The sequence below is a fragment of the Kitasatospora sp. NPDC048545 genome (assembly GCF_040651155.1).
GTDB lineage: Bacteria > Actinomycetota > Actinomycetes > Streptomycetales > Streptomycetaceae > Kitasatospora.
The window spans coordinates 1-57,671 of record NZ_JBEZIQ010000036.1; the positions used below are offsets into that span (position 1 = coordinate 1).

The 57,671-nt window shown below is 70.3% G+C and carries 45 protein-coding genes and 4 pseudogenes (1 of these 49 running past the window's edge); 36 read left to right on the forward strand and 13 right to left on the reverse strand.

All coding sequences use genetic code 11. The annotated features are described in order from the left end of the window. Nucleotides 1-223: 223 nt before the first annotated feature. From AB0D10_RS29165 to AB0D10_RS29190, 6 genes are all read right to left on the reverse strand, one after another. Nucleotides 224-865 (reverse strand): hypothetical protein, encoded by a 642-nt coding sequence (locus AB0D10_RS29165; protein ID WP_360261933.1) that lies wholly within the window; start codon nt 863-865, stop codon nt 224-226. Continuing rightward, a complete protein-coding gene (locus AB0D10_RS29170; RefSeq protein WP_360261934.1) occupies nt 862-1,533 on the reverse strand; it encodes a hypothetical protein in 672 nt (223 codons plus the stop codon). The genes AB0D10_RS29165 and AB0D10_RS29170 overlap by 4 nt, the downstream gene beginning before the upstream one ends. Next, a complete protein-coding gene (locus AB0D10_RS29175) occupies nt 1,523-2,848 on the reverse strand; it encodes a putative T7SS-secreted protein (RefSeq protein ID WP_360261935.1) in 1,326 nt (441 codons plus the stop codon). Before AB0D10_RS29175 ends, AB0D10_RS29170 begins: the two co-directional genes overlap by 11 nt. Beyond that, nucleotides 2,848-3,141, reverse strand: coding sequence for a hypothetical protein (locus AB0D10_RS29180; RefSeq protein ID WP_360261936.1), 294 nt, complete (start codon nt 3,139-3,141; stop codon nt 2,848-2,850). The genes AB0D10_RS29175 and AB0D10_RS29180 overlap by 1 nt, the downstream gene beginning before the upstream one ends. Before the next feature lie 144 nt (nt 3,142-3,285). After that, nucleotides 3,286-3,489, reverse strand: a complete 204-nt coding sequence (locus AB0D10_RS29185) for a hypothetical protein (protein ID WP_360261937.1) — start codon at nt 3,487-3,489, stop codon at nt 3,286-3,288. Nucleotides 3,490-3,563: 74 nt separating this feature from the next. Continuing rightward, the gene (locus tag AB0D10_RS29190) at nt 3,564-4,313 is read right to left on the reverse strand and encodes an NAD(P)/FAD-dependent oxidoreductase (RefSeq protein ID WP_360261938.1); all 750 of its coding nucleotides are present in this window, start codon (nt 4,311-4,313) and stop codon (nt 3,564-3,566) included. A 74-nt stretch (nt 4,314-4,387) separates the two neighbouring features. Here AB0D10_RS29190 and AB0D10_RS29195 point away from each other — a divergent pair, with 74 nt between their 5' ends. The 24 genes and pseudogenes from AB0D10_RS29195 to AB0D10_RS29310 all read left to right on the forward strand — a co-directional run bounded on the left by AB0D10_RS29195 (nt 4,388) and on the right by AB0D10_RS29310 (nt 27,348). After that, complete coding sequence (locus AB0D10_RS29195; protein ID WP_360262017.1) at nt 4,388-4,666, forward strand: alpha amylase C-terminal domain-containing protein; 279 nt, start codon at nt 4,388-4,390, stop codon at nt 4,664-4,666. Beyond that, complete coding sequence (locus tag AB0D10_RS29200) at nt 4,659-6,419, forward strand: sodium:proton antiporter (protein WP_360261939.1); 1,761 nt, start codon at nt 4,659-4,661, stop codon at nt 6,417-6,419. Before AB0D10_RS29195 ends, AB0D10_RS29200 begins: the two co-directional genes overlap by 8 nt. An 83-nt stretch (nt 6,420-6,502) precedes the next feature. Continuing rightward, the gene (locus AB0D10_RS29205; protein WP_360261940.1) at nt 6,503-8,671 is read left to right on the forward strand and encodes a transposase; all 2,169 of its coding nucleotides are present in this window, start codon (nt 6,503-6,505) and stop codon (nt 8,669-8,671) included. An 85-nt stretch (nt 8,672-8,756) separates the two neighbouring features. Beyond that, nucleotides 8,757-9,086, forward strand: a pseudogene (locus AB0D10_RS29210) (ATP-binding protein); the annotation flags it as partial. Continuing rightward, nucleotides 9,083-9,859 (forward strand): nuclear transport factor 2 family protein, encoded by a 777-nt coding sequence (locus AB0D10_RS29215; RefSeq protein ID WP_360261941.1) that lies wholly within the window; start codon nt 9,083-9,085, stop codon nt 9,857-9,859. The pseudogene AB0D10_RS29210 and the gene AB0D10_RS29215, both read left to right, overlap by 4 nt. 66 nt (nt 9,860-9,925) lie before the next feature. Next, a complete protein-coding gene (locus tag AB0D10_RS29220) occupies nt 9,926-10,510 on the forward strand; it encodes a hypothetical protein (RefSeq protein ID WP_360261942.1) in 585 nt (194 codons plus the stop codon). A 34-nt stretch (nt 10,511-10,544) separates the two neighbouring features. Then, entirely contained in the window at nt 10,545-11,123 is a 579-nt protein-coding gene (locus AB0D10_RS29225; protein WP_360261943.1) for a hypothetical protein, read from the forward strand. A gap of 513 nt (nt 11,124-11,636) precedes the next feature. After that, nucleotides 11,637-11,915: a hypothetical protein gene (locus tag AB0D10_RS29230; RefSeq protein WP_360261944.1), complete on the forward strand. Its 279-nt coding sequence runs from the start codon at nt 11,637-11,639 to the stop codon at nt 11,913-11,915. 240 nt (nt 11,916-12,155) lie between these two features. After that, nucleotides 12,156-13,580, forward strand: coding sequence for an RICIN domain-containing protein (locus AB0D10_RS29235; RefSeq protein ID WP_360261945.1), 1,425 nt, complete (start codon nt 12,156-12,158; stop codon nt 13,578-13,580). Between the two features lie 1,111 nt (nt 13,581-14,691). After that, nucleotides 14,692-16,053: a YcaO-like family protein gene (locus tag AB0D10_RS29240; protein WP_360261946.1), complete on the forward strand. Its 1,362-nt coding sequence runs from the start codon at nt 14,692-14,694 to the stop codon at nt 16,051-16,053. A 35-nt stretch (nt 16,054-16,088) separates the two neighbouring features. Then, entirely contained in the window at nt 16,089-16,757 is a 669-nt protein-coding gene (locus AB0D10_RS29245) for a TOMM precursor leader peptide-binding protein (protein ID WP_360261947.1), read from the forward strand. A 4-nt stretch (nt 16,758-16,761) separates the two neighbouring features. Continuing rightward, nucleotides 16,762-18,405, forward strand: a complete 1,644-nt coding sequence (locus tag AB0D10_RS29250; RefSeq protein WP_360261948.1) for a nitroreductase family protein — start codon at nt 16,762-16,764, stop codon at nt 18,403-18,405. Then, the gene (locus AB0D10_RS29255) at nt 18,402-19,118 is read left to right on the forward strand and encodes a nitroreductase family protein (RefSeq protein WP_360261949.1); all 717 of its coding nucleotides are present in this window, start codon (nt 18,402-18,404) and stop codon (nt 19,116-19,118) included. The genes AB0D10_RS29250 and AB0D10_RS29255 overlap by 4 nt, the downstream gene beginning before the upstream one ends. A 42-nt stretch (nt 19,119-19,160) precedes the next feature. Continuing rightward, a complete protein-coding gene (locus AB0D10_RS29260) occupies nt 19,161-19,334 on the forward strand; it encodes a thiocillin family RiPP (RefSeq protein ID WP_360261950.1) in 174 nt (57 codons plus the stop codon). 48 nt (nt 19,335-19,382) lie between these two features. Continuing rightward, nucleotides 19,383-19,553: a thiocillin family RiPP gene (locus tag AB0D10_RS29265; protein ID WP_360261951.1), complete on the forward strand. Its 171-nt coding sequence runs from the start codon at nt 19,383-19,385 to the stop codon at nt 19,551-19,553. A gap of 47 nt (nt 19,554-19,600) precedes the next feature. Next, entirely contained in the window at nt 19,601-19,771 is a 171-nt protein-coding gene (locus AB0D10_RS29270; protein WP_360261952.1) for a thiocillin family RiPP, read from the forward strand. Between the two features lie 55 nt (nt 19,772-19,826). Further along, a complete protein-coding gene (locus AB0D10_RS29275; protein ID WP_360261953.1) occupies nt 19,827-19,994 on the forward strand; it encodes a thiocillin family RiPP in 168 nt (55 codons plus the stop codon). A gap of 76 nt (nt 19,995-20,070) precedes the next feature. Further along, nucleotides 20,071-20,241: a hypothetical protein gene (locus AB0D10_RS29280; protein WP_360261954.1), complete on the forward strand. Its 171-nt coding sequence runs from the start codon at nt 20,071-20,073 to the stop codon at nt 20,239-20,241. A 170-nt stretch (nt 20,242-20,411) separates the two neighbouring features. Further along, nucleotides 20,412-21,536 carry a PqqD family peptide modification chaperone gene (locus AB0D10_RS29285; protein WP_360261955.1) on the forward strand — a complete coding sequence of 375 codons (1,125 nt, stop codon included), beginning with the start codon at nt 20,412-20,414 and terminating at the stop codon, nt 21,534-21,536. Then, on the forward strand, nt 21,533-23,974 hold the full coding sequence (locus AB0D10_RS29290) for a lantibiotic dehydratase (protein ID WP_360261956.1): 2,442 nt from the start codon (nt 21,533-21,535) through the stop codon (nt 23,972-23,974). The genes AB0D10_RS29285 and AB0D10_RS29290 overlap by 4 nt, the downstream gene beginning before the upstream one ends. After that, nucleotides 23,971-24,903, forward strand: coding sequence for a thiopeptide-type bacteriocin biosynthesis protein (locus AB0D10_RS29295; protein ID WP_360261957.1), 933 nt, complete (start codon nt 23,971-23,973; stop codon nt 24,901-24,903). Before AB0D10_RS29290 ends, AB0D10_RS29295 begins: the two co-directional genes overlap by 4 nt. Then, the gene (locus AB0D10_RS29300) at nt 24,904-25,785 is read left to right on the forward strand and encodes an ATP-binding cassette domain-containing protein (protein WP_360261958.1); all 882 of its coding nucleotides are present in this window, start codon (nt 24,904-24,906) and stop codon (nt 25,783-25,785) included. Next, nucleotides 25,782-27,008 (forward strand): ABC transporter permease, encoded by a 1,227-nt coding sequence (locus tag AB0D10_RS29305; RefSeq protein WP_360261959.1) that lies wholly within the window; start codon nt 25,782-25,784, stop codon nt 27,006-27,008. The genes AB0D10_RS29300 and AB0D10_RS29305 overlap by 4 nt, the downstream gene beginning before the upstream one ends. A 70-nt stretch (nt 27,009-27,078) precedes the next feature. Beyond that, complete coding sequence (locus AB0D10_RS29310; RefSeq protein ID WP_360261960.1) at nt 27,079-27,348, forward strand: hypothetical protein; 270 nt, start codon at nt 27,079-27,081, stop codon at nt 27,346-27,348. A 79-nt stretch (nt 27,349-27,427) separates the two neighbouring features. On the opposite strand, the gene AB0D10_RS29315 is transcribed toward AB0D10_RS29310, so the two are convergent. Both AB0D10_RS29315 and AB0D10_RS29320 read right to left on the reverse strand, forming a co-directional pair. After that, the gene (locus AB0D10_RS29315) at nt 27,428-28,408 is read right to left on the reverse strand and encodes a helix-turn-helix transcriptional regulator (RefSeq protein ID WP_360261961.1); all 981 of its coding nucleotides are present in this window, start codon (nt 28,406-28,408) and stop codon (nt 27,428-27,430) included. Between the two features lie 369 nt (nt 28,409-28,777). Then, nucleotides 28,778-29,296, reverse strand: a complete 519-nt coding sequence (locus AB0D10_RS29320) for a KUP/HAK/KT family potassium transporter (protein ID WP_360262018.1) — start codon at nt 29,294-29,296, stop codon at nt 28,778-28,780. A gap of 326 nt (nt 29,297-29,622) precedes the next feature. Here AB0D10_RS29320 and AB0D10_RS29325 point away from each other — a divergent pair. The 5 genes and pseudogenes from AB0D10_RS29325 to AB0D10_RS29345 all read left to right on the forward strand — a co-directional run. Then, nucleotides 29,623-30,021: pseudogene (locus tag AB0D10_RS29325) on the forward strand (replication initiator); the annotation flags it as partial. Nucleotides 30,022-30,106: 85 nt separating this feature from the next. Beyond that, nucleotides 30,107-30,430: a replication initiator gene (locus tag AB0D10_RS29330; RefSeq protein WP_360261962.1), complete on the forward strand. Its 324-nt coding sequence runs from the start codon at nt 30,107-30,109 to the stop codon at nt 30,428-30,430. Further along, nucleotides 30,423-30,602, forward strand: coding sequence for a helix-turn-helix domain-containing protein (locus tag AB0D10_RS29335; RefSeq protein WP_360261963.1), 180 nt, complete (start codon nt 30,423-30,425; stop codon nt 30,600-30,602). Before AB0D10_RS29330 ends, AB0D10_RS29335 begins: the two co-directional genes overlap by 8 nt. Further along, nucleotides 30,602-31,913, forward strand: a pseudogene (locus AB0D10_RS29340) (tyrosine-type recombinase/integrase). Before AB0D10_RS29335 ends, AB0D10_RS29340 begins: the two are co-directional and overlap by 1 nt. 102 nt (nt 31,914-32,015) lie before the next feature. Continuing rightward, nucleotides 32,016-32,575, forward strand: a pseudogene (locus tag AB0D10_RS29345) (winged helix-turn-helix domain-containing protein). Nucleotides 32,576-32,590: 15 nt separating this feature from the next. Here AB0D10_RS29345 and AB0D10_RS29350 read toward each other — a convergent pair. After that, nucleotides 32,591-34,177 (reverse strand): ISL3 family transposase, encoded by a 1,587-nt coding sequence (locus AB0D10_RS29350; protein WP_360261964.1) that lies wholly within the window; start codon nt 34,175-34,177, stop codon nt 32,591-32,593. Between the two features lie 112 nt (nt 34,178-34,289). On the opposite strand from AB0D10_RS29350, the gene AB0D10_RS29355 reads away from it, so the two are divergent. After that, a complete protein-coding gene (locus AB0D10_RS29355; RefSeq protein WP_360261965.1) occupies nt 34,290-34,817 on the forward strand; it encodes a transposase in 528 nt (175 codons plus the stop codon). A 334-nt stretch (nt 34,818-35,151) separates the two neighbouring features. Here the strand turns inward: AB0D10_RS29355 and AB0D10_RS29360 are convergent, their stop codons facing one another. Beyond that, nucleotides 35,152-35,466: a hypothetical protein gene (locus AB0D10_RS29360; RefSeq protein ID WP_360261966.1), complete on the reverse strand. Its 315-nt coding sequence runs from the start codon at nt 35,464-35,466 to the stop codon at nt 35,152-35,154. Between the two features lie 91 nt (nt 35,467-35,557). Then, nucleotides 35,558-42,730 (reverse strand): polymorphic toxin-type HINT domain-containing protein, encoded by a 7,173-nt coding sequence (locus tag AB0D10_RS29365; RefSeq protein WP_360261967.1) that lies wholly within the window; start codon nt 42,728-42,730, stop codon nt 35,558-35,560. Between the two features lie 422 nt (nt 42,731-43,152). On the opposite strand from AB0D10_RS29365, the gene AB0D10_RS29370 reads away from it, so the two are divergent. Continuing rightward, nucleotides 43,153-46,797 (forward strand): ricin-type beta-trefoil lectin domain protein, encoded by a 3,645-nt coding sequence (locus AB0D10_RS29370; RefSeq protein WP_360261968.1) that lies wholly within the window; start codon nt 43,153-43,155, stop codon nt 46,795-46,797. Nucleotides 46,798-47,001: 204 nt separating this feature from the next. Here the strand turns inward: AB0D10_RS29370 and AB0D10_RS29375 are convergent, their stop codons facing one another. Beyond that, nucleotides 47,002-47,208: a hypothetical protein gene (locus tag AB0D10_RS29375; RefSeq protein ID WP_360261969.1), complete on the reverse strand. Its 207-nt coding sequence runs from the start codon at nt 47,206-47,208 to the stop codon at nt 47,002-47,004. 446 nt (nt 47,209-47,654) lie between these two features. Between AB0D10_RS29375 and AB0D10_RS29380 the strand changes: the two genes are divergently transcribed. The 3 genes from AB0D10_RS29380 (at nt 47,655) to AB0D10_RS29390 (ending at nt 53,607) form a co-directional block, all read left to right on the forward strand. After that, entirely contained in the window at nt 47,655-50,291 is a 2,637-nt protein-coding gene (locus AB0D10_RS29380) for a hypothetical protein (protein ID WP_360261970.1), read from the forward strand. A gap of 51 nt (nt 50,292-50,342) precedes the next feature. Further along, nucleotides 50,343-51,326, forward strand: a complete 984-nt coding sequence (locus tag AB0D10_RS29385; protein WP_360261971.1) for a Gfo/Idh/MocA family oxidoreductase — start codon at nt 50,343-50,345, stop codon at nt 51,324-51,326. A 226-nt stretch (nt 51,327-51,552) separates the two neighbouring features. Beyond that, nucleotides 51,553-53,607: a transglycosylase domain-containing protein gene (locus tag AB0D10_RS29390; protein ID WP_360261972.1), complete on the forward strand. Its 2,055-nt coding sequence runs from the start codon at nt 51,553-51,555 to the stop codon at nt 53,605-53,607. Nucleotides 53,608-53,821: 214 nt separating this feature from the next. Here AB0D10_RS29390 and AB0D10_RS29395 read toward each other — a convergent pair whose 3' ends face one another. Next, a complete protein-coding gene (locus AB0D10_RS29395; RefSeq protein WP_360261973.1) occupies nt 53,822-54,208 on the reverse strand; it encodes a RidA family protein in 387 nt (128 codons plus the stop codon). A 439-nt stretch (nt 54,209-54,647) separates the two neighbouring features. On the opposite strand from AB0D10_RS29395, the gene AB0D10_RS29400 reads away from it, so the two are divergent. Together AB0D10_RS29400 and AB0D10_RS29405 are read left to right on the forward strand one after the other, a co-directional pair. Continuing rightward, nucleotides 54,648-55,604 (forward strand): helix-turn-helix transcriptional regulator, encoded by a 957-nt coding sequence (locus AB0D10_RS29400; RefSeq protein WP_360261974.1) that lies wholly within the window; start codon nt 54,648-54,650, stop codon nt 55,602-55,604. A gap of 190 nt (nt 55,605-55,794) precedes the next feature. Then, nucleotides 55,795-57,671, forward strand: partial view of an AAA family ATPase gene (locus tag AB0D10_RS29405; protein ID WP_360261975.1) — the 5' portion only. 1,258 nt of this gene lie beyond the right edge of the window; only the first 1,877 of its 3,135 coding nucleotides appear in the window; it begins with the start codon at nt 55,795-55,797; the stop codon falls past the right edge of the window.

Below are 57,671 nucleotides of genomic sequence, written 5' to 3' on the forward strand. Positions count from 1 at the left end.
AACTGCACCGCCTCTACGACGAGCACCGCATCAGCGACACCACCCGCCGCCGCCTCCAGCACGACCTCGACCGGGAGGAAGCCGCCCTCGGCACACCCTGATGGCCGGCCCGGCCACTCGATGAGGTGTGCGGTGATCCCGCCGACGCGGGCGGCGACCTGTCGCCGCTGGGAGCGGAGGCCAGTGAGGAGGCGGAAAAGCCATCTCGCGCCGAGCCGGAAGCTCAGCGGCCGGGGCGGGCACGGGGGCGAGGTGCGCGAGCGCACCAGAGCACGAGGAGGTCGATCACCACATTGCAGCCGACGAAGGTCATCAGCCCTGCAGGGGAGTCGGCCTCACCGGGGAGCTTGGGGGCGACCCGCCCGGACGGGTCCACCCGGACGGTGATCACGTCGTTGAGTGCGAACCGGTGGGAGTCCGGCTCGAAGGCTCCGCCGGGAAGGGGAGCGCCGGTCTCCGCCGAGAGGACGGTGTACGTCCAGGTCGTGGAACCGTGGCTCGACCGTTCGACCTTCACGTCGACCACCTTGGCGGTCACGTTCCGGCCCGAACTCAGCACCAGGTTGTTCCAGGCGTCGACCCCCGCCAGGTAGGCGACGAGCGCGACGACGGCCACCAGAAGCCCCCAGCCGCCCAGTTCCTTCTCGAACCTGGGATTGCTGTCGGCATCGTGGAGCCGCACGAGCCCGCCGATCACCAGCACGGGATACAGGATCCCCAGGCAGACCGCGAGGACCGTGCTGACGTACACGTCCACGGCGATCACGCCGACGATCACGCCGGTCGAGACGGCGATGAGGGCGAGCGTGCGACGGAGTCGGTGATGGCCGTCGCGCGTGCCCGTGTCGGGCTGGGCGGTCGTCAACCGAACGCCTTCCGGATGTTGTCCCACTGCTCGGGCGGCAGGTCGTCCAGGGCCTCGTCACGGGGAGGGTAGAAGGAGATCCCGCTGACTGCGGCGGCGACCGCCGGCAGCCATTCCTCCCAGTACTCGACTTGCTCGGTGGTGAAGACGGCCGCGACCACGTGGGGGCTCCACGGGTGCGGGATCAGGAACTCCGTCTGCCGCACGGTGGTGACGATCGACTCCGGTACCCCGTAGACCGTCCCCGGCACCGGGACCGGCAGGTCGCGGACGGCCACCGCCGTGCGCCCGACGGGCAGTTCGAGCACGCCCACGTCGGCCTCCGGCCAGGCGTCGCCCAGTTCCTCGGCGACCCGCCGCGGGTAGCTGCCCGGGGCACCGAGCTCCTCCGGCCGGACGAAGAGGGCGAACATGCCCAGGACGGGTGCGCCGTCCGACGCCCGGGCCAGACAGACGGAGAGGTGGACGGCGCCCTCGCGCAACTGGGCCTGGAGGGCGGTCTCGGCGGCGACGACGAGGCTGAGCTTCTGTTCGGGGCCGGCGTCGGAGAAGGCGGCGTCCAGGCCGATCGCCATGCGCTCCATCCGGTCGCCGGGCTCGGCGGCCAGGTCTATGCCGGTGAAGCCGACGGGCAGCGAGACCCAGAGCGGTGGTGCCTCAGCGGCCATGGCCCGCCCCCCATGCGTAGACCCCGAAGGCGTTCCCGATGGCCAGGACCCCGCCGACGACCTTGGCGGGCCTGCTGCCGCCCCACGCCACGCCGGCCCCGCCCACGACGTTGGCGGCGCCGGTGGTGTTGTTCACCGCGCTGGTGAGGCCGTCGCCGGGGCTGTCCTCGGTGAGCGAGTAGGCCGTCGGTGCGGTCAGGGCGAGGGTGCTGCCGGCCTGGGCCGCGTCGGAGAGGTTCTCGGCGGAAGTCTTGGAGGCCCCCAGCCATTTGGCGGGCTTCTCGACCGCGCCCCGGAACACCGGGTTCGACGGATCGAGGTACTTGACCCCGCGGACTCCGGTTCCCACCTCGGTGGCTCCCGCCCTGACGCCTGCGGCGGCACTCGTCTTCCAGCCGACCTTCAGAGCGGTGATCCCACCCTTGCCCGCTGCTCCCAGCAGGGGGAAGGCGCCGATGACATCCCCGGACAGGGTGAGGTAGTTGCCGAGTTTATCCCAGGAGGGCGGCCACAGCCCCTTCTTGCCGTACTGCTTCGCGTGCGCGCCCGCTGCGGCGAGGCTGAGCGCGACGGCAGCCAGGGCGAGGGCCGGGAAGAAGATCGCTGCGACGCCACAGACGCTCGCGGCCACGGTGAGCAGGTCGGCGCCGTGGTTCTTGAACCAGTTGCCGACCTTCTCCAGCCAGCCGGGCTCCGGTGGGGCCTTGCTGTCGGCGGCCTTGCGGATGGCGTCCGCCGTCTTCCTGGCGTCGTCGGTGTGGGTGGTGTGCAGGGTGGCGCCCTGGCTCTGCAGGTGTGCCAGTTCGTCGGTGGCGCTGCGGACGGTGGCGGCCGCCTGGTCGAGATGGTTCTTGGCCGTGTCGTAGTGTGCCGTGGCGGCGGCGAGGGACGCGTCGTCGGGGAAGGACTGCCCGGCGAGCTTGAGGTCCGGGTTGGCGGCCGCGACAGTGTGTGCCTGCTCGGCCTCCGCCTTGTGCTGCCGGGCGGCGACGGCCGCGCGCTCCAACTCGGCGGCCTTGGGCTGGTGTTCCGTGAGAGCCCGGTACCAGGTGTCGAGTGCGCCGTACGCGGTGGTGATCGAGTCGGAGGCGTCCCGGAGGTAGTCGGGGAGCTTGCCGAAGTTCTTGGCGAAGTTGTCGGCGGCCGGGCCGGTCCACTGGCCTTCGTGGTCGGAGATCTGCGACAGCGTGGTGTGGACACCCGACAGGTGCTGTGCGACGCGGCGCAGGGTGGTGCTCAGGTTCGCGACGGCGGTCGGGTCGCCCGGCGTCGGGTTGAAGCCGAGGCCGTTCCAGGCCGGGTTCTGGTCGGGCATCAGTGGCTCTCCGGACTGAAACCCTTGGCGATGCCCTGCTCGGTGCCGCCGTAATTCTGTTGAGTCTGGTCCAGCGCCGCCTGGAGGCTCTTCACACACTCGCGGACCTTGTCGAGCCCGTACTCCCACGTGTCCTGGAAGTGTTTGCCGGCACCCTCCAGGAAGTCGTAGCCGAGCCCGTTGCGGCTCGCCCCCTTCAATGCCTGCAATCCATGGTCGAGTTCGTCGCCGCAGCCCTTGAGGTCCTTGGAGAGCTTGGCGAGGAACTCAGGGCTGACCGTGAAGTCGGCCATGTGCATCCCCCGTGCGCTGATCGCTGATCACTGTGCCGGAGGAGAGGCTAACCGGAGGTTCGTGCGCGGTCCGCCGCCCTTGACGGAAGCCGTATGGTGCTCATACGGGTTCCATGCATGAGTTCCTTCGGCCGCGCTGGAGGCTCAGCGATGACGTCGTGCCGGGAACAACGCGGTGAGCGCCGCGCACACGGTGGACCCGAACAGCATGCCGACCCACGGCACCCCGGAGCCGGGGCTATGCGCGACCAGCGTGCAGACGAGGTAGCCGAGCGCGCCGCCGGCGAAGAAGAGGACGAAGGCGCGAAGCGCGGAGCGCCACCTGCGGCGGGCTGTTCCTGAGGTCACGGTAGGGATTATCCACACGAGTCGGCGGGTGCCGACGGCGGTGCCCGATTCGCCGTCCCGGCGACTGCAGGGTGTCAACCACCCACTCGGTAACGGTGGATGATGGCGACGGCCATGGCGCCTTCGCCGACGCCCGACGCGACGCGCTTGATCGAGCCGGCGCGCACGTCTCCGGCCGCGAACACGCCTGGGACGCTGGTCTCCAGCAGGTGGGGGTCGCGTTCCAGGGGCCAGGAGGTCGGCCGTTCGTCGGGGCTCATGAGATCGGGCCCGGTCAGGACGAAGCCGTGGTCGTCGCGGTCCACGACGTAGTGCAGCCAGTCGGTGCGGGGCCGCCCCCCGATGAAGGTGAAGACGAAGTTCGCCGGTTCCACGGTCCTGCGGCCGGTGGCGTCGTCCTGGAGCGAGATGTGCTCCAGCCGTTCCGATCCGTCCAGGGCGAGGACCCGGGTGCCGAGGCGCACCTCGATGTTCGGGGTCCGGTGGATCTCCTCGACGAGGTACCTCGACATCCCGGCCTCCAACGAGTCGCCCCGCACCAGCACGGTGACCCTCGCCGCGTACCGGGCGAAGTGGATCGCGGCCTGTCCGGCCGAGTTGGCGCCGCCGATGATGTGGACGTGGTGTGAGAGGCAGGAACTGCTCTCGGTGGTCGCGGCCCAGTAGTACAGGCCCGCGCCCTCGAACCGCTCCGCGCCCGACACCTCCAGGCGGTTGTACGAGATGCCGGTGGCCACCAGCACGGTCTCGGCGCTGATCTCCGAGCCGTCGGCCAACGTCAGGATCCGGGCGGGGTCGGCCCGGCGCAGCCCGACGACGCCCACCGGGTGGAGCAGTTCCGCACCGCGGCTTCCGCTGGATCGACGCCGACAACGCGGACGAGAACGTCCTTTCCTTCATCCGCTACGACGCCGACGGGGAGCCCCTGGTGTGCGTGTACAACTTCTCGCCGGTGGTGCGCGACCCGTTCCGCCTGGCCTTCCCTCGGGTCGGAGTCTGGAACGAGGTGCTCAACACCGACGCCGGCTGCTACGGCGGCAGCGGCGTCGGCAACCTCGGCGCCGTCACGGCCGAGGCGCGGCACCGGCAGGGACTGCCGGCCGGCGCCGACGTCGTGCTGCCGCCGCTCGGCTCGCTCTGGCTGCGCCCGCAGGACGGCGGGGCCGGTCGTGGCTGAGATCCTGCTCCTGGTCGTCGGCGCGACCCTGGTCTCCGCCGCCGCCCACCGCACCGGCGTCTCCCCGCCGATCGCGGCGGTCGTCGCCGGACTGCTGGTCTCCTTCGTCCCGGGCGTCCCCGACTACCACCTCGACCCGGACCTCGCGCTGGTCGTCTTCGTGCCCCCGCTGGTGTACTCCGACGCGGTGGAGAGCTCCTACCTGAACCTGCGGGCCAACGCCCGCCCGATCGGCCTGCTCTCCGTCGGGCTCGTCCTGTTCACCACCTCGGTCGTCGGCCTCGCGGCGCACGCGGTCGTCTCCGGGATGCCGTGGGCGGACGCCTTCGTCCTGGGCGCGATCCTCGCCCCCACCGACGCGGTCGCCGCGGTCTCGATCGCCCGGCGGCTCGGGCTGCCGCGCCGCATCGTCACCATCCTGGTGGCGGAAAGCATCGTCAACGACGCCACCGGCATGACCGTCTTCCGGCTCACCCTGGCGGTGGCCCTGGGCGGCGCCACCACTTTCCTGGACGGTGTGGCCGAGTTCGCCTACACCTCGCTGGCAGGCGTAGCGGTCGGGCTGGCCCTGGCGCTGCCGGTCCGCCGGCTGCGCGGCTGGCTGGCCGACGCCGTCACGGAGAACGCCGTGATGCTGCTCGTACCCTTCGGTGCCTACGCGGCCGCCGAGTCCTTCCACGCCTCCGGAGTGCTCGCCGTGCTCGCCGCCGGGCTGTACCTCGGGCACCACTTCGCCGGGGCCTCGCACGAGGCCAGGCTGCAGGAGAAGGCCACCTGGCGGCTGGCCACCTGCGTACTGGAGGCGGTGTCCTTCGCGCTGATCGGCCTCCAACTGCGCCCGGTGCTCCAGGCCCTGCACACCACGGACGCGGCGGCGCTGGGCCGTTACGCGGCGGTGGTGTTCGCGGCCATGCTGCTGGCCAGGGCCGTCTGGATCTTCCCGGCCACCTATCTGCCCCGCCGGCCGTCGGCTCGGTTGCGCGGACGCGACCCGGCGCCCCCGTGGCAGCACCCCGCCGCGATCTGCTGGGCCGGCACCCGCGGCGTGGTCTCGCTGGCCGCGGCCTTCGCCGTACCGCCCGACCTGCCGGACCGGGACCTGGTGCTCTTCCTCACCTTCTCCGCGGTGCTCGGCACCCTGTTGGTCCAGGGCGTCGGGTTCCCCGCGGTGGCCCGCCGGCTGCGCCTGCGGGACGAGGGGCAGGCACGCGAGGACGGCCTCGCCGAGGCCATGGCAGGAGGTGGCGGTCCGGGCGGCCTGGGCCCGGGTGGAGGAGAGGGTCGCCAACGGCCAAGAGGACGTACCCGGCCACGTCCTCGACCGCTTGCGGGACCTGGCCGAGCACCGCTGCTCCACAGCCTGGGAGCGGATCCGGGCGGACGGCGCCCGGGCGCCGTCCGAGCCGCCGACCGCCGCGTACCGGCGGCTGCGGCGGGAGATGCTCGCCACCGAGCGCAGCGTCTTCGTCCGGCTCTGCCGGGAGGGCCGGATCCACGACGAGGTGCTGCGGCGGGTGATGCACGAGCTCGACCTGGAGGAGGCGGCACTCTCGCGCACCTGACCGGAAAAGGTCCGTACGCTGTGCCAGCAATTTCCCGCAGTACCGGCCTTCCCGGGTGCACCCGATCACGCTGCATATGGAACTCGCTAAACCGCTGCCGTCCGGTTCTGCCGGAGTCGGTTCTCTGCTCTGATGGGCGGTCGAGCTCAGCAGTGCAGATGGCCTTTCGGGAAATCAGTCCGGTCCGATGATTTTCCCCGCTCTGCCATGCCCGGAATGGCGAACAATTCCGCCGGGCCGTGGTATTCGCGCATTGCTTCGAGGAGGGATGGGTGTGGACGCCGGATTCGATGGATTCGATCCGCAGGACCTTTCTCAGGATCGGGTGGACCGGCTGTGCGGGCAGTTGCTCGCCTCGGTTTCGCGCAGTGACCAGCGGCGGTGGGGCGAGCTGTACGTCCGGGGGCTGCTGTCCGCGAAGGGGCGCAAGACCATGAAGGGCATCGCCGAGGCTGCCGACAGCAGCGCCATGCAGAGCCTCCAGCAGTTCATCACCACCTCCCCGTGGGAGTGGAAACCGGTGCGCCAGTCGCTGGCCGGCCTGGTCGACCGGGAACTCCAGCCGGTCGCCTGGATCGTCGAACCGCTCGCGGTGCCCAAAGCGGGCCGCCACTCCGTCGGCGTCTCGCGCCAGTTCGTCCCCGGACTCGGCCGGATGGCCAACTGCCAGCAGAGCACCGGTGTCTGGCTGGCCTCCGAGGAGGCCAGCTGCCCGGTGGACTGGCAGCTCGCACTGCCGGCGTCCTGGGTTGCGGGCGACGAAGCGCGGAGAAGAGCCGCCGTCCCCGACCACGTGAGATCCCAGACCCCGGTGCAGTGCGCCGTCGGTTCGGTCGTCTTCATGGCCGAGGACTGGCGACTGACGCCGCGCCCGGTGGTGATGACCGCCGCCGGCGGCGACCTTGCCGAGGTGCTCGGGGCCTTCGCGCCGCGCCGGATCCCCTTCGTCCCGGGCGTCGACGCCTGCCTGCGGGTGGCCCCCGCGGACCCGAGGCTGCCCGTCGGTGACGGACGGCAGCTGCCGGCGGAGCAACTCGTGGCGTCCGTACGGGAGCTGGGTGCGGCGGTGGAGTGGCGCGACAGCTGGTACGCCCGGCGCAGGGTGGCCAAGGTGGTCGGTGTGCGGGTCGCGCTGCAGACCGCCCTCGACCGTTCCACGGGCATGCCGCCGCTCTTCCTCATCGGCGCCTGGACCGACCCGCACCAGGCGCGGCCCACCGAGCTCTTTCTCTCCAACATCGGCCACCTCTCCTCGTCGGCGCTCTTCCGGATCGCCAAGTTGAACCGGCGCGTCTCCCGCGACCTGAAGGACGTCTGCGGCGAGGTGGGCATCCGTGACTTCGCCGGGCGCTCCTTCCGGGGGTGGCACCACCACGCCACGCTCGTCTCGATCGCGCACGCGATCTCCGTCCTGGCCCGGCTGCCGAGGCAGTCGGGTCGGCTGCTGCCGCAGCGGCGGTTGCCGCTGATTCGGATCGCGGTGACCGTGTCGGCCCCGGTCCGTGGCGAGCGGCTGCGGGGCATCGAGCTCTTCACCGACCTGACCGATGACCAGCTGGATTGGCTCACCGAGGTGTCCGAGGAACGGGTGCTCGCCGACGGCGACACCCTCTTCCACGACGGGGACGAGGCCACCCACTTCTACGTGCTGCTCGACGGCGAGCTCCTGGTCACCAAGAGCGTGGACGGCCGGGAGGAACTGCTCACCCGGCACCGGGCCCGTGCCGACGCCGGCGGGGAGCACGAGGCCAAGCCCCCGGCCGCCCACCGGTTCACCGGGGAGCTCGCGTTGCTGACCGACGGCGTGTACGTGGCCACCGCCGTCGCGGCGGGCCGCACGACCGTCGCCGCCTACCCCAAGCAGGTCTTCCTGGACATGCTGGTGCGCTGCCCCGGCGTCGCCCGGGTGCTGCTGCCCGTCCTGGCCTGGCGGATCGCCTCCTCGGAAGCCCAGGCCCGGGGCAGGGCCACGGTGGAGGGCTCGGCCCGGCCACCGACCGGCTCGCCGCCACGGCACGGCGCTGGGGTGCCGCGGCCGTCACCCGGGAGACCGAGGCGCTCGACCGGCTCGCGGTGGAGATCGGGCGGACGCCGCTCACCGCCGAGACCGACCCCGTGGCGTCGGCGGACCTGGAGGACGAGGTGTTCGCCTGGGCCGAACGGCGGGGCGCCGCACAGCCGGTGGGCCTCGCCTGCGCGATGGCCGAACGAGGCCTCGGCACAGGCTGGTTGTCCGGGCGGCTGTGCGGGCTGTGCCTCGGGGTGCTTCCGGTGGCCCTGGAACACCTGTCCGCCCTGCTGGAGGTCCGGGCGCTCACGGGGGAGCTGCGGACGGCCGGCCCGCGCATCTCCGCGCTGGTGGCCGCTGCCCGGGACTACGCGAACCTCGGCCGGGCTCCGCAGGGCCGGTTCTCCGTGGTCGACGGCATCGAGGCCACCCTGACGATGCTGCGGCCGAAGCTCGCCGGGGTGCGGATCGTGCGCGAGTACACGCCGGACTCCCGGAGGCGTCCGGTCACCCGACCGAGCTCAACCAGGTGTGGACCAACCTGATCGACAACGCCGTCGACGCCATGGCCGGCGCCGGGACGCTCACCGTACGGACCGGCCGCCAGGGCACCTGCCTCACCGTCGAGATCGGGGACACCGGCTGCGGCATCCCGGCCGACGCGCTCACCAGGATCTTCGAGCCCTTCTACACCACCAAGGACGTCGGCAAGGGCACGGGCCTCGGCTTGCACCTCTCCTACCGCATCGTCACCCAGCGGCACCGCGGCTCGCTCACCGCCCGCTCGGTACCCGGCGACACCTGGTTCACCGTGCGAATTCCCACACCGACCCGAAAGGACCTCGAATGACGGAAATCACGGCAACGGACGTGCGAGCGGTTTTCGAGAAGCAGCTCGCGGCGGTGACCGCCGGCGATCTCGAATCGATCGTCGCGCATTACACCGCGGACGCCGTTCTCGTCCGGGCCGACCGGAGTTTCGTCGGCGCGGACGGAATTCGCGAAGCGTTCTCCGGGTACCTCGCCCTCCGGCCGAGTCTGGTGGAAACGGTGGAGTACGCCGAACACGGGGACACGATCTGTTACCGGGCGGTCATGGAGGTCGCCGGTGAACGGAGGGAGACGGTCGGCACCATGGTCATGAAGGACGGCGGGATCTGGCGGCAGACGGCCTCGTTCCGCCCGGAACCGACCGTCAGCATGACACCGCTGGAGGTCTACCGGGCTTGGAACGACTGCCTGCTGGCGGGCGACATCGCGGGGGCCACCCGTCTGATCGACGCCGACCGGTGGACCGAGAAGTGCCTCGGCCTGACCGGCTGGCTCACCGACTTCCAGGTCGCGCTCACGCACTACGCGCGGAACATGGTCGAGCCGTGGGAAGACCTGGAGATGGCCGAGGAGGAGGTGGTCGAGGGGCGGAACGCCGTCACCATCCGCTTCCGCGTCGAGGCCACCCACATCGGGGAGTTCATGGGCGTTCCCGCTACCGGCCGGCGGGTCTCCTTCGACGCCATCCGTATCGTCCACGTCAGGGACGGCAAGGTCACGGGACAATGGGCGCAGCTCGACCTCTGGGGCTTGCACCGGCAGTTGACGGACGGCCGGCCGACCGCACTCTGAGACGAGTTCGTCAGAGTACCGTCAAAGGAACATTCCGGGCCGTGCGGGGCTGGTTCGATCACGGGCATGGACTTCACTTGGTTGGCCGGCCGGCTCGACGGCAGGCCGAGGGTGGTCGTGTCGACGACCAGCACCGGCATCGGGCTCCGACGTGAACTGTGGGTCGCATACCTGTACGGATACCGGCCGGTGGAACACCGGGTGGTGGCGGGGGCCGGGTCCTGGACCGTGCTGGTCCTGGACCCGGACCCGGCCTCCCGGCACCGGGCCGCATGGATGCGCCACCCCGACCTGCGGCCGGAGGCCCCCGCCCCGGTCGACTGGACGGACGACCGGAGCGCGCACTGCTGGACGCCGCCGGGTTGGCCCCCGGAGGCTGGCCCGGTCCCGCCGGCCGATGACCTGCTTCCCCTGCTCCCACCCGTCGGCCGAGGGACCAGGCGCCGCATCCTCTGGCTCACGTGCGGTGTCGTCGCCGCCTGGGCGACCAACGTCGTGAGGTGGGCCTGGTCCGGCAGCCCTGGGGTGGCCGGGCTGGTGCTGTCGGGGTTCCTGGGCGTCCTGGCGCTGTTGGGCTGCGCAGTCGCGGCCCGGCGCGTCCGCTGCCGGCCGTGGAAGGCGGAGGCGGACACGTGGCGACCGGGAACGTGACGGAGCGCTCAGGCGAGGGGCGGGAATCGTGTACATGAGCGATCCGAGGTCCAGGGCCGGGCGGTGGTGCGCCACGCCGGTCCTGGTGTTCGCGAGCCTCGCCGTGATGCTGGCTGGTGCAGCCCTGACCGCCGTCTGCGTGCTCACCATCGCGTACCCGCTTCGACTCGCCGGTCAGCCGGGCCTGTTGACCGTCACAGGCTGCCTCGCCGAGGGCGCCGGCAAAGGAGCGCACACCACTTGCTACGGCCGGTTCACCTCCGACTCGGGCACCATCGTGGCGCGCCCGGTCCCCTATGCCGGCAGTCTCCGGGTCGGCGCCCGGTTGCCCGTGCAGTACGTCGAGTCCGCGGACGACTGTTACCGGGTCGGCGCCGCCTACACCGGTGTCCGGGTGCTCGGCGTCTCGGTCGGGCTGTTCGCCGTGGTCGCCGGTCCCGTCGGCATCGCGCAGGCCGTCGCGCTGGTCGCACCCCGCTGGGCTGCGCGCCTACGTGAGGGCCGTCCTTGTCGAACGCTCTGGCGGGTGACCGTCGGCCTGTTCAAGGGCCTTGCCCTGCTCGCGGTGGTCTCCGGTTCGGTGAGCGTGGTGGTGCATCTGATGGCTGATTGACCACCGACCACTGGTGGCAGGCCGGCGTCGTCCGGGCGAATTGTCCGCTTTGATGCTGCTTCAGGCAGCAGATGAGACTGTGAAGTTCGCTGATCGGGTCGGAACGGAGGCAGGCACGGCCTCCGGGTGGTCATGAGCTGCCGAATCCCTGATCGTCACGACGGAAGACCGTGCCTGCCCGATCATCGTCGCCCATTCCTGCTGGCCTGGGCCGGCTCGCCGCTGCCCGGCCTGCCGAGTCCGCGGAACACCCACAGCTGCTGGACCGCCTCGCGACGGTGCCCGATCCGCCGCCGGACCAAGGGCCGCCGCCACCCCTTCACCTTCGTCCTCGCCCTCTGGCGGCAACGCCCTCGACGCGGCGATAGGCGCCTGGCTCGCCACCGGCGACCCCACCGCCCGCCGCCAGACCACGAGCTGGGCAAACGGGCCCGCCGCTCGCCGGCCGTAGACGGCAAGACCGTTCGCGGCGCCCGCCGCGCCGACGGTACCCAGGTCCGCCTGCTCGCCGCGATGACCCGGACCGGCCTGGTCACCGCCCAGCGCGAAGTCGGCTTCAAGACCAACGAAATCAACGTCTTCCGGCCGATACTCGCCGGGCTCGACTTGGCCGAGACCGTGGTCACCTTCGACGCCCTGCACTCCCAGACCGGCCACGCCCGCTGCCTGGTGGAGGAACAGAAGGCCCACTACGTCGCCGTGACCAAGGGGAATCAGCCGCTGCGGCACCAGCACCTGAAGCAGCTGCCCTGGCGGGACGTTCCGCTGCCGGGCACGACCCGCGCCGACTGATTGTGGTCAGCCCGGGGCGAGGGAAGCCTCCGGAGGGGGCTCCCAGTCTCCGTCACCGGGTTCCGCATCAAGATCGAGCCGGTGGGCGTATGGGGTTCGTCAAGGCGATCCGGTCGGCGGAGAAGTGGATCTAGCATCCGAATCTCGCACATTCCAGTGAGGAATCCGGTGTTCACTATTAGCGCTTTCTCGCGTCTGAAACAAACCCTGCACCGACGCGCCACCGCGGCGGTTCTGCTGATGGCCCTCGCGATCGCAGGCGTAGGCGGCCTGTCCGCACCGCAACGGGCCGCTGCGGCCGGCGCCAACAATTGTGCGGGGCAGGACACCCCAGGGGGCGGCAACTGCATCAGCGCCCTGATCAATTCCATCTTCGGCGAGATCAACGTCTTCGTCTCGGCGGCCCGGGGGGCCAAGAGCGACAACGCGAAGTTCACCCAGGACGCCGTCACCCAGTTCCAGGCCACGGCGCCCGGTTACAACATCCTGGTGTTCAAGTACGACGGCACCGACGCCTACGACACCAAATGGTTCACCAACCCCTACACGGCGAACATGCACGGCGTGCTGCTCGACACGACCTTCAAACTGCAGCACCACGACTCGGAGGGCGGCCCGTTCGGCTACGACGACTTCCGGCTCTGGGTCTTCAAGGGCGAGTCGACGTTCACCAACAAAGGGGACGGTGGCTACTCGAACTGGGCTTTCGTGGGGAGCGACAGCGAGACGGACTCGGTCCGTCACCCTCCGTGCGGGAAGATCGCCTGCAGCCACACCGACCGCACCCTCCATTTTCCCGCCCGGTCCACCCCGCAGCAGACCAGCAGCCTGAGCCCGGACGCCAGTCCCGGTCACCATGCATGTCTGGACGTCGACCAGAACGGCACCGCCAACGGCACCCCGATCCAGCTGTGGGACTGCCACGGCGGCGGCAACCAGTCCTGGACGTACAACGGCTTCCAGCTCCGCGCCAACGGCAAGTGCCTCGACCTGCCCGGTGACAACACGACGCAGGGGACCAAGCTCCAGCTCTGGGACTGCGTGGAGGTCGCCAGTCAGCGCTGGTACCTGACGCCGGACGGCACCTTCCGGCACATGGAGGACCCCACCGACCGCAGCAAGGATGTCTGCATCGACGTCCCCAACGGCGTGGTCGCCAACGGCACCCGGCTCCAGGTCTGGGGCTGCGGATCGGCGGCCAACGGCAGCCTCGCACACCAGAGCTGGCACTGGGGCGGCGTGATCGCGGGCGGCGGCGGGGGAACGGGTGACGGCGGCAAGGTCATCGACGGCACGCCGTACCTGCGCCTGTCGGATGGTCTGGGGGCCGTCGTCACCGGCTCCAACGTCGGAGCGCCGGTCGTCGCCGGGATACGGGGCGGCAGCGACTCGAAGTGGCAGTTCACCTCCCTGGGCGGCGGCCGCTACAAGATCACCAACGTCTCCTCCGGCCTGGCTCTCACCGAGAACACCGACAGCTATCTCGCCGAGACCCAGCCCTGGAGCGGTGCCGACGAGCAGAAGTGGGAGCTCGCCAGCGCGGGGAACGGCAACTACCAGCTCCGGATCAGCTCCGACGACTGCCTGACCTACGACGAGGACTTCAAGACCCTGGGCGTATGGACCTGCAAGACCGGCTGGACCCAGCAGTGGGCACTCAGCTGACGACCCGGTGACACGAACGGGCCCACGGCCGCGGCGCAGCGGTCGGGTTTGCGGGGCGGGTGGGATGCCCACGTCGTAGCGGTTGAAGAGGTCCGCGAAGAAGCCCTGCAGGAGCGGGCGTGGCCGGTGTCCAGCTGGCCGGCCACGATCCGATCCAGGATCTCCAGGACAGCGGGTACTTCGATGGAGGTGCCCCAGCCTGGCAGATGGTGACGCTCGGGTGGCCACCCCCATGACCACCGACCGGGGCCGTCCGACCGGGCCGCCCGCGAAGGCCTGCGCTATCTGCTCCTCTGCCGCCCAGCGCCAGGGCAGCCGCAGGCTCGGCGACGCGCCCCGTCCCCTTGGCCTGACGCCCGCTCCGGCTGAGTTCTCGATGTCCTGGTGAGTCGGGCAGGCACGGTCTTCCGTCGTGGTGATCAGGGATTCGACACCTCGTGATCACTCGGAGGCCGTGCCTGCCTCCGTTCCAACCCGATCGGCGAACTTCACAGCCACATCCGCTGCCTGAACCGGCATCAAAACGGATACTTCGCCTGAATTACGCGGCCCTGCCACCGGTGCACTCGGCAAGCTTCGATGGGCTGCATCTTCGTGCACCGGGCAGCTGCAACATGCTGCATCCCCACCCGCCTCCCGGGGCCCGTCGGAGGTGGCATATTTCAAGCCGTTGAGCAACACCGCAGTAACTCGGGGGAAATGATGAACAGCGCGGTTCTCTGCGCGCGGCGCCGCAGGAGGAATCCTGCTCGGACGACCGGGGCCATGCTCCTCGGCACTGTCGCCGCCATGACGATTCTGGCCACCGGCGGTGCCGGTGCCACCCAGGCCGGAGCCGGTACGAGTGCCCTTTCGGCCGGTCGCGCGACCGCTCTGCGGCAGGGAGCTCCGGCTGCCGCCGACGTGCTCCGGTCGCACGGATCGCGTCCCAGGACGCACGCCTGGGACTGACGGACGACGTCGCGCGGAAGCGCTTTTCCCGTCCGGTTGACAACGACATTCGTGGGAATTCGGTTGCCGTGTGCCGGAATTGGTTTCCGTGCCGTGCCGAAAAGGTGTGTCCGGGTGTCCGGACACGTGAATTCCAGACTTCTTCCGAAGGGTTCACTCCATGGTGAACGTGAGCCGCACGGAGCGGTTCGACGGGGGCGACGCGGCCCCCGAGCCCCTGCCCGAAGGGCTTCGCCGGCTCGACGCCCTGGTGTCGCACGGCGGCGGGCTGGTCGGGCGGGTCGCCCGGATCTCGCAGGAGTCCTCGGGTCTGAGCGTCTACAACTCCACGATGGGGGAGCTGGAGCACGTCCAGCCCAACATCCGCTCGACCAGCAGCCGCGCCTCGGGCGTCGAGCTCGGAGGCGGGGGAGGCGGCACCGATCCGCACCTGGCACGCGCCATCTCCATCGCCGAAGCCCTCGAACGCTACTCCAGCTGCGTCCTGCCGAAGGACCTGGTGTGGGCCACCGCCGACGACCTCGGCGACCGGGCCGCCGACCTCGGTACGTTCCCTCAGGCGAGCGAGGCCGAACTGGCGCACCCCGCCTGCCCGGTGACCGCACCGGAGCGGGACGAACCGATCCGCTGGACGACGGCCTGGTCGCTGACCGAGGGTCGGCCGGTGATGGTGCCTGCCGTGGCCGTGTGGCTGCACGTCCCGGCCCTCACGCCGACCGAGCGCTTCATCCTGCCCATCTCCACGGGCTGCGCCACGCACACGGACCTGGACCGCGCGCTGCTCAACGGCATCTGCGAGGTCATCGAACGCGACGCGATCGCGCTCACCTGGCTGCAGAAGCTGCCCCTGCCCCGGATCGAGTTCGACACCGTGTCGGACGAACTGGCCCGCTCGCTGCGCGAGGTGGAGCGCAAGGGGATCACGACCACCTTCTACGACGCGACCTCCGAGCTCGGCATCCCGACCCTCTACAGCCTCGACGAGGACCCGCGCAGCCGGCGGGTGCGCCACGTGGTGATGTGCGCGACCGACTTCGACCCGGACCGGGCCGCGATCAAGATGCTCCGGGAGACGGCCTCGTCCCGGATCGCCCTCAACACCGCCGAGCCGGCACCCGCGAGCATCGACGACTTCCACAGCGTCTTCCACGGCGCGACCTACATGGGCGCGGCCGAACGCACCGCCGCGTACGACTTCCTGCGCGCGCCCGGCAACGGAGTGCGGCCGTTCTCCAGCCTGCCCCGGCCGTCCACCGGGGATGCCCGGGCCGACCTGCGGCTGGTCCTGGAGTGGCTGAAGCGGCACGGCATGGACGTGTACGCGGTCGAGATGACCACGGCGGAGGCTCGGGAGGTGGGCTTCCGGGTGATCAAGGTGATCATCCCGCAGCTGATGCCGCTCTCCTTCTCGTACCGTGCCCGGTACCTCGCGCACCCGCGGCTCTCCGAGGGCCCGCGCGCGATGGGGTACCCGGTGCACCCGGAGGCGGACATCAACCCCTGGCCCCAGCCCTTCGCGTAGGGCGGCCGAGCGCATTGGAGCGGTAGGAGCAACGCATGTTCGATTTGCACGTGCTGGCGGTAGGCGCCTTCGGCCACTCGGTCGCCGACCGGCTGGTGAGCCGGCGGCAGGCCGTGGTCTCCCCGGAGACCGACCTCTTCCAGCCCGCCCGATGGCCCCGGACCAGGCTGCGAGTGGTCGCCGCCTGGCGGGAGACGCCCGCCCTGTTCGACCTGGTGGACCGGGTGGCCTTCGCCACCGGAACGCCCTGGCTTCCGGTGACGATGGGCGTCAGCGCCCTGCGCGTCGGCCCGACGGTCCTCGGCGGCCGCGGCCCCTGCTACCGGTGCTTCCTGGCCCGCCAGTACCAGCACCAGCAACTGCGCGAACTGGACCGCCGGCTGCTGCGCGCCTACGACGCGGACCCGGCGCTGGGGCCGGACGGCTTCCTCGAATCCCATGCCGTCCTCGCCGAGACGGTGACCGGCCTCGCCGCCGACGCCGTGCTCGGCGGTGACGGAGACTCCGAACGCGGCCGGGTCCGCAGCTTCGACCTGCTGTCCGCCACGCTGTCCACCCTCTCGGTGGTGCCCGTGCACGGCTGCGACCGGTGCCACCGACCGGAGCCGGACGCCACCTGGCGCAGGCTCGCCGACGACCTGCGGGACCTTGCCCCGACGACCCCGACCTCGACCGAACCGGTCCTCACCACCAGGAGGGGGTGAACCCATGCCGACCACCACTCAGCTGTCCGCCGTGGAGCTGGCCCACGCCACTGCCGGCGACCCGCAGTTCCGGCTGCCCGCACACCCGTCTGTGGTGCCGGGCGTGGTCCTGCACTGGTCGGAGGACGGCCTGATCGTCGAGGGCACCGGCACCCGCCGCACCCTCAGCGGCCGCTCCGCCCGGCAGATCCTCCCGGACCTGTTGCCGCTGCTCGACGGCACCCGCGACCTCGACCGGCTCGCCGCGGCGCTCGGCCGGCCGGCTCCGCAGGTGCGCGCCGTCCTGCTGCTCCTCTACTCCTGCGGCCTGCTCCAGGAGGGCGTGCCGCGCCGCACGGACCCGCAGTCCGTCCTGCTGGCCCGGCTGCTCGACAGCACCCGGGTGAATGCGAACGCCGACGAGGCCCAGGACCGCCTGACCGGTGCGCCGGTCGCCCTGTGGGGCGGCGGCCCGTTCCGGGACCTGCTGGCCGAGCGGTTGGACGCGATGGGCATGCGTACCGTGCGGCTCGACGCCGCCGGCTTCGCCGCGGAGGAGACCCCGGCGCTCGCCGTCCTCCACGTCGACCCCCGCAGCCAGGCCGACGCCCGGGCGCTCCACCGCGCCCTGCGCCGCCGCGAGGTGCCCGTGCTGCTGACGGGCCCGGACGGTGACGGCTTCTTCATCGGCCCGTACAGCGCGAACGACCACGGGGCATGCCCGGAGTGCGCGCTCGCTCAAATCGCCTCTGCCGTTGGTGAGTCGGCGGACTCGAACGCGCAGTCCGCAGCGGCGATGACCGCCCTGGAGGTTCTGGGCCTCGTCGCCAGGGTCGGCAAGCCGGCCTCGCTGCACGGCCGCACCCGGATCGACCTGAGGGTCGGACAGTCCGAGACCCGCATGCTCGCGCCGCGCCCGGGCTGCGACCTGTGCGGCGACCCTGCGGTCGCGCTGCAGGACCCGCCGCCCGCCTACGCCTACGAGCACTCGGTGGCGTTCCCGCCACGGCGGCTGGTGAACCCGAGGGACCACCAGGTCCATTTCGAGCCCGCCAACCTTGCGCTCCAGTACGACGCCAAGGAGTACCCGGACGCCGAGACGACCGACCTCGGCGACCCCGACCTCGCCCTCCTCGACGGCGGCGCTCAGCCGCTCTCCGTCGAACTGCTGGGCACGCTGCTCGCCGCGGCCTTCGGGCTCAAGCAGCAACCGCAGGACCGTCGGCAGAAGCTGCTGCGCTTCGCGCCGACCGGCGGCAACCTCGGCTCCCCGACGGCCTACCTCCTGGTGCGGGACGTCCCGGGCCTGGCGCCCGGCGGGTACGCGTACCAGGTGATCGGACACCGGCTGGCCCGGGTGGCCGAACTGCCGCCCGAGTACGCCGACATGGCCGAGCCCGCGCTGCTGGTGGTGACCGGAGCGCTGGTGCGCGTCGCCCGCAAGTACCGGACCTTCGCCTACCGGGTGATCCACCTGGACACCGGCGTGGCGCTGAGCCACCTGCTGCTGGCAAGCCGGCGCCTCGGCCTGCCGATGATGAACGAACCGGCTTGGGACGACGCTGCGTTGACGACGGCGTTGGGCGTGGAGCGCGAATTCGAGTGCGTGACGGCCGTGGTCCGACTCGGTGCCGCTGAAGGATCCCACCCCGGGGAGGGAACGCGATGAGCGACCTGCTGGACCTGATGGCCGAACTCCGGCAGGACACCGAGCGCCAGTCCCTGGCACAACACCGGGCCGTACCAGGCCCCGACGTGCCGTGGCAGTGGCACGACGAGACCGTCCTCGACAGCCTCGTCGACGACGGTCTGCGCCCGACCCTGCGACGACGCCGGGCCAACCGGTTCTTCGCGGACCGGCCGGTGGACGCCGAGGTGCTCCAGCGGATGATCGAGGCGGGCCACGGGGCCGATGCGGCGCTCTGGCCGGCGGAGTGGGCCGCGCGACCGCTGGAGTTCCTGGTGGCGGCGCGTACGGTGACCGGGCTGCGGCCCGCCGTCCACCGCTACGGCCCCGACGGGTTCGAGCCGATCGCCGACATCGTCGGCGTCGAGCAGCTCAGGGCCCTGGTGCTCCAGCCCGAGTTCGCGCTGGCCCCGGCCATCCTGCTGGCCACCGGCTCGCTGGAGGACGCCCTCGAATCGGCCGGGTCCCACGGTCACCGGCGCCTGCTGGAGCGCAGCGGCGCGGCCTGCGAGGCTGCCTGGCTCACCGCGGTCGACGCCGGTCTGTCCGGGAGCATCTTCGCCGGCTTCCTGCCGTCCGCGCTGAAGCGCCTGGTGGGCATCGATGGATTTCGGCGGACGCAGTTGCTGGCCCTGGCCGTCGGCCACGGCTTCGACGCGTCCGGCGAGTACGGCGGGGGATCGGCCAACGGCTGACCACCCGCACCGCTCCGACCCGAGGAAAGGAGGTGACAACCCATGGACCAGCTCAACGACCTTGACCTCGTCATGGCCGAGGACGGCGCGGCCGGCCTGTTCCTGGAGGAGCTCCAGGACTCCGCCGCCGCGTACTCGACCATCGCGTCGGCCAGCACCGTCGGCACCGCCACCGGCTGCGCCAGCAGCTTCGGCTCCGCCAGCTCGTTCGGGTAACCGCGGGTTCGGGCCACGTCCGACCTTCGCGTAGAGGGGGTGACACACATGCAGAACACCGAGCTCGAAATCGAGCTGTTCGCGGCCGACGACGCCTCGGTCGAGATCCTCGCCGACAGCGCCGCCGCCTGGGGCACCCTCGGGACCCTCTCGTCCGCCGGCACCGTGACCGGTTGCCTCGGCTCCGCGGCGACGGCCTCCAGCACCAGCCCCTGGTGAACAGGAGCCCTGGTGATCCCTTCGAACTGTGGAAGGAGGTGACACACATGCAGAACACCGACCTCGAGGTCGACCTGTTCGCGGCCGCCGAGGCCTCCGTCGAGGACCTTCCGGAGAGCGGCGCCGCGGGCTGGAGCAGCGCCGGGACCGTTTCCTCGGCCGGCTCCGTGACCGGCACCTTCAGCTCCGCCGCCACCGTCTCCTCGTACAACAGCTGACGAGTGCGGCGTCTTGTCCCAGTCGGTTCGACTTCCGCGAAAGGAGGTGACGGCGATGCAGCACCTCAACGAGGACGACCTGCAGCTCTTCCTGACCGACGAGCTGCTGGTCGAGGACCTGCCGGAGACGGCGGCCCTCGGTTCCTTCGGCAGCGTGGGCAGCTTCGGCAGCACGGTCGGCAGCTGTGCCTCGACCGCCAGCACCGGCAGCACCTTCAGCTGATCCGCTGATCCGCTGATCCACGCGGTGCCATCCGCACCGGATCACCCGTCACGAAGACACATGAAGGAGGGAAACCATGGAGAACACCATTCAGCTGGGCGACGACCTGGACCTGGAGGCCTTCGTCGAGGAGCTCGACGACGCCACCAACATGTCGCTGTCCACCGCGGGCTCGCTGGCCTGCGCCGGCTCGTTCGTCGGCAGCTGCGCGTCGAGCGGCAGCAGCTTCTCGACCGCCTCGTCCTGAGGACGGCCCTGGTGACGACCGGCGCCCGCGCCGGGACGTGACCAGGCAGGGGAGTCGCGTCGCTCCAATCGACGCGACTCCCCACCCCTGAAGTCTCCCAGAGACCGGCCCGGAGCGGACTGGTACCGGTCCGCTCCGGGTGTGATCCGGACACCGAAAGCGAGGACAACGTGCCATCCAGCCCCGAGACCGTGGCGCCGGAGCCGTGGCTCGACACCGAGCGGCTGCGCATGCGCGACGGTGTCGAGACCATCACCGGCGCCGGCGGCCGGACCATGCTTGTCTCCCCGGCCGGCCGGTACCTGAACATCTCGCCCAGCGGCCTGGCCATCCTGCGCCACCTGGGCGAGGGCATGACCGGCGCGGAGCTCGTGGCCTCGCTCACCGAGCGCTACCCCGAGCAGGAGGAGCAGATCCGGGTCACGGTGCCGGACTTCCTCACCGACCTGCGCCGGGCCTCGGTGCTCAACCTCGACCCGCTCCCGGCCACCGGCACCGAGCGGGCCATCCGGTACGGCCGGCTCGACCTGGTCAAGCGCTTCCCCTTGGTGCGTGACCCGAGCCGGTATGCGGAGCCCGTCGCCCGCGTGCTGCGCCGCCTGCCGGTCCGGCCGCTCGCCGCGCTGCTGCTGGCCGTGCCGGTGGTCGCGATCCCGTTGGTGGTGCTCGCCCTCACGTCGTCGACCGGGAACACCAACCCGACGGCGTGGATGGTCGCAGCGGCCGTCGCGGTGATGCTGGGCGAGGTCGTCGTGCACGAGTTCTGCCACGCGGTCGCCATGACCTACAACCGGATCCGGCCGAGGAACGCCGGGGTCGGGCTGATGCTCTACCTGTTCCCCATGGCCTACGTGGACCGCACCGACAGCTACCGGCACGAGGGCCGGTTCGGGCGCGTGCTGATCTCCCTGGTCGGGCCGATCTGCGATCTGGCCTTCGCCGGAGCCTGGTCCCTCGCGGCCCTGAACACCTCGGGCGACGCCGCCCTGTTCTTCCGCATCCTGGTGGGCTTCCAGCTGATGGCGGTGATGGCGAACGTCAACCCGTTGTTCCCCAGCGACGGCTACCACGCCGTCGAGGCGGCCCTCGGCGCGATCAACATGCGCGGGCGGGCCCTGACGTACGTGCTGCACCGGGTCACCCGCAGGTCAATGCCGCTCTACCTGCGATCGATCCCCCGTCGCGCGCGGGTGGGCTACCTCTGCTACGTCGCCGTCAGCCTGCTGTACACCCTGCTCGCGGCCGGCCTGATCCTCCTCAACCTGATCGTTCTCGCCATTGGGCTGATGTCGTGACCAACCCCAGTACCACGCTCCGGACGGAGGCCGGGCCCGCCCGGCTCGCCGAGTTCCGGCTCGACCGGGTCGGCGGCCTGCCCGTCACGGCCCTCACGCTCAGCGAGCCGGTCCGGGAGCGGCTCGACCGCCTCGCCGAGGTCGAGGCGGAGCTGACGGCCGCCGGTGCCGCGCTCGGCGACGCGATCTTCCCGCTGGTGCCCGCCGCGGACCGGAGCGTCCGGCGTCGGCTGCTGAGGGCCAGGAGGCTCGCACACGGCGGCGGCGGCCTCAGCTCCGAGGACCTCGACCTCCTCGTCGGGGTAGGCGTTCCCGCCGCCGTCACGGACCGCTGGCGAGTGGCTCAGGAGGCGCTCGCCCTTCAACTGGCGGGGCTCCAGGACGCCGTCGCGCAGTGCGCGGCCCGTACCGCCGACACCCTTCGCGCCCACCTCGACTCCGGGCCGCTCGCCCTCTCCCTGCCGCTGGTCGCCGCGCACCTGCCGGAGAAGGTCGGCGATGCGGAGTTGAGGCCGGGCGCCCGCACGTCGCGGACGTTGCTGAGCTACCTGGTCCGCGCGGCCCTCAAGCCCAGCCCGCTGGGCCGGCTGACCACCGTCGCGCTGCACGGGCCGACACGGCCCCAGTCGGCAGGGCGCACCGAGACTGCGCTACCGGTCGGCTACGTGCACGGCCTGACTACCGAACTCGCGGCCACCCCGCGCTTTTCCGACGCCTTCACCTATGCCCCTGCCCATTCCGTCGCGGCGACGGACGGCAACGACTCCGTCGTACTCACCTCGCTCTCCGACAACGGGGGCTTCCTCTGGTCGACCGAGCGGATCGTCGACGCGGGCCTCTACCGGGCGGACCTCGACGAGGTCCGTTCCGTCCCCGCGACCGCCCTCGCTCCCGGCCGGCTGGCCCGCTACGTGCGGACGGGGCTGCTCGTGCCGGTCGTCCCCTGGAAGGCGGGCAGCCACAGCCCCCTGCTCGACCTGGCGGATGCCCTGGGCCGTAGCTCGGCCGAGGACGCCGCAGAGCTGGCTGGTCTCATGACCGAGCTCGACGCACTGGTGTGCGGAGTCGCGTGGGCCGAGCCAGCCGGTCGCCGAGGCCGGTTGGCCGACATCCGCTCGCGCGCCGACCAGCTCGCCGAACGCTGCGGGGCCCCGCGCTGGAGCGCGCAGCTGGTCCACGAGGACGGCGCAAGTGCCGAGCCGGTCGGCGCGCTGCCCGCCTCGGTCGAGGCGGACCTGCGGACGGTCGCGGAGAACCTGCGCCCCTACGTCGTCCGCTCGTACGTCTACGACGCCGTGCTGGACGCCTTCCGGGCCCGGTACGGGGTGGGCGGCCGGTGTGTGGACTCCGCCGGCTTCTTCATGCAGCTGCAGGCCGACAGCACCTTCAAGGCCGCCTTCCACCGGGCGCGGATCAGCGACATGACGGTCGACGCCGCAGGACTCGGCGAGCGCGCGGGCCTTCCGGTGGGACGCACCTCCGCCCCGCCGTCCACGGCCGTCCTCTACCAGCTCGCGGCCGGGAGCGCCGAAGCCGCCCAGCGGGGCGACTACCGCATGGTGGTCAACCAGTACGGGAGTGCCCTGGGCGGCCTGGTCACCCGGTTCGGCAGCCTGCTCGGCAAGGAGGCGGTCGCCGGGGCCCAACTCGGCTGGCTGCGCTCGCTGTTCCCCGGCTGTGAGGTCCGCACGCTCACCTTCTCCGGTCAGGTCAACAACCTGCAGCACGCCGGGGCCGGCTACCTGCCGCAGCTCCACTGGCCCGCCGAACACCAGGTGCGCGCCCCGGACTCGCTCGGCTTCGACCGGCTCGCCCTGCGGCACGACGCCGCGACCGACACCCTGGAGTTCGAGGACGAGGAGGGGCGTCCCGTCGCGCCCGTGTACACCGGCATCGTGCCGGCCCACATCGCCACCGGAGCCGCCCGGCTGGCCCTGGCCGTCATGGACCCCTGGATCGACCGCTCGCCGCTGACCAGGGACAATCACCCCTTCCTGCGGGCCCGGGCCTTGACCGCCGTCGGCCCCGAGCCGGTCGTGACGCCCAGGGCGACCGCCGGGCGGGTGGTGCTGCGACGGGCGCGCTGGATCCTCCCGGCGTCCGCCTTCCCGAAGCCCGAGCGCGGAGAGTCGACGGCCGACCACCTGCTGCGCCTGGACCGCTGGCGCCGGGACCAGCGGCTGCCCCGCGAGGTGTTCTTCCTCGCCCTGGGCGCCGACCCGCTCGACGCCAACCGCCGCAAGCCCATGTGGCTCGACCTGGCCTCGCCCCACTCCGTCGCGACCGCCCTCCCGCTCATCACGGGCGCGCACACCCTGCGGATCGAGGAGGCGCTGCCCGGTCGGGACGAGGCCTGGGCCGCCGGGCCGGAGGGCCCGCGGATGTGCGAGCACGTCAGCTTCCTGGCCTGGGAACGTCCCTCCGGAGACCACCGATGACCACCGCGACCGCCGTACCGGACCAGTGCACCTGGCTGTACCTCAAGCTGTACCCCGGACACCTCGACCTGCTGGACGCGACCCTGACCGAGGTGGTGGCACCGCTCGTCGACCGGGTCGCCTCGTCGGATGAACGCTGGTTCTACCTGCGCTACCTGGATGGGTCGGGCCCGCACGTGCGGCTACGGTTCCTCGTCAGCCGCGATCAGGCCGATTCACTCGTGCTGCAAAGGCCGCTGCTGCTGAAGCAGTTGGCGGAACTCACCGGCAGACCGAGGCGCACGACCACGCCTGTCCTGCCGGCCTTTCCGCCAGGGGAGACCGGGTCGCGGCCCGACGTCAGGTTCGACCTCTACGAGCCGGAGTTCGCGAAGTGGGGCGGACCGCACCACCTGGAGACTGCAGAACGCGTCTTCCAAGCGTCCAGCGCGACAGCACTCCGGCTGATCGCCGCCTCGGATGGCACCGTCGAGTACCGGCTCTCGCTCGGCCGTACGATCGTCACACGGCTGCTCGACGGACTTGGGCTGAACGACGTGGAACGCGACGGCTTCCTGCGGACCCACTACACCTGGTGGTCCGGGCTGAAGCAGGTGTCAGCCGAGGAGGGGGTCGCGCGGGACGCGAATCTCCGGGCCGCCCACGAACGGATCCGTTCCGCCGTGCTGGAGAAGTGCGGGCGACTGTCCGAATCGGCACATTTGATCGATATGGTCAACGCGTTGTGCGCCGATATGCTGATCGGCATCGAGAGGCGGGGGGCGCATCAGAAACCGATGTATCTGGCTTTCCATCACCTGCATCTGACGCTCAATCGCCTCGGCGTCGCACCCGTCGAAGAAGCCCTGGTTTCGCTGCTGGCCGGCCCGGGGACCGGCGCTGCCGCGCCCGACCGCAAAACCCCCGCGTTCCCCTCCGAGGAGTCGTAAGTGCTGGAACTTCACCAGGTCAGGAAGGCGTTCGGTGACCGCCAGGTCCTCCACGACGTGTCCATGGCCCTGGCCCCCGGGAAGCTGACGGGCTTCGTCGGTTCGAACGGCGCGGGCAAGACGACCACGATGCGCATCATCATGGGCCTGCTCGCCCCGGACGGCGGCGAGATCAGCTGGCACGGCTCGCCTCTCACCACCGAGCAGCGCCGGAACTTCGGGTACATCCCCGAGGAGCGGGGCCTCTACCCGCGCCAGCCTGTTCGTGAGCAACTCGTCTACTTCGGCTCCCTGCACGGAATGACGAAGCGCGGGGCGACGGAACGGGCGGACGAGATCCTGGACGTCCTCGGCCTCACCGAGCGTGCCGCGGACAAGCTGGAGGATCTCTCGCTCGGCAACCAGCAGCGCGCCCAGATCGCCGTCGCGCTGATGCACCGGCCCGAACTCCTCGTCCTGGACGAGCCGTTCTCGGGTCTGGACCCGGAGGCGGTCGAGGCCCTCGGCACGCTGATCCGCTCCTGCAGCGACGACGGCGTCCCGGTGCTGTTCTCCAGCCACCAGCTCAACCTGGTGGAGAAGCTCTGCGACGAACTGGTCATCCTCTCCGGCGGCCGGATCGTGGCCGCGGGCACCGCGGCCGAACTCCGGGCGAGCCACGACTCGGTGATCCGCGTCGATGCGCCGGACGTGGAGACGTGGATCCGCGACACCAGCGGGATCAAGGTCCTGTCTGCGGACGGCGGCAGCGCCCGGTTCACCCCGGTCGACGCGGGGGCGTCGGAGACGGTGTTGCGCACGGCGATGTCGCGCGGCCCGGTGTCGCACTTCGGCGAGGTGCCGGTGCCGCTGTCGGAGATCTACAAGGAGGTGACCCGATGACCGGGGCCAAGCAGCGCGAGCGCACCTCACCGGTGTGGCTGCGCGTGGCACAGCGCGAGGTCCGGGTTCGTACCCGGAGCAAGGCGTTGTGGATATCGACCGTGGCGATGGTCGTGCTGATCGTCGGTGGGGTGATCGCCCTGCACGTCTTCTCCGGACGCACCACGAGCTACACGGTGGCCGTCGTCTCTCCGGGCGCCGAGCAGACCGTGACGGCCGCGGCCCGCACCGCGACGGACGTGAAGCTCGAATCCCGGTACCTGCCCGACCGGGCGGCCGCCGAGCGGGCCGTGAAGGACGGGGACGCCGATGCCTTCCTGGTCCTGGACGACACGGCAGGCGCGCATGCCTGGCACCTGGAGGCGAAGGGCAAGCCGGCCGCGGAACTGCAGGGGTACCTCGCCCAGGCCGTCGCGGCCCAGACCATGCAGCAGAACGCCCAGTCGCTCGGAATCTCCCTCCCCGACGTCATGCGCGGCGCCGAGTTGACCCCCGGACAGTTGGACTCCTCCTCGGACCAGGCCGGCTTCCAGTACGGCGTGACCTTCGTCTTCGGCCTGCTCTTCTTCATGTCCTGCCAGCTCTTCGGCACGACGACGGCCAACAGCGTGGTGGAGGAGAAGGAATCCAGGGTGGTCGAGGTGCTGCTCGCCGCGATCCCGACCCGCTCCCTGCTCGTCGGCAAGGTCGTCGGGAACTTCGTGCTCGGCATCGTCCAGATGGCCGTCTTCACCGCGGCGGGCCTGCTCACCGCGCTGGCGGTCGGTGGGGTGCCCCACCTCGGCTCGATCGTCGCCTCCAGCGGCTGGTTCCTGGTGTTCTACGTCCTCGGCTTCGGAACGGTCTGCTGCCTGTTCGCCGGGCTGGGAGCCCTGGCCTCCCGCACCCAGGACGTGCAGTCCGCCACCGCGCCCCTCCAGATGATCGTCACGGCCACCTACATGGTCTCGATCATCGGCAAGGGAGCGGTCGTGACCGTGGCCTCCTACGTGCCGATCGCCTCCACGGTCACGATGCCGGCGCGGGTCTTCGCGGGTACCGCAGCGTGGTGGGAGATCGTCGCTTCCCTCGCGATCGCGGCCCTGTTCGCGGCGCTCACCGTCCGCATCGCCGCCCGCGCCTACCGCTCCTCGGTCCTGCACACCGGCAGCCGGATGTCGCTGCTCGCCTCGCTGCGCGCGGACCGGGCCGAGCCCGTGGCGACCCGTTCGGCGGGTGTGTAGTCCGCTCCGCCCACGTCGTCGGCCGACCGGGATCAGACCCGGCCGGCCGCCCCAGAAAGGAAGGAACCCCATGAGCAACCACGTCGTCGTGGCCGAGATCGGCCTGACCAAGAACCGCTACGGCGCCGAGATCAAGGCCTCCGAGCCGATGACTCTCGAGCAGGCGCGGGCGTTCGCGCTGGAGGCCGCCCGCGGCGACCACCCCGACTTCGCGTCGGCCGCGAAGAAGGCCCAGATCCTGCGGGTCGGCGCGGACCAGTACCTCGTGGTCGAGGGTCACCGGCTGAGCCCCGACAGCCTCAACCGGTTCACCGTCACCGAGGTCGTCGACGCCGGCTGACCACCACCGCACGAGCGTGTCACCCGCGATCGTCTTCCCGGCCGGCTCGGCCGGGAAGACGATCGCGTTGTCCCTGGGATCAGAGCCATCCCCGGTCGCGCGCGGCCAGGACGCCCTGGGCGCGGTGGGTGGCGCTCAGACGGCGCAGCAGGCTGGCGACGTGGCCGCGGTAGGTCCGGACCGAAATGCCCAGCTCGCGCGCGCCGGCCTCGTCCTTCTCGACCCGGACCATGGTCTTCAGTACCTGCCGCTCGATCTCCGTCAGGTGCTCCTGGTCCAGGTCCTCGCCCGCGCACCAGAACCGCTCGAAGAGCGCGATGAGGCTGGAGATCAACCCCGGTTGATGGACGACCAGCGCTCCGCGGCTGGTCTCCCGAGGGTCGATCGGCACCAGGGCGGTGGTCCGGTCGAAGATCAGCATCCGCTCCAGCGGGCCGTCCATCGTGCGGATCCGCGCGCCCCGCACGCTCAACTCGGCGAGGTACTCGGCCGTCCTCGGGTCATGCAGGGCGTCGGACCGCAGGATGGTGCGCATCTCCAGACCGCGCCGGAGGGCCCGCTCGTCGGCTTCCTTCGCGCCCTCGATCGCGGCGGCGGTCAAGGGACCGTTCGGCTGGACGGACAGCAGTTCGTGGCGCGCGAAGAAGGCGAGTTCGTCGATGCGGGCCCGGACCCGGTCAGGGCCCTCGACCCGCTCCACGCCGTCCGGTGGGGACTGCCGGCGGCCGTCCCGCTGGTCGTCAAGCAGGACGCCGACCACGTGCCGGGCTGCGATGACGCGCTGGATTTCGGCCTGGAGTTCGGTGAGCCTCGACTCGACCAGCCGCTCGGTCACCACGAACGGATCCGCGGCCGCTATGCCCTCGTCCTCGGCCACCGTCACCATCCCGGAGGCCTCTAGGCGTGCCAGGACCGCTCTCAGCTCGTCGACGCCCATCCCGGCCGCCAGCGCGAGAGCCTCGGCCCCCAGTCCCGGAGCGCGCAGCGCGGATCGGTAGACGAGTTCCTCATCCGCCGCGACCCCGAGGTACGACAACTCGGCCTCTGACATTCCCCTCATCTCCCGATGATTTTGCACACCAAGCGGAACTCGTTCGTAACCGATTGTTATGTGACCGACGAGAGATCGTAACGCCGACCACCGACTCGACTCCGGGGGCGGGAGACCGGCACTGGGCGGGCCGGACGCGGCTGTGGTGGGGAGTGTGACGAGCTGGCCATTGTTCGCGACGGATCATCAGTTGCGAAGGCCGGGGCTGCTCAGAGGAGTGGTGGGGTGGTCGCTCACACATCGCCTTTGACAGCGGAGTCGCCGCATCCGGGCGTACCCTGCGGCGTCCGCTCGACTGCCCGGGGAGCGGAAACCCTGACGGGACCTTGATGCCTCGGCAGAGCCCCGGCGGCGGGGCGCTGCTGCCTGCGGGCGCGCTCAGACCTGGATGTGCGAGCCCATGATGACGGTGCGCTCGCGGGGGAGTCCGAAGCACTCGGCGGCGTCGGCGGTGATGTAGGAGGTGGCGATGAACAGGCGCTTGCGCCAGGGTGCCATCGTCGGCTGCTTCCCGCGCCGCAGCTCGATCGTCGACAGGAAGGAGGACACCTGGTCGAGCCGCAGCCGGCCCTCGGCTTCGGCCGGATCGAGCAGCGCCAGGGTAGTGGGCACGTCGGGTGTCTCCATGTAGCCGAACCGGGCGGTGACGTGGATGATCCCGTCGTCGGCGTGGCCGAGGTCGTCGACGGAGATCCGCTGATCGGCGGGGACGCGCGGCACGGTCTCGGTCTCGATGGACAGGATCACGACATGGTCGTGCCGTACGTGGTTGTGTTCGACGTTGGCCCGCAGGGCCAGTGGCGCGGTCTGCTTGCCCCGGTTGAGGAAGACGGCCGTGCCGGGGACCTGGATCGCCGGCACCTCCCCCCTGCGGAGGTCCTCGACGAACGCGCGCAGCGGGCCTTGCCGGTCGTACCCGGCGGGGCGGTTCGCCGATCCGGAGCTTCATCGCGGTCAGGACATCGGCCAGCCGACCGCGTGCTTCTTCGCTCAGCCCGAGCGTCTCCGTCTCGGTACGGAAGACCTGGTAGGGCACGACCCCGAGCGCCTTCTTCGTCTGAAGCTCGGCGTACAGCCTGCCGAGGGCGGCCTTCAGACGCGGAATCCGGTGGTCCAACTTCCCACCCCTTCACAGGGAGGCGAGGCGCGGAGGCGTCGACGGCGCGTACGTTGCGGCTTGCAACCCGAGGAACGCCCACGCCCCAGCGTTGTGGTCCCGGTTCATGCTCAACCTCCGCCGCGAGGTCGCCCGCCTCGCCGGACTGGCCCAGCGGAAGCTGTCCACGGCCGTCAAGGTCTCGTACGCCAAGGTCGCCGCGTACCAGCGACGCGGCCTCGTCCACTTCCACGCCGTCATCCGCCTCGACGGGCCATCAGGCAACACCGACCTCCCGCCTGCCTGGGCCACCGCCGACCTGCTGACCGACGCCATCCGCGCCGCCGCAGCCCGGACAGCGGTCGCTGGCCCGGAACTCGATGGCAAGGAGACCGAATTCGTGTTCGGCAGCCAACTCGACATACGGCCGATCCGGACCGCTGACTTCGACAACGGTGGCCAGATCACCGAACGGGCCGTGGCGGCGTACATCGCCAAGTACGCCACCCAAGGGAGCCGAGGGAGCCGAGGGAGCCGCCGGGACGCTCGATCAGCGTCTGCGCCTGATCGGCTAACTCGCCCAGTGGGGCATACCCGTCCACGCCGAACGGATGATCCGCACCGCCTGGGCCCTCGGCACACGCCCCGAACTCGCCGACCTCAAACTCCGCGCCTGGGCGCACATGCTCGGCTTCCGAGGACACTTCTCGACCAAGACCCGCAACTACTCCACCACCCTCGCCGAGCTGCGGCAGGCACGGGCCGACTGGCAGCGCAGCAGGCAGGAGCCCCGATCACCGGACCTGACGACGCGTCCACGCTCGTCCTGTCGCACTTGGCATTCTCCGGCATCGGCCTCACCCCCCGAACTCGTGCGGCTCGCAGCTGCCGTGGCACCGCCGACCAAGCGGACGGGAGTGGCTACCGGTGCGTGACGGCGAACTCCTGACCGTTCCCGAGGTCATGGCCCGGCTCAAGATCGGCCGCTCGACCGTCTACGACCTCATCCGCACCGGGCGACTCGCCTCGATCACCATCGGCCGCGCCCGCCGCATCCCCGCCCGCACCCTCACCGACTACATCCACCACCTCGAAGAGGCAGCCTGATGACCACGCCACGCCCCGCCCGCAAGACCCGCGCCAATGGCGACGGCACCATCTACCAGCGCAAGGACGGCCGCTGGGAAGCCGCCGGCTACGTCCTCGCACCCGGCAACACCCGCAAGCGCGTCCGCGTCTACGGCACCACCCGCGCCGAAGCCAGCGCGAAGCTCACCGAGAAAATCGCCACCAGTAACCGCGGCGTCCCCACACCCTCGGCTCAGGGCACCGTCGGCGCCTACCTGACGTACTGGCTGGATACCGTTGCCGTCCATCGCCTCAGCGAGAACCTCCACACCCGCTACACCGCTTGCGTGCGGTTGTACCTGATACCCGGCCTCGGCCGGAAGAAGCTCGCCAAACTCACCGCCAAGGACGTCCGCACCTGGCTCGACCAGCTCCGCACCCGCTGCCAGTGCTGCGCACACGGCCTCGACGCCGCCCGCGCCCAGCCCCGCTGCTGCGCAACCGGCGCGTGCTGCAGCAAGCGACTTTCCCCGCTGACACTCGCCTACATCCACTCCGTCCTCAAGTCCGCTCTGGAGCACGCCGTCCGAGAGGAGGAGATCCCGCGCAACGTCGCCCGTAACGTCCGCACCGGCACACCCCGACCCCGCCGGTTCGAACCCCTCACCGCCGACGAAGCCCGCACCCTCCTCACCGCCGCCCAGGGCCACCGCCTCCACGCCCTGTTCGAACTCGCCCTCCGCACCGGACTCCGAAAGGGCGAACTCCTCGGCCTGCGCTGGGAAGATCTCGACCTGGACGCCAGCACGGCCAGCATCCGTCGCACCCTCCAGCGCACCCGCACCGGCGGTCTGATCACCCTCCCCACCAAGACAGTCAGCTCCGAACGCCGCATCGTTCTCCCGGCCCCCTGCCTGCTCTCACTCCGCGCCCACCGGAAGCAGCAGGCCCAGGAGAAGGAGAAGGCCGGCGCGGGCTGGGTGGACAGCGGCCTCGTTTTCACCCGGCCGGACGGCCACCCCATCGAACCCGCCACCCTCACCCGCCACCCTCACCCGCCACTTCAACGCCCTGCTCTGCCGCGCCCACCTCCGCCAGATCCGCTTCCACGACCTGAGGCATTCGACCGCGACCCTCCTCCTGGAACAAGGCGTCGAACTCGTCGTCATCAAGGAACTCCTGGGCCACGCCCACATCGGCGTCACCGCCACCGTCTACGCACACGTCCGACTCCGCCTCCAACGCGACGCCATCGACCTCCTCGGCAACGCCCTCCGCACCCCCACCCAGCCCACCACCCGACCCAACGACGGCGACGAACCACCGCTTTGTGCAGCACCCGTCCACTGACGTTGCCGTCAGCTACTGAAGTTGAATCTGTGATGTCGCTCGGACGGGTGAAGCAATAGCGTTCGCCTGCCGGCGGAGGGTTGGCCCCGGTAGTCGTGTGCTGTGAGGTATGCACAGGGCGGCGGTCTGACCGACGCGGAGAGGGCCGCGCGGGAGCGGATCCGGCGGCAGGCGGTGGACTGTTTCGAGACCGGGGAGAAGAGCCGGGACGTCGCGGCCGCGCTGCGGGTGAGTGTGCGCTCGGTGGAGCGCTGGCGCCGGCAGTGGCGCGAGGGGGCGCAACGGGAATCGCCTCGAAGGGATCGCCCGGTCGTCCGAAGCTGTCCGATGCCCAGATCACCCGGTTGGGAGGGGAGTTGGAGCGTGGGCCGCTGGTCCACGGGTGGGCGGACCAGCGGTGGACTCTGGCGCGGGTGAAGGCGTTGATCGGCCGCCTGTTCCACGTGAGCTACACGGTGGAGGGGACCTGGCAGTTGCTGAAGCGGCACGGTTGGTCCTGGCAGCAGCCGGCCCGCCGGGCGATCGAGCGTGACGACGCGGCCGTGGAGTTGTGGAGGAAGGAGATGTGGCCGCGGGTAAAAGCGTCGCGGCGGCCCGCGGGGCCTGGCTGGTCCTCGAGGACGAAGCCGGGCAGTCGATGGGTTCAGTCAAGATTTTCGTGATGCGGTGACGGAGCGTCATGCGAGTAGGACGCGCTTGCGCAGGAGCGGGAGAGTGGCTCGTCCATACATTTGCCGTTTGAGCATCTTGATCCGGTTGACGTGGCCTTCGACCGGGCCGCTGCTCCACGGCGGGGTGAGGCCGGCGGTGACGGCGTCCTGGTCGCGTTCGAGTCCGTCGGCGAAGGCGTGTAGCTGGGGTAGGTCGTCGGCGCGGACTGCGGAGATCCAGGCGGGGAGGTCGGTGCCGGTGCGGTCGCAGACCATGCGGGCGAAGGCGTGGACGTGGTTGCGCAGGGTCGCCAGTTCGGGGCAGCGGGAGAGGACATCGTCGAGCAGGCGCTCCTCCTCTGCTCGCAGGTGTCCGGGGTGGCGGGTGATCCAGCCGGTGAGGTTCTGGGGCTTCGGCGGTGGCTCGGGGGCTGTCTTCGCGGTGTCGCGCAGTGGGCGAAGGAATCGGCGGACGGCTTGGGGCGTGCGTCCTGGATAGCCCTGGGCCTGGATTTCGCGGAAGAGTGTGGAGGCGTTGGTGCAGCCCTGGTTCCACCGGTTGATCAGGTAGGGCCGGTAGGCGTCCAGGCGCGTGGTGCGGATGGCGTGGTCGGCGAGTGCCTCGGGGTTCTCGCAGCGCGCGTAGCGGCGGGTGGTGTGGCGGGTCAGCCCGAGTTCACGTCCGATCGCGCTGATGGTCCATCCCTGGGCGAGCAGGTCCTGAACGGCGCGGTGGCGTTCGCGTGTGCGGGTGACCAGCCATTTCTCGCTTCCGGTGTCCGGGTTGAGCGTGGGGTTGGGAGCAGTCGCCGCCCTGGGTTCGGGGTCTGCCGGTGGCGGTGGTGTGAGGCAGGAGCGGTGGGCGATGGCGGTGCGTTCGACCGCGTGGGCCAGGTTGTCCCACAGGTGCCACGCGTCGGCGACCTGCTGTGCCTGCGGTGCTCCGACGTTCGCGGCTTCGGCGTATGCGCCTGCTCGGTCCCGGCAGATCACCTCGATGCCGGGGTGGGCGGACAGCCAGGCCACCAGGGGTGCCTTCTCCCGCCCGGGCAGTATGTCCAGGACGCGATGGGAGTCCAGATCGACGAGCACGGTGCCGTACCGTCGGCCCCGGCGGGTCGCGAAGTCGTCGACGCCCAGCACACGGGGCGCGGTCGGCACCGGGTCGGGTGCCGCCATCACCACGTTGAGCAGGGTGGTCCTGCTGATCGGAATGTTCAGGACGGCCGCCAGCCGGGCGCCGGCCCGCCCGGCCAGGGCAAACGCGATCGCCTGAACGATCTCGGCGAGGACAACCGTGCGGCGGCCGTACCTCGTGGTCAGCTCTGCTATCTGCTCGGCGAAGGTTCGACGAGTGCAAAGAGCGGTGTCGCAGAACAAGCGCCGGACGCACAGCTCGATGGCGACCGGGCGGCCGCCGAGGGCCGCGTCGGCCAGGTGGCGCCGGTAGCGATTGTGCACCCGCCGAGCCGGCACACCACAGTCGGGGCAGGGCACGGTCGTGCCATCCCGGGTTCGGGCGACGATCAGTACCTCGACCCGCACCTGCTCCACCAACACCGGAGCGAGATGCGGGAGCAACCACCGCAGCGTCTCCTCACACGACCGCAGCATCCTGCCGCCTCGACCGGCGCGTCACCAGCGCACCGGAGTACGGGCAGAGCACGTCAGCTGATCAGCATGACGCTCCGTCACCGCATCACGAAAATCTTGACTGAACCAGTCGATGAGGCCGCCGCGTGCCAGGACCTGGGGCAGGATCGGCTGCACGCCGGTCGTGCGGGTGCGCGGCCGGGGAGCCGGCCGGGTCTCCATGGCGGGGCTGAGCTGCTACAAACCCGGCCAGCGCTCCCGGATGTTCTACAGCTTCCACGTCTACCGCGGCCGCAAAGGCGAGAAGAAGGGCCTGACCTGGCAGGACTACCGGGACCTGCTGATCCGCGCGCACATCCGGCTCGGCGGCCCGATCGTGCTCGTGTGGGACAACCTGCGTGCCCACCTGATGCCGCCGATGCAGGAGTTCGTCCAGGCGAACCAGGACTGGCCGACCGTCTTCCAGCTCCCCTCGTACGCACCGGACCTCAATCCGCAGGAGGGCATCTGGTCGCTGGTCAAGCGCACCATCGGCAACCTCGCCGCTGCCAACCTCGACCAGCTTGCCCGAGCCGTCAGACGCAGCCTCAAGAAGATCCAGTACCGTCCCCACCTGGTCGACGGGTGCCTCACCACCACCGGCCTGATCATGGACGGCTGACCACCTTCAGACCGACATCACGAATTCAAGTTCAGTAACCCCACCGGAAACGATCCGGTGGGGCTACTTCAATTTGCCACTAACCTTCGGAGAGGCGATATCCGTTCATGTATCCGCGAACTCAGGGAATCTCGGGTCGTGAAACCTCGGGCTGGCGGGACGCCGAGGAGATGCTACAGAACATGTCCAGACTCCGACCCGTCGATATCGGGCGGAGCCTGGACGCGCAGGTGAAAATACAATCACGAAAAAGCTTCAGAGCGCTGGAGCGCCCGCTCAAACTCGCCTAGAACAGACTGAATGAAGGCCCGGCCCTCCGCGCTCTGAAGCTATTTTATTGCGGTTCCTTCGATTCTTCGCGGAATGACTTCAGCAGACGAAGAAATGCCTCCACTGAAGATTCTCCCTCCTTCGTCAATTGCTCGACGGCTGAAATCCATCCGCCTGTGGGTGAAGTCCCGTACGCCCGGCTGAGCCAGTTGGAGAAATCTCCGACCTGTCCCAGTGCGAATCCCTCGTCGATGCCATGGATCTGCAGTGCAAGGAAATATCCCGAAAGGAAGCTTGCAAGCTCATCCAGCGTGTCGCTGTCCCTAATGAAACCCGGCCTGATGCGAGGGTTTTCCAAGACGTCGTAGATGTTGTTCAAATCGAGCGTTGAAATGATAATCTCCTTGGAAGGTCGATTCCACGTCCAGGTTTTCCGTGAGCAGCTCTTAGCCTGTCCGGTGCCGAATGGATCAACCGCCCGCCGGATGGAACTGGTAGTTTCCGTTTTCGTCGAGCTTGAGCGAACCCCGTCGCGTCATCACTGGGAAGGGCCCGACGCTGTCAGAGAAGCGGGCCATGTACTCCGCCTCCGGTGCGCCATGTCGGCCGGTCCAATTATCGAAGACCCGGCCGTCCTTGACAACGGCATAGTGGTTGTACCAAACGCCCTCGTTGCCCTTGTAGGGCAGCGACGGGTACCTCCCTTGAAATTGCGGCAGAATTTCCAGGATATCGCCTCCGCCAAGCATGCCATGAATCTGCACCGCACATGCCTCGCAGCCGCTGCTACCAACGATCGTACTGTCGCTCGCGGCCTTCCAAGATTCTCCTAGGTCCGGTCCGCATCCCATCGTGTTGTGGACGAGAACCGGCGTGGCGCCTGCCAGCACATAGTACGTGTGGATTTGGTCGATGGTGAGGTTGTAGGCAATGGTCGGGTCGGTGTGGTAGTTGCGGACCGATGTGACGGTAACGGTGTCGCCCGTGGATGTCAGGAGCTGGTCGCCAACGTGGAGGTCTGCTGCGTTGGTCCACCGATTGGTGGTGATGTCCCAGTACGGGTGGTGTTGGGTTGAGGTGAGGGTGGTGGTACTGCCGGGGTCCGCCACCTCGTTTGCCTCGACCGGAACGGCCAGTTGGAGGTCGGTGAAGTCCTCGTCATCGGGAGTGGTGATGGCCTGTGCAACGTGCTCGCCAGCGGTTTTGCCGGTCTGAGGATCGGTTGCGACGACCTGTTCGCCGGTGGTCAGCTGGTCAATCGGCTTGGCGGTTCCATCTGCGAGCAGGACCTTGGTTCCCGCAGGAAAACTGTTGCACCATCCCCCAAGTCCCGGCTTGGGAACGTAGGCCTCACCAAACGCAGCGGGCAGGAATGCTCCCGACTCAAAGTTTGCACTTTGCGGGTCGAGCCCGTGGCCTTGGGCCCAATCTACGTAAGTATCTAGCGGGCCCGGCTTGTTATATTCATGATCGCCCAAATGGATGACCTTGTGGGCAATGTCAAGTGGTACGACTAGGATTACACCAGCACCAAAGAGGAAATCCCTATTGTTCCCTTCGTGGCCCTGTTTGGAATTGGGGTTGCATCGACCATTACTGCATTTGGCGGCATAGTGCTCGCGGAGCGTCTTGCCAGTTTTCCAGTACGTGTACGCGGAGTACGCCTGGAACTGTTCCGTCTTTTTGTTCTCTTCGACGATCTGGTCGTAGTCGCGCCCCTTTTCAACGGGTGTGATTCCGCCGGTGCACGCGTACATTCCGTTGCCGCACTCTTCGAAGTGCAGGCCTGAGGGGTCGGAGAGGTTGACGGGGTTGTTGTTGCTGTAGGCGTAGGCGTTCCACTGTTGTGGGGATGCGATGTCGATGATCGGGTCGGGGTTGAGGAAGCGGCCGGTGGCGGGCTGGTATTCGCGGGCGCCGAGGTTCGTGAGGCCGGTGGCGTCGTCCTTGGTGCCGCCGACGAAGCCGTGGTCGCCGGCCCATATGGTGGGCTGGCTGCCGCGGGGGTTGCCGAACGGGTCGGCCGGGCGCCTGCTCTCGGTCAGCGTGGTGCCGTCGAGCGCGAGGATGCAGGTGCCGTGGTGGTCGGCTACTTGGTAGGTCGTGTTGCCACCCTGGCGGACCAGGGTGACGCCACCGGGGATCTGGTAGTAGCGGACGCCGGTGACGGTGGTGGTGTTGGTGTCGTAGACGAGTTCGTCGTTGCCGAGGGTGATGGTGGTCTTGCCGGGGTCTCGGCGGATGAGCTGGTTGCCGGCCGCGTCGTAGAGGTAGGTGGTGGCTCCGGCGGTGCCTGTCTTGTTGTAGGAGGCGAGCTTGTTCTCGTTGTTCCAGGTCAGGGTGGCGGTGCCGGAGGTGTCGGTGACGGCGGTGGTGTTGCCCGCCGCGTCGTACTGGGCGCTGCTGCCGGTGGTGCCGGTCGGCGCCGTGGTGGTGGTGCTGGTCAGGGCGTGCGGGCCGCCGGTGCCGCCGCCGGTGTTGGGGGCGGTGGTGGGGGTGTTGACGGTCCCGGTTGCCGGGAAGGTCTCGTTGGTGGTGGTGTCTTTGGTGGTGTCACCGAAGGGGTCGTGCTGGATGAGCTGGGTGCGGTTGCCGGTGAGGTCGTAGCCGTAGCTCTGCCAGTAGGCGGCGGGGCCGCCGACCGTGGTCCTCGTCGGTGCCTGGGCGCCGCTGGTTGGCGTCGTGTTGGCGCAGGCGCCGATGCCTCCGACGGCGGGTTGCGGGGCCTGGGTGAGCGTGCCGGTGTCCGTCCAGGCATTGGTCAGCCGACCGAGGTAGTCGTAGCCGAAGCACTGGAGGTCGGTGGACGACGGGGTGTTGTCCGGAACGTTGCGGACGGCGGTGAGCTGTCCTGCGGTGTTGTAGGTGTAGGTGAGTTGCTGGACAGCGCCGGTTGCGGCGGTTTGCTTGTCGACGAATTGCGACAGTGGTCGGCCGGTGGATTCGTCGTAGGTGTTGGTGACGACGATCTGGGTGCCCCAGGGGTTCACTGTGGCGCGGATGCTGCGGCCGTAGGCGTCCCAGTCCGAGGACAGGTCGTAGGTGTCGCCGCCGTAGGCGCCGTAGGTGCCCAGCGGACCGTTTTTGTCGTACGTGTAGTGGATTGCCTCTTCGGTGATGTCGCCGACTGCCGAACGGTCGTCGTCGGTCACCGCGCCGGTGATCGGGTCGTAGATTGCCTGGTAGGTGTAGGTGAACGGGGTGGTTCCCTGGCCGATTTCGGTGCCGGGGATCGTGGTGGTGGTCTTGGTCGGGTGGTAGGCGGTGTCGTACGCCAGCACGGAGCTGGTGTAGGTGATGCCGGAGGCGCCGTTGATGTAGCGCGTGGAGGTGGAGGGTTTGTCCTTGACGACGGTGTCGTAGGTTGAACCGGTGAGCTGGTGGTCCGGGCTGACCGATCCGGCGTAGGTGCCCGTCGGGCGGCCGAGCAGGTCGTAGGTGTAGGAGATGGTTTGGTTGCGGGCGTCCGTGGACGACGCCAGTCGGCCCGCGGCGTCGTAGGTCTTGGTGGCGGTGCCGGTGTCCGGGTCAGCGGTGGTGACCTCGCGGCCGCGCTGGTCGTAGCCGTGGGTCCAGGTGTTTCCTGCGGTGTCCTTCTGAGTGGCCAGGTGGCCGTCGGCCGTGTAGGTGAAGGACGTCACGTCCGCGTCGGCCGGGTTTCCGGTGGCAGTGGCGGTCTTGTACTGCCATAGCTGGGCCTTGCGGCCGCGTGCATCGGTGACCGTGGAGGTCGGTGTGGCGCCTGCGGGCGGTGTGACGTCGGTCCTGTCGGCGCCGGGATAGGCGGTGGTGGTTGTGGACTGGGCCACGCCGTAGGCGATGAACTGCGTGGTTACCGGGCGGCCGAGAGCGTCGTAGACGTTGTACGTCTGCGCCGGGGCTTTCTGCGTGGTGGTCAGGAACGGGGTGGTGCTCGGTGCGGTGTCGTCGTTGTACCAGGGGTTGTTCGTGCGGGTGACGCGTCCCTGTGAGTCGTACACGGTGTCGCTGATCAGGCGGCCCCTGTAGGCGGAGAGCGCCGGGGTCACCTGGGACTGAACGGTCCGTCCTTGGCCGTCCATGATGTCGATCTTGACGGCGTAGGTTTCGTCCGCGAGCAAGTCCGAGGAGGTCACCGTCGGCGGCACCGCACTGCCGTTGACCACACCCGGAAGCGCGTAGGCGAACGCCTTGTTGGCGCTCGCCTTGGCATCCCGTCCCGGAAGCCACACGCCGGTCAACCGTCCGAGTGCGTCGTAGGCTTCGGTGGTCGTACGGCCGTTGGGGTCGGTCACGGTCAGAGGCAGTGACCGCGCGGTGTTGTATGTGGTGGTGGTGGTGCGGCCGGTGTCCGCGTCGCTGGCGCCGGCTGGTGCCGGAGTGGTGACGGTGACGGTGTTGAGCAGCTCACCCGTGTTGGCCGCCGTGTAGACGGTGGTGACGGTCGCACCGCCGGGGTGTGCGCTGTCGGTGACGTTGGGGTCGGTCGCGCTCGTGGTGCGCCCGTAACTGTCGTACGTCGCGTTGGCGGCGCTGAACTGCGGGGTTCCGGTGGAGTCGAAGTGATCGAGGGTCAGTGTGCTGGTCGCGTCATGCGCTGTGCCGAGCTGTCCGAAGGCCTGCCCGTCGTACAGCGTCCGGGTCCAGGAAAGTGTGGTGGCTGCCGTGGGCGTCGCGGTGCAGGCGTTTGTCCCGGAGACAGCTATCGACTCGGATGCCACCTCCAGGGTTTGCGGGTCCGGCCCGGTCGCGTAGTTGGTGCGGGTGCAGATGTCCGGCAGGCCGTCGGCGCTGTCAAGCGAAGTGCTGACACGGTTGCCGTGCGATGGGTCGGTCGTCGTGGTTGTGGTGCTGGATCGCCAGGTTCCGTCGGCCTTGAGCGATTTTGCCGTGGTCGTCGTCGTTGGGGGCACGTATCGGGCGAGGAGTGCGGGTCGGCCGTTGCCCTGGCTGTGGGTGGCGGTGGTGACCCGGTCGCCGCTGGATGACTTCACCGAGTAGCTGGCGACGCTTCCGGCGGCGTCGGCGCTGGTGTAGGTGTCGCTCTCTCGGATTTGGCTGGAGAGCCAGTCGGAGTCGGTGACAGATCCTCCCATCGGGCCGGCGACCTGGACGCTGCGGGCGGTGCCTTTCGCCTGAAGGTCGCCGTCCATGCCCTGGTAGTAGGTTGTCGACTTCTTCGACTGCGGCCCGTCGTTTCCGCTGCCGGACACCTCGGTGACGGAGGCGTAGCCGCGGAACTGGTCCCACGTGCGGACCTTGTCGTCGGTGGTGGCGGAGTCGTTGCGGTGCCAGGCGGCCTTGCCGTAGGTGTAGTTGGTCACCATCGGGACTGAGCCTGGAGTACCCGGGTTCAGGGTGACGCTGGCGACCGGGTACTTCAGGAACCAGTCGTCCACCGGGGCCGCCCCTGCCGTGGAGCCAGGAGGATTCCACTTGACGTTGTAGCAGGAGAGCGTGTCACTGTCGGCGGAGGCCGGCATGACGTTGTTGACGCGCGAGCACGCGGCCGGGGCGTAGTTGACGCCGATGGTGCTGCCGGTCTCGGTGGTGATCAGCTGGATGCGGGGCCGGTTGTAGGCCGGCGGTGCGGGGACCAGGTTGGTGCCGTCCACGCGGTTGGGCAGCAGCTGGGCGGTGAAGGACACCGGGGGGAGCGTGACCGGGCCGCCGGTGGCCTGGGGGTCCTGGCCGGTGCGCTGAACGGAGGCGAGCCAGGGGACCTGGGTGTTCTCGGTGGCGTTCTGCACGTTGATGAACGTGTGGTTGAGCGCGTACGAGTCCACGGTCTGGTAAGTGCCGTTGACCCTCACCTGGGTGGTGACGGACGCCAGCCACTTGGTGGTCCAGAACGTCGGCCCGTAGTTGGTGCACGGGCCGGTCGCGCCACATTGCTGGTCCAGCGGGACATCCGGCCAGTTCGCCGCGTTGGCCGCGGTGCGCTGGGACGGGTCGCAGGCCGTGGTGGAGGTGACGCACCGCTCGGAGGTGTTGAAGATGATCTTAGCGGCAGGGCTGTAGGCGCCGTTGTTGCTCAGCTGGTCCGTCAGGCGCTGGCCGTAGCCGATGGTGGCGGGCACACCCGAGCGGGTGTAGGCGGTGCGGGTGCCGTTGCCGTTGTTCTGGGCACCGCCGCGGGCGTAGTAGTTCGTCTCGGGCGTGTAGGTGTAGGTGGTCAGGTTGCCGTGCGGATCGACGACGTAGTCGAGGTTCCAGCGCCACGCGGTCTGACACCACGAGCCCTTGCCCTTGGCCGCGTCGTAACACGGGTCTCCGCTGTTCGGCGAGTAGACCGGGACGGTCCAGGCAGAGCCGCTGTCCGCGCCGAGCGTGGTCGGGCTGCCGCCCGCGTCTGGCAGGTGGTTCAGGCCGAAGTAGGAGACCGTTCCGTCCGTGTCGGTGACCTTGATGTAGGAGCCGTTCCAGGTTCCGTTGGTCGCGCCGGTCAGGAACTGCACCTTGGTGCCGTCATCGTCCTTCAGCCGCCAGGTGCAGGCGGCCTGCTCCATCGCGACGGGGGCGCCGGACTGACAGGATGCGTCATCCTGCACCAGCTGCCCGGAGTGGCCTCCCATCGACAGAGTCATGTTCGCGCCACTCCAGCACTGGTCGCCGGAGTTCGTGATACCGCCCCGTGAACACGGCTTGAACGACCGCTCGACGAAACCCGAACCGTAGTCCCAGCCGTCGCCGATCCAGGACGCCTGCGCGTTCGTCGACGACGTCAGGCCGTCGACGGAGGCAGAACTGTAGGACAGCGCCACCTTGGGCCCCGAACCCGCGAGCGCCGGCGGCATCTGTACCGGGTACCCGTACGTGAACGCGCCCGAGGATCCGCCTGCGGCCCAGCCCTGAGAGGACCCGAGCGGGGTCGCCGAATACGTTCCGGCTCCACTCGACGCACCCGACACCACACCGACCGTCGTGGAGGTGGTGGTGGAGTCCGCGTACACCGCCCGGGCCGCCCCAGCAGCGGCGTCGATGGTGGTCTTGGTCGCCGGGGTTGGCGTACCCGTGGCGATGCCCGTGCCGGTCAGCGGGACGTCGGCGACGAGCTTCTTCGTCGACGGGTCGTAGTGCGATTCGAGCGGCGTCTGCTTCTGGCAGTCCGTTGCCTGCGGCGTCGTCGTCGCGCAGCCGGGCAGGACCACCAGGTGCGCCCGGGCCGCCCAGTTCGCACCGAACGCGGCATCGAGGCTCGACGCGTCGACTCCCAGGCGCACAGGAGCGTCGTCGCCCGCGCCGGGACGGGTGAGGGTCACCGCGACACCGGGGATCCCGGCGGACGCCGAGGTCTTGGTGTCGGCGACCTCGACCTGGATCGTCTGGCCGGCTGCCGACGAACCTGCGAGCGGCGCGACCGTGACCGGGAGTCCCGCAGCCCTGGCTTCTTCACCGGCCTGCGGCTTGTCACCCTCGCCGAGGGAGCGCGCCTCGGGCGCGGAGCCGAGCTTCACCGTCGCGTGTCCGCCCGGGACCGGCTTCGGATCCTTGGGCGGTGTCCAGGTCGGCGGTACCGGGTGTTCCGGCTTCGCGGCCGACACGGGTGCGGCGTTCTTGCCCGCCACCGAAGGCGTCTTCGGCAGAGCGGTGCTCGGCGGCGACCACTTGCGCGAGTAGTCCGGCCGGTCTGCCGCGGCCGCCATCGGCAGGGGCGCCAGCATGGACCCGAGGACGGCGGCTGTCGTCACCGCCGCCAGCCGCCCGCGCAGTCTCCCCCTCCTGCCCCTCTTGTGCCCGAATTCTGATCGTTGCTTGAATGACACGCTTTTTACATCCCCCAAAGCAGATTTGGCCCCCGGAATACGGGAGCCGAGCCCTGTATCCGAACCGCCGGATGCTAGCGGACATCGGTGACGAACAGTCAAGTCCTCGTGACTGGTGAGACTTCTCACGGAGATCTACGAACCGGCCATTTTTACTCCAATCCGGACCTTCGTCGTCGAATTGAACTGGCTGATGTCCGACCCGCCCCATACGGTGCCCTTGGCCTGCGCCTACGCAGGTCTTCTCGTGCTCGTGGGGGGAGAGTCCCGTTATGAACAGAAAGCGCCGCCGCAACGGTGCGTCAGTGAGTGCCTTGACAGTGACAGCCGTTCTGGCACTCACGAGCGGTCTTCCTGGGTTCAGTGCCCATGCCGCCACTGCGCCGACGGTTCCGTCGCAGGCCACGATCGACGCCGCCACCGCGAAGCACCTGCAGGAACGCCCTCCAGCCAACGCCGCTGAGAAGGCCATCGCCGAGGCCAAGGCCACGCAGAAGAACGTCCCGGTCGACTCGCTCACCACCGAGTTCAGTGAGACCGTGGCGACCCCGGAGGGGCGCCTGGCACTCACCAGCCACCAGGAGCAGCAGCGCGTGCGCCGTGGTGGGGCCTGGCTGGGGCTGGATGCCACGCTCGTGGCCAATCGGGACGGGACGCTCTCTCCCAAGGCTGCTGCGGGGCAGCTGGTGCTGTCCAAGGGTGGCAGCGGGCCGCTCGCGACCATGATCAGCGCGGATGGCAAGAAGCTGGCGCTGTCCTCGCCCTTCCCGCTTTCCGTGCCCGCGGTCAGTGGCGACAGCGTGGTCTATCCGTCTGTCGCCCCCGACATCGACCTGAAGGTCACCGCCACCAAGGCCGGTGGGCTGACCACCGTCCTGGTCGTCAAGACCCAGGCCGCAGCTGCCAGCCCCGTGTTGAAGAACTTGCACTTCGGCACCAGCACGGACGGCGTCACGGTCAATGCCGACGCGCACGGCAACATCACCGCGGCCGGCACCGACGGCAAGCCCCGCTGGATCGCCCGCACCCCGCAGATGTGGGACAGCACCACCACACCCGTAGCGAGCACTTCCGCGCCCACGGTGAAGGCAGCCCTGACGCTCACCACGTCCGCCGCCGACACCCCCACGCCTGCTCCTTCACCAACGGACGGGGGCAAGGCTGCCGCAACCGGTTCCGACGCCGGTCCCGGGGCGGGCTCCAAGGTCGCCGCCATGCCGGTCACCGCAGGAACCTCGGGTATCGATCTGACGCCCGACCAGGACCTGCTGGCCCACGGCACCGCGCCCTACTACATCGACCCCGCCTTCCTGCCCTGGGCCCAGTCCGGGAACTCCTGGACCTGGGTCCAGTCTGCCCACGACGGCTCCAACAACTGGCTGCGGCAGGGCAGCGCGGACGCCGACCACCCCGGTGCCGGTGTCTGCGGCTACTACGCCCACGGTGGCAGTTGCTCCCCCGCCGACAAGGAGCGCAGCTTCTACCAGTTCGACATCAGCGCGCTCAACGGGGCGATCGTCCACTACGCGACGATGAACATGCAGGAGTACGTCTCCGCCGACTGGTCCTGTACCAACAAGTACCCGCTCAATCTGTTCGTCACCGGGCCGATCGGCAACGGCACGACCTGGTCCAACCAGCCAGCACAGGTGGGCGGCCCGCTTGGCACGACCGCCATGGTCGGTGGCTCGGGCGGCGCCGCGTGCCACGACAACGTCCCGTTCCAGTTCGACATCACCGGCGCGATGCGGCAGTACGCCAACTCCGGTCAGCTGACCTTCGGCCTCTACGGCGACGAGAGCAACCAGAACGCCTTCAAGCGGTTCACCTACCAGCCCACCCTGTACATCGAGTACGACCGGGTGCCCAACACCCCGACCAACCCGGGCGTGTGGCCCGCGCCGCGGACCGTCAGCCCCGCCGCAACCAACCAGTCCTGCGGCGACGGCAACGCCGACAACTGGGCCTGGCTCGGCGCCGGCTCCAACCAGGACAACGCCCTCTGGCTCAACGCCACCGTCACCAGCCCCACCCAGGCCCAGGTCGCAACCTGGGACCACATCTGGGACTACAACCTCCCCGGAGCACCCGACGTCAAGAGCGACGTCACCCCCTTCGTCAACAACGGCGGCACCACCACCTTCCAGGTCCCCGGCAGCGCCATCCAGGACGGCCACGCCTACGGCTACGCCATGATGGCCACCGACCAGCTGGACGGCGTGCCCTGGTCCCCGTCCACTCTCGCCTGCTACTTCAAGGTCGACCTCACCCCGCCGACCGTCACCTTCCCCACTACCGTCAGCGACACCAGCAAGCAGTTCCCGCCCAGCGGCAACGGCCAGACCCCCCAGATCTACGCCGGCCAGAGCGGCGATGTCCCCTTCACCGCTGCGGACGCAGCCCCCAGCGGCGGCTTCGCCTCCGGAGCGGTATGCCTTCGCTGGAGCTTCGACCCCCAGCTCGTCGACGCCACCTGGCAGTGCGGCAGCGCCATGCCCACCGGCCAGATCCCCGTGACCGCGGGACGCTGGGGCACCAACGTCCTCTACGTCCAGGCCGAGGACAACGCCGGCAATCTCTCACCCGTCGCGCAGTACGCCTTCTACGCACCGTGGAACCCGAACAGCCCCGCGCCGACCTTCGGGGACGTCACCGGAGACGCCTTGCCCGACATCGTCACCGCGGATCCCAACGGCGACCTGCGGGCCTACAGGATCCCCGCCACCGCGCCCAAGGCCCCACTCGCCGCCCCGAAGGCCAAGTCCCCCTACGGCGACTCCTGGGCCGACTACCGCCTCACCCACCGCGGCAGCCTGCGCGGCGGCATGAACGTCGACGACCTCATCGTCCACAAGGACGGCGACCAGAAGCTCTACTTCTACAAGAACCCGGGTAACACCGACGTCCCCGGGGTCTTCGACTCCAGCTACCTCCTGGGCAAGCCTGCCTGCGACCCGAAGCTGACCGACTGCACCGGCTACAACGCCGCCGACTGGTCCACCACGCTGCAGATCGCCTCCAGCGGCGACCCCAGCACCACGAACCTCAACACGAACAAGAAGTTCCTCAACCGCACCGGTCTCTTCACCGTCGAGAGCAGCCCGGACGGCACCGGCGCCCTCTGGTTCTACCCCAGCATCGGGGACGCCAAATTCGGTTCGCCGACCAAGCTCGTCGGCACCGGCTGGAGCGGCTGGGACCTCATCTCACCGGGCGACTGGGCCGGCCAGGGCCACCCCGGCCTGTGGGCCCGCAGCCAGAGCACCGGCGACCTGCGCGGCTACACCTTCACCACCGGCACCGTCACGATCACCAGCCCCTTCGGCGGCACCGCAAGCTACCCCACCCTCACAAGCATCGCCACCGACACCAAGCTCGCCGGAATCGACCCCGCCAACTGGCCCGTCATCGGATCCGACGGCGACCTCACCGGCATCGGAACCCCCACCCTCTGGGGCATCACACCCAACGGAATCCTCCAGACCTGGACTGGCCACTCCACCAGCACCGAGCCCTACTACACCTGGACCAGCGGCCCCACCGGCGTCCTGAGCATCTACGCCCCCGAAAACACTCCCATCGCCCTGACCGCCCAGACCGGCAAGTGCGTGGACATCTACGGCGGCAGCTCCGTCCCCGGCACCGCCGTCCAGCTGTGGGACTGCAACAACGCCGCCGCCCAGCAGTGGACCTTCAAGCCCGACGGAACCCTCCGCGCCCTCGGCGGATGCCTGGACGCCACAAGCGGAGGCACCACCAACGGCACCCCTCTGGAGATCTGGACCTGCGGCAACACCTCGCCGAACCAGATCTTCGTCCCCCGGCCCGATGGCACCATCTACAACCCCGCATCCGGTAGGTGCGTCGACGCACCCGGCGCCGACACCACCAACGGCACACGACTCCAACTCTGGGACTGCAACAGTGACATCGCCCAGAAGTGGACCTCTCTCGTGCGCGGCTGAAGTCGCCACAGAGTAGTGAGCTGACTCGAGGGGCCCCTGGCCGGGTTACAGCCAGGGGCCCCTCGCACGGCCGCAGACATCTGGTTGGTCCGAGCCACGATGTCGCACGCGGCAGTGCTCTCGGCAGATTCATCCGGCCACATAGTCAAACGCTCCAAGGGGCGTGAGAACCGCCCAAAGCACGCTCTGTCCGGACCCGGGACATCATCGACGGCCGGACAGTCGGTTGTCGTCCATGCCCTGCGCGAGCGAGTCGAGCTGCCCGGCGCCAGCCAACTCGGTCAGGCCGTGCACGGCGGCGTCCATGCGGTCCGGGGAATCCATCCCCGCAGCCCACGTCACCATCTGTCCCTCCAGCTCCGGGTAGTGGCCGACGTGGTGCACCCTGCCCTGCTCGTACAGCTGCGCCACCGGCTCCGCGCGCAGCCGCTTGCCGATCTTGGCGTTGACCTCGACGATCAGCGGCCTCAGCTGGCCGCGGGTCTCGCCTTCGCGGGCGAGATGGTCCCACGCCTGCGCGAGATCTGACGGGCCATGTTCCCGCCGTAGTTCGCCTCGACCACGATCGCGTCCGCGCGCAGCCGCAGCGCAAGCCGGCAGGCGGTGAGGCCCCAGTCGTTGGCGCCGAGGGTGCCGGACTCGTCCGCGACGACGTACAGATGCCGCGCGGGTGACCCGGGAGCAGGCCGTTCGTTGGTTGTCCTGAGGGGCGGGGAGCGTACTGCTGCCCGTGCTCCTGCGGGTCAAGGCGGTGGCTTCTTGTATTGCCGCACCGGAAACTGACAGGATTTCAGGTCGATGCTCTTTGCGCGATGCGAACCGGACATCCGCCCTGGCGGCGCGGAGAAGGAGGCGGGATGGCACGGGTGAACCTTCGGGCCGCGTTCATGGGCGGGCTGTCGTCCACCGTCACGGCGCAGCAGGTCTTCACCAACCGGGTGGACGAAGTCGCGGCCTTCGAGCGGTCGGTGGAGTGTCTGCGCGGGACGCTGGACGAGGCCGAGGTCTCGCCGGTCGTGGACCGGGCGCAGGGGCGCCGCAACGTCCTGACGCTGTACGGGGTCGGGGGCATAGGCAAGACGACACTCTCCCACGAGCTGGAGCGCCGACTGCTCGCCGACGCGGCGGCTGAGGGCCGCGACGATGTGGTGGCCGTGCGGGTCGACCTGTCCGAGGACGGCGCGTGCGACATCGAGGGCCTGCTGCTGCGCCTGCGGGCCGGGCTGGGGCAACTGGGCAGCCGGTGGCAGGCGTTCGACCTGGCGCTCGCCTCGTACTGGGCGCGCGCGCACCCCGGGGAGGCCCTGCAGGACTTCCTCGACACCTCGCCGGCCCTGCGGCGGGCTTCCCGGAGCGTCGGGCTCGGCGACCAGATCGCGGAGACGGTGCGGGATGTCGACCCCGCCGGGCTCGGCGGGCTGACCGGGCTGGCGCACCGTGCTGCACTTGCCACCTACCGGGCCGTCCGGGACCGGGTGCGCGAGGGGCGACTGCTGGCCGACTGCGAACTGTTCGCCGAACTGGTCGAGGCCGACGCCGACTACGAGACACTCTCCTACTTCTCGTACCTGCTGGCCTGGGACCTGGACCGCCTGCCGCACCGGGGCCGCCCGGCGCGGCGGCCGACGGTGTGCGTGTTCCTGGACACCTTCGAGGTGGTCAACGGGCGGGCCGACCGTACGGTGGAGCGCCTGATCCAGCGGTGCGTCTACCTCATGCCCAACGTGCTGTTCGTGATCACCGGCCGCAACCGGGTCGACTGGGCCGACGCGGGTGTGGGCGGCGAGCTGGACTTCACCGGCCCGCGGTGCTGGCCCAATCTTCACTTCAGCAATGACACCGTCGAACCCCGCCAGCACCTCGTCGGCTACCTTTCGGACTCCGATGCCGAGAGCTACCTCAGCGAGGCGCTCGTCCGGGACGGTGAACCGGCCATGCCCGCCGAGGTCCGTCGGCGCATCATCGCCGGCGGCCAGGGGCTGCCCCTGTACCTGGATCTGTCGGTGTCGCACTTCGTCGCGCTCCTCGCCCGTGGCGGGCAGCCGTCGCCGGCGGACTTCGGCGGCTCGTTCACCGCAGTGGCCACCCGGTCGATCCGTGACCTGCCCTGGGACGAGCGTGACCTGGTCCGAACCGCGGCGCTCACCGACCGGGTGGATGCCGGGCTGCTGAGGGCCGGACAGCCCGGCGTCTCCGACGGCAGCGTGGCCCGGTTCCTGCGTCGGCCGTTCCTCACCCACGACGATGCCTACGCGCTGCCGTACGCCCTGCACTCGGCACTCCGCCACGCCATCGGCGAGGCGGACCGGACGCTCCCGGACGGCTGGTCCGACCGTGACCGCAGAGATACTGCGGCCCGGTTGCTCGGCTGGTTGGGCCGACGTCTCGCGCCGGACGCCGGGCGGGTCGCCGTTTCCCAGACCCTGGAATCCGGCCTCAAGCTCTCGGCGGCACACGGGGTCTTCGAGGACTGGATGGCGCGAGCCACGCAGCGTCTGGTCGAGGCCGGGCAATGGTCGGAGCTGGGCGCCGGGCTGAGTGTCGAACGGACCGCGGCACCGGAGTACCGGGCCGTTCTCGCTGCCATACGTGGCGTTCAGCTCCGCCGTACGGGCCGTGCCGCGCAGGCGGTCGAGCTGCTCGGGCGTGCGGGGGACGGCCTGCCGCAGGGCAGTCCGACCGCCCAGCTGGTGCGGATTCACCTCGCCCACGCGCTGCGCAACCACGGCGACTACACCGAGGCGGCCACGATCTACCGTGCCCTGGTGGGCGGCGAGTTCGACGCGCCGGCTCGGTACTGGCTGTGCGACTTCGACTACCTCAACGGGCGGTTCGGCACAGCGCTGGGTTCGTTGCGGGAGCAGCGCAGCCGCGGGGCGGAGGACGAGGGCGAGCGCCTGCGGCTGATCGGGCACATCTGGCGGGTCAACGCCCGTTTCGACGAGGCGAGCGCCGCGTACGGCGAGGCCATCGGCCTGGCCCGGCGGGAGGGCCTGGCAGCTGCGGAGGCGAAGGCGCTGGCCAACCTGGCGCAGACCGTGTGCTGGTCCGGCGACACGGCCGCGGTGTCGGATGCGGCAGCCCGGGCGCGTGATCTGCTCGACCTGGTGCCCAATCCGGTCGAGCTGGTCAAGATCCGGTCCGCCGAAGCGGTCGCCCAGGCGGTGACCGGCGACGCTGCAGCCGCTATGGAGGCGGTCGGCGGAACCCGACGGCTGGCGGACGACATCGGCTACCGGGGCGGCCACAACCTGGCCGACGTGGCCCAGATCCTGCTCGGGGTCATCGATGGCGACCACGATGGCGCCCGCCGTATCCGGGCCGAGCTCGACGCGCGGACCTGCAGGTCGGGCGGCAACACCTACTGGGTCCCGATCGTGACCAGCTGGATCGACGGGGTCCCGAAGGCGGTGGAGCGCGACCTGCGGGTCGAGTGGGTCGACGGCCCGGCTGTGTCGTTGGGCCGGTGGGCGGAGGTGGCTGCGCGACGATGAGGCGTCGGAGCCCTGGGCGCGGGGCCGGATCGAACGAAGGGAAGACAGGTCATGATCAATCCGGTGCCCGTCGACTCGGCAGGTGACGACCCGGTGCGCGTCGGCCTGGTCGGGGTCGGCATCATCGCCGAGACCCACCTCGCGGTCCTGGCCGAACGGGGCGACGTGGAACTGGAGTTCGCGGTCGATCCGCGGCCGGTGGGGCCGGTCGACTTCCGGGGCACCACGCCACCCCACTACGGCGACCTCGCCCAGGCGCTCGACACGCATCGACCGGACCTCGTGGTCCTGGCCACCCCGACGGAGACGCACGCCGAGTTGGCGGCCCAGGCCCTCCTTCGATCCAAGGCCATGGTGCTGGTGGAGAAGCCCCTCGTCCACGACCTCGCCGCGCTGGCGGGGTTGCGCGAGCTGGATGGGAAGGCAGATGTGCGGGGCAGGCTGTTCACCGCCCACCACTTCGCGTTCTCGCCCGAGGTCGGCTGGGCGGCGGAGCTGATCGCCGCGAACCCGGACTGGGGGCCGGTCACGCTCGTCACCTCGGCCTTCTACGACCCCTACGTCCTGCGAGGGGCGGAGGCCTTCGCGTCGTACGTGTCCAGCTGGACGGACTCCGGGGTGAACCAGCTCAGCATGCTCACTCGCTTCGTCGAGCTCACCGACCTCACCGACGTCCGGCAGACGGACGGTGGTGCGAGCGCGTGGTGCACCGTGGGTTTCCGCTCCCGCGGTGAGGTGGGCACGGCCCGATTGCTCAGCAGTTGGCTGACCGGCTCCAGCAGCAAGGAGAGCAGCCTGCTGTTCGGCCGGTCCGGGGTGGAGGTCTGGATCGATCACACGGCCATGACCGGATTCGCCGCCCGAGGCAGTGAGCTGCTCGCCACCTTCGGCAACGACGGACGGACTCCGCGGAAGGTCGCCCACTACCGACCGCTCTACGCCAGCCTGCTCTCCGGTCGGCCCGATCCGGTGCTCGGCTTCGATGCCGCGGCGACGATCACCGGGATCCACGGCGCGGTGCCCGAGGTGCGGTAGCCGACCGGGTCGCCACTCGACCGGGTCGCCACTCGACCGGGGTGGCGGGTGGTCGCCGGGCGTCGCATCCGGAGCAGAGAAACGGGCGGCGGATCGTTGCAGGGGCTGGTCGGGGCCGGGGCGGCGGAGGCGTGCGGGGTGGGTGGGTGCGGTTGTCGCAGAGCTGTGACAGGCGGGGGTCGGATCCCTCAGGGGATCCTCATGACGTGCACGTATGGTCCTTCGCATGGCAGAGAAGGCGGCGGGGGCGGGTGTGCGGAAGTTCGGGCACGGGGTGCGGCTGATCGGGATCAGTGTCGTGGCCGGTGCGGTGGCGGCGGGGATCGCGCTGCCCGCGGTGGCGGCGGCCGGGTTGGGTGCCCAGTCGGTGGCGGACGACTTCCAGAACCTGCCGGACGACTTCAAGACGCCGGCGCTGTCGCAGGCCTCGACGATCCTCGACGCCCGGGGCGGCACGATCGCCACCGTGTACGACCGGGACCGCACCGTCGTCCCGGGGGACCAGATATCCCCGCTGGTGAAGACCGCGCTGGTGGACGTCGAGGACAACCGCTTCTACGAGCACGGCGCGATCGACCTCAAGGGGGTGCTGCGCGCCGTCGACAAGAACGCGTCCTCGGGCACCACCGCGCAGGGCGCGTCGACGCTGACCCAGCAGTACGTGAAGAACGTCTTCGTCGACGAGGCGGGTGACGACCCGCAGAAGGTCGCGGAGGCGCAGCGGCAGACGATCGGCCGCAAGATCCAGGAGCTGAAGTACGCGATCAAGGTCGAGGAGACGCTGGGCAAGGACCAGATCCTCACCAACTACCTGAACATCACCTTCTTCGGGGAGAAGGCCTACGGCATCGAGGCGGCCGCGCACCGGTACTTCGGCGTGCACGCCAAGGACCTCACCCTGCCGCAGGCCGCGATGCTGGCCGGCCTGGTGCAGTCGCCCAGCGGCTACGACCCGACGGTCAACCCGACCGCGGCCAAGGACCGGCGTGACACCGTGCTGCGCAAGATGGCCGAGTACGGGCACATCACCAAGGACCAGGCCCAGCAGGCGATCGCGACCCCGCTGGGGCTCAACGTCCAGGCGTCGCAGCAGGGTTGCATCCTGGCCAAGCAGGGCGAGGGCTTCTTCTGCGACTACGTGCGCCAGGTGGTGCTCACCGACCCGGCCTTCGGGAAGACGGCGGCCGAGCGGCAGGCGGTGTGGAAGCGCGGTGGGCTGCAGATCCACACCACGCTCGACCCCAAGGCGCAGGCCGCCCTCTACTCCTCGGTGACCGGCCACGTGAACGCCGGCGACCAGGCGGCGACCGCGATGAGCATCGTCGAGCCGGGCACCGGCAAGATCCTCGCGATGGGCCAGAGCCGCCCGTACGGCGTCGACGACAAGCAGCACCAGACGCAGATCAACTACAACGCCCCCAAGTCCCTGGGCGGCGGGCTCGGCTTCCCGACCGGCTCGACCTTCAAGCCGATCGTCGCGGCGGCGGCCCTGGAGAGCGGCCTCACGCCGAGCCAGAGCTACACCACCGACTACAGCATCCCGTGGCCGGCGATGAAGGACTGCTCGGGCGGCAGGTTCCCGTCGGCCGGGCAGGTGCACAACGACAGCACGAGCCTCACCGGCCAGTTCGACATGAAGACGGCGATGGCGCAGTCGGTCAACACCTACTTCGCGAAGCTGGAGGCCGACACCGGGCTCTGCAACGTCGCCCAGATGACCAACAAGCTCGGCATCACCCAGCAGGCCGGCGGTGAGAAGCTCCAGGTGGTGCCGTCGATGACGCTCGGCAGCAACGACCTGACCCCGCTGGCGATGGCGGGCGTCTACGCGGCCTTCGCGGCCCACGGCACCTACTGCGCGCCGACCGCCATCACCTCGGTGGACGGCCCGGACGGCAGGCCGGTGGCCGTGCCGCAGGCGAACTGCTCCTCGGTGATGTCCCCGGACACCGCCGACACCGTCACCGCGATGCTCAAGGGCGTCGTGGACGACGGCACCGGCAAGATGGCCGGCCTCACCGCCCGGGACAGCGCGGGCAAGACCGGCACCACCAACGAGAGCCGGCAGGTCTGGTTCGTCGGCTACACCCCGGAGATGGCCGGTGCCACGGTCGTCAGCGACACCGACAACCCGAAGCCGCTGGACGGCCAGCGGATCGGCGGCAAGGTGATCGACCAGGCCTTCGGCGGCACCCTGGCCGGTCCGATCTGGCGCGACGCCTTGGACGGTGCGCTCGACGGCACGCCGGCGGGCACGTTCCCGCCGGTCCAGCTGCCGTAGGGGACCGCGTCGCGCGCGCGGACCGGAGGCCGTCGGCCCGCCTTCCCCTCGGGAGGGCGGGCCGACGGCTTCGTCGTGGCGGTGGCCGCTGGGGAGGTCGCGGCTGCCGGCCGGCCGGGCGTGGTGGTCGGTCGGGTGGACAGCATGGACGGGCGGAGGTGGTCGGTCGGGCGGATTCGGTCAGGCGGGGGCGGATTCGGTCGGGCGGAAAGGATCAGCGGTCGGGGAGAACGGCGAGGGCGTCGATCTCGACGAGCATTCCGGAGAGGAGGCCGACGACGACCGTGGTGCGGGCGGGAAAGGGGTGGCCGAGGAATGCGCCGTAAGCGGCGTCCATGGCGGGGAAATCGTCTGCGTGTGCGAGATATACGCGCAGCATGACGGCGTCGGCGAGGGACGATCCCTCGGACCGGAGAATGGCGTCGATGTTCCGGAGCGTCTGCGTGGTCTGTTCGGCGACGCCGCCGGGGACGAGTTCTCCGGTCGCCGGGTCGGTGCCGCCCTGGCCGGCGACCTGGAGGAGGGCGCCGCGGCGGGCGCCCTGGGAGTAGCTGCCGACCGGGGTGGGTGCGGAGGAGGTCTGGACGGCAATCCTGGGCATATGCACGTTTCTAGTCGCGGGTGGGGAGGCGGGGCAAGGAAACGGGGGCTTCCGGATCCGGACATGGCTTGATGTAGACACCTCAAGCAGGGTGGGCGAAGTGCCGATGATCGGTTCAATGCGGGAATGCCGCCCGTGCGCGGACGGATCGGTCGGCGGTCGGGGTGCCGGGTGCGGAATCCGACGATCAAGGTTCGGGTATTGCGGAGGTCTCAACTCCGGTGTTAGGCATAGAGATGATCGCCCTACGACCGGGGAGCTGATCGCATGTCTCTGGTGCTCGCCGGTAATCCGGCCGCCGTGCCGATCGGCGTATTCGGGTGGGGTGTCCACCGGCGGTGCCGGTGCAGTTCCGGGGTTATCAGGGATGGGTCACGGGGGTTTCCTGATGCTTGAACCGTTCGGCCTCGGGCCGGAAAGCGAATGCCTTTACCTGACGATGCTCCGCAACCCCGACACCGACCTCGGGAAGATCGCGGGCAGCCTGGGGTGGGACGAGAACGGGACGGCGGCGCAGATCGCCAAGCTCGCCGAACTGGGCCTGCTGCGGCCTTCCTGCGACGCGCCGGACCTCTGGTACGCCGTCAGCCCGGAGGTCGGGCTGCAGGACCTGCTGGCCCGGCAGCGGGTCGAACTGGCGCGCAGCCGGAGCCGGATCGAGGAGGGCAACGCGGCGCTCCAGGTGCTCCGGAGCGAGTTCGCCGACCGGCGGCTCACCACGATGGACGTGGAGGAGTTCACCGGCACCGACACGGTCTGCGACCAGGTGTGGCGGCTCTCCCGCGAGGCGCGGCACGAGGTCCTGGCCTTCGTGCCCGGCGGCCCGCAGCCGCCGGAGTCGCTCGCGACCAGCCGCGCGGCCCACCAGGACCTGCGCGCGCGCGGCGTCGAGGCCCGGTCGATCTACCTCAACACCGCCCGAAACGACCCGGCGACCCGCACCCACCTGCGGTGGCTCCAGGAACGCGGCGTCGAGGTGCGCACGGTCGCGCTGCTGCCGCCGTGGATGATCCTCTTCGACCAGGAGCACGCGCTGCTCTCGGTCGACCCGGACGACGTCCAGGGCAAGGCCGCGATCCTGCTGTCCGGCCGGGGGACGGCCGCGATCGCGGCGCTGGCCTCGCTGTTCGACCAGTCCTGGCAGCAGGCGGCACCGTTCGGGGCGCCGGTCCGGGAACGGGACCCGGGTGCCGCCGGGGTCGAACTGGCCGGTGACACCAAGGCCGTGCTGCAGCTGCTGCACGAGGGCTACACGGACGAGCAGGCGGGCCGCAAGCTGGGCATCTCCAGCCGGACGGTCGGCCGGATCGCGGGCAAGCTGATGACCCGGCTGGGCGCCCGGAGCCGCTTCCAGGCGGGTGCGCTGGCCTCCCGCGAGGGCTGGCTCGATCAGTGACCGTCCCCGCCGGGGCGGTGCGGAGGGCGCCTGCGGCGGCGGTGCGGGGTGGGCCCGCAGGGGTGACGGACGGCGGGCCTGCGGGCGGGACGGACGGCGGGCCTGCGGACGGGGGACCGGCGCAGGCTCCGGGCGGCGTCCCGGGCGCGGTCCTTTGAGCGCCCCCGGCGCCCGTGCCATGCTCGTCGGCATGCTGCGACGCCGGGCCGGGATCGGACTCGTCGGGCGGGACGACGAACTCGGAGACCTGCTCGGCGCGTTGGACCGCGTCCGGACCGGGGAGCCCGCAGCCGTCGTGGTGGTCGGCGAGGCGGGCATCGGCAAGACCCGGCTGATCGAGGAATTCGCGTCCGCCGCCGGGCGTTCCGGCGCGCTGGTGCTGACCGGGCGCTGCGTCGACACCCGGTCGGAGCTGCCCTACCTGCCGTTCGCCGAGCTCGCCCTGCAGGCGACGGCGGCCGGCCGGCTGCCCGAACACGAGGGTGTGCTGGGCCTGTTGACCGCCGGACCGGCAGCAGACGCGGGCGGTCGGCCGCCGGGCCGGGTGCGGATGTTCTCGGCGGTCCTGGCGGCCGTGCGGGAGCTGGCCCGGGACACGCCGGTGGTGCTGGTGATCGAGGACCTGCACTGGGCCGACCGGTCCAGCCTGGACCTGCTGACGTTCCTGCTGTCCCGGCTGGGCCCCGGGCCCGTGCTGACCGTCGCGAGCCACCGCAGCGACGACCTGGAGCGGAGCCACCCGCTGCGCCGGGTGCTGGCCGAGCTGTACCGGCTGCCGGGCGTGCACCGGCTCGAACTCGCCCCGCTGACCGAGGAGGTGACCCTCGACCTGGTACGGGCGCTGGCGGCGCCGACGGAGGGCGGACCGCCGCCGGAGGACGCCGAGCTCGACCGCATCGCCCGGCGCTGCGACGGCAACCCGTTCTTCGCCGAGGAACTGGTCGCCGCCGCGACGAGCACCCGGACGAGCACCCGGACGGGCGCGCGGACGAGCGTCCGGACGAGTACCTGGACGGGTTCCCGGTCCGTCGGTCCGACCGGCAGCCTGTCGGAGGTCCTGACCGCCCGGGTCGAGCGTCTCGCGGACCCGACCCGGCTGCTGCTCCGCGCCGCCGCCGTGGTCGGCCGCCCGGCGCCGGCCGAAACCCTGGGGGCGCTCGCCGAGCTGGGGGGCGCGGACCTGGACGACGCACTCCAACAGGCCCTGGATCACGGTGTCCTGATCACCGAGGAGCCGCCCGGGACCGTCACCGGCGCCGCGTGGAGCACATCCGTCGAGTGGACCACGTCCGCAGCGCGGACCGCAGCCACAGGACCGGCCGGTGCCGTCGGCGCGGTCGCCGCCGAGAGCTACGGCTTCCGGCACGCCCTCCTGCGCGAATCGGTGTACGGAGGCCTGCTCCCCGGCCTGCGCGCCCGGCTGCACGCCCGCTGCGCCGCCCTGCTGGAACGGTCCCGGGGCGGCGCCGCCGAGGTGGCCTTCCACGCGCTGGCCGCGCACGACCTCCCGCTGGCGCTGGACGCCAGCGTGCGCGCCGCCCGGGACGCCGCGCACCGGGGTGCGTTCGGCGAGGTGCTGGCGCACGGCGAGCGCGCCCTCGACCTGTGGCCGCGCGTGCCCGACGCGGCCGCCGTCACCGGGACGAGTGCGGTCGGCCTCACCCGGCTGGCCGCGATGGGCGCGGGCGACAGCGGTGAGCCCGAACGGGCCCTGGCGCTGCAGGAGAAGGCCGTCGAACTCGCCGAGGCGGACGGCGATCCGGCGGTCGCGGCGGCCACCCGGCTGCGGTACGGGCTGCGGCTGCTGGAGTTCCCCGGACGGGCCGAACGGGCCGCCCGGCAGGCCGGGATCGCGCTGCGGCTGCTGGACGCCGGGCCGCCGTCCGCCGACCGGGCCTGGAGCCATGCGCTGCTCGCCCGCGCACTGCACCGGCTCGGCCGGACGGAGGAGGCGTCCGAGCAGGCCGCGAGCGCCGTCCGGGATGCGCTGGCGGCCGGCGCACAGGCGGCGTTCGCGCCGGGAACGGACCCCTACGGGCCGGAGTGCGACGCGCTGGGTGCGGAGGC

Bases quoted from the DNA above. Each gene is read 5' to 3' on its own strand.
- AB0D10_RS29305 (WP_360261959.1), top strand. From the start codon at position 25,782: ATGACCGGGGCCAAGCAGCGCGAGCGCACCTCACCGGTGTGGCTGCGC.
- AB0D10_RS29270 (WP_360261952.1), top strand. From the start codon at position 19,601: ATGCAGAACACCGACCTCGAGGTCGACCTGTTCGCGGCCGCCGAGGCC.
- AB0D10_RS29280 (WP_360261954.1), top strand. From the start codon at position 20,071: ATGGAGAACACCATTCAGCTGGGCGACGACCTGGACCTGGAGGCCTTC.
- AB0D10_RS29315 (WP_360261961.1), bottom strand. From the start codon at position 28,408: ATGAGGGGAATGTCAGAGGCCGAGTTGTCGTACCTCGGGGTCGCGGCG.
- AB0D10_RS29250 (WP_360261948.1), top strand. From the start codon at position 16,762: ATGCCGACCACCACTCAGCTGTCCGCCGTGGAGCTGGCCCACGCCACT.
- AB0D10_RS29380 (WP_360261970.1), top strand. From the start codon at position 47,655: ATGGCACGGGTGAACCTTCGGGCCGCGTTCATGGGCGGGCTGTCGTCC.
- AB0D10_RS29355 (WP_360261965.1), top strand. From the start codon at position 34,290: ATGAGGCCGCCGCGTGCCAGGACCTGGGGCAGGATCGGCTGCACGCCG.
- AB0D10_RS29400 (WP_360261974.1), top strand. From the start codon at position 54,648: ATGCTCCGCAACCCCGACACCGACCTCGGGAAGATCGCGGGCAGCCTG.
- AB0D10_RS29365 (WP_360261967.1), bottom strand. From the start codon at position 42,730: ATGCTGGCGCCCCTGCCGATGGCGGCCGCGGCAGACCGGCCGGACTAC.
- AB0D10_RS29175 (WP_360261935.1), bottom strand. From the start codon at position 2,848: ATGCCCGACCAGAACCCGGCCTGGAACGGCCTCGGCTTCAACCCGACG.
- AB0D10_RS29225 (WP_360261943.1), top strand. From the start codon at position 10,545: ATGAGCGATCCGAGGTCCAGGGCCGGGCGGTGGTGCGCCACGCCGGTC.
- AB0D10_RS29260 (WP_360261950.1), top strand. From the start codon at position 19,161: ATGGACCAGCTCAACGACCTTGACCTCGTCATGGCCGAGGACGGCGCG.
- AB0D10_RS29275 (WP_360261953.1), top strand. From the start codon at position 19,827: ATGCAGCACCTCAACGAGGACGACCTGCAGCTCTTCCTGACCGACGAG.
- AB0D10_RS29390 (WP_360261972.1), top strand. From the start codon at position 51,553: ATGGCAGAGAAGGCGGCGGGGGCGGGTGTGCGGAAGTTCGGGCACGGG.
- AB0D10_RS29245 (WP_360261947.1), top strand. From the start codon at position 16,089: ATGTTCGATTTGCACGTGCTGGCGGTAGGCGCCTTCGGCCACTCGGTC.
- AB0D10_RS29180 (WP_360261936.1), bottom strand. From the start codon at position 3,141: ATGGCCGACTTCACGGTCAGCCCTGAGTTCCTCGCCAAGCTCTCCAAG.
- AB0D10_RS29350 (WP_360261964.1), bottom strand. From the start codon at position 34,177: ATGCTGCGGTCGTGTGAGGAGACGCTGCGGTGGTTGCTCCCGCATCTC.
- AB0D10_RS29215 (WP_360261941.1), top strand. From the start codon at position 9,083: ATGACGGAAATCACGGCAACGGACGTGCGAGCGGTTTTCGAGAAGCAG.
- AB0D10_RS29310 (WP_360261960.1), top strand. From the start codon at position 27,079: ATGAGCAACCACGTCGTCGTGGCCGAGATCGGCCTGACCAAGAACCGC.
- AB0D10_RS29385 (WP_360261971.1), top strand. From the start codon at position 50,343: ATGATCAATCCGGTGCCCGTCGACTCGGCAGGTGACGACCCGGTGCGC.
- AB0D10_RS29230 (WP_360261944.1), top strand. From the start codon at position 11,637: ATGACCCGGACCGGCCTGGTCACCGCCCAGCGCGAAGTCGGCTTCAAG.
- AB0D10_RS29170 (WP_360261934.1), bottom strand. From the start codon at position 1,533: ATGGCCGCTGAGGCACCACCGCTCTGGGTCTCGCTGCCCGTCGGCTTC.
- AB0D10_RS29295 (WP_360261957.1), top strand. From the start codon at position 23,971: ATGACCACCGCGACCGCCGTACCGGACCAGTGCACCTGGCTGTACCTC.
- AB0D10_RS29255 (WP_360261949.1), top strand. From the start codon at position 18,402: ATGAGCGACCTGCTGGACCTGATGGCCGAACTCCGGCAGGACACCGAG.
- AB0D10_RS29395 (WP_360261973.1), bottom strand. From the start codon at position 54,208: ATGCCCAGGATTGCCGTCCAGACCTCCTCCGCACCCACCCCGGTCGGC.
- AB0D10_RS29220 (WP_360261942.1), top strand. From the start codon at position 9,926: ATGGACTTCACTTGGTTGGCCGGCCGGCTCGACGGCAGGCCGAGGGTG.
- AB0D10_RS29265 (WP_360261951.1), top strand. From the start codon at position 19,383: ATGCAGAACACCGAGCTCGAAATCGAGCTGTTCGCGGCCGACGACGCC.
- AB0D10_RS29240 (WP_360261946.1), top strand. From the start codon at position 14,692: ATGGTGAACGTGAGCCGCACGGAGCGGTTCGACGGGGGCGACGCGGCC.
- AB0D10_RS29330 (WP_360261962.1), top strand. From the start codon at position 30,107: ATGATCCGCACCGCCTGGGCCCTCGGCACACGCCCCGAACTCGCCGAC.
- AB0D10_RS29235 (WP_360261945.1), top strand. From the start codon at position 12,156: ATGGCCCTCGCGATCGCAGGCGTAGGCGGCCTGTCCGCACCGCAACGG.